Genomic DNA, 56,573 nt, shown 5'->3' on the forward strand with positions numbered 1-56,573 from the left:
GGAGGTCCCGGCGGCCCGCTGTGGAGGCGGGGAGCTACGGACGGCGCCGGCGGGCGGCCTCGTAGAGGGCCACGCTCGCGGCGACACCCGCGTTGAGGGACTCCGCGCCGCCCGGCATCGGGATGCGCACCCGCAGGTCGCAGGTCTCGCCGACCAGGCGGGACAGGCCCTTGCCCTCGCTGCCGACCACGATCACCAGCGGACCGTCCAGGGCGGCCACGTCCTGGAGTTCGACCTCGCCGTCGGCCGCCAGGCCGACCACGAACAGCCCCTCCTTCTGGTACGCCTCCAGCGTGCGGGTGAGGTTGGTCGCCCGCGCGACCGGGGTGCGGGCGGCGGTGCCCGCCGACGTCTTCCAGGCGCCCGCGGTCATGCCGGCCGCGCGGCGCTCGGGGACGACCACGCCGTGGCCGCCGAAGGCGGCGACCGAGCGGACCACCGCGCCCAGGTTGCGCGGGTCGGTGACGCCGTCGAGCGCGACGATCAGCGGGTCCTCGCCCTCGTCGTAGGCGGCGGCGGACAGGTCCTCGGGGTGCGCGTACTCGTAGGGCGGGATCTGGAGGACCAGGCCCTGGTGGTTGAGCCCGTTCGTCATCCGGTCCAACTCGGGGCGCGGGGCCTCCATCAGGTGGATGCCGCCGCGGTCGGCGGCGAGTCGGAGGGCCTCGCGGACGCGCTCGTCGTTGTCGATGAACTGCTGGACGTACAGCGTGTTCGCCGGTACGCCCTCGCGCAGCGCCTCGACCACCGGGTTGCGGCCGACGACCAGTTCCGCGCTGCTCTTCCCGCCGCCGCGCCGGGCGGCGGGGCGGCGGGCGGCCTGCCGGGCCTTGGCGTTGGCCAGGCGGTTCTTCACGTGGCCCTTGCGCATCTCGGCGGGCGGCGTCGGGCCCTTGCCCTCCAGGCCGCGGCGCCGCTTGCCGCCACTGCCGACCTGCGCGCCCTTCTTGCTGGACGTGCGGCGGTTACGGCGCTGGCTGTTCCCGGCCATCGGGATCACTCATCTCTTCTTGCTGCTCGGTGGGGTGGACGTGTGGGGGTTCGGGGAGGGCTCAGCGGGCGTCCCGCGAGCCCAGCTCCCAGCGGGGCCCGGCGGGGGTGTCCTCGATGACCAGGCCCGCCCGCTGGAGTCGGTCTCGGATGGCGTCGGCGGTGGCGTAGTCCTTGCGGGCCCGCGCCGCCTGGCGCTGCTCCAGCACCAGGCCGACCAGGGCGTCCACGACGTCGTTCAGCTCCTCGCCGCGCCCGTTGCCGCCGCCGTCCGTCCAGTGTGCGTCGAGGGGGTCGAGACCGAGCACGCCCAGCATCGCCCGTACGTCGGCCAGCGCGGCGGCCACCGCGTCCTTGTCGCCCTCGGCCAGCGCGGCGTTGCCCTGCCGGACGGTGGTGTGGACGACGGCGAGCGCCTGCGGGACGCCGAAGTCGTCGTCCATCGCCGTCGCGAACTCCTCCGGCACCTCGGCCGCCGGCTCCACCGACCCGGCCCGCTCCACGGCGCGCTGGACGAAGCCCTCGATCCGGCCGAAGGCGGCCTCGGCCTCGCGCAGGGCCTCCTCGCTGTACTCGATCATCGACCGGTAGTGCGGGGTGCCCAGGTAGTAGCGCAGCACGATGGGCCGCCAGTGCTTGACCATCTCGGAGACGAGCACCGAGTTGCCCAGCGACTTGGACATCTTCTCGCCGCTCATCGTCACCCAGGCGTTGTGCACCCAGTAGCGGGCGAACTCGTCGCCGTACGCCTTGGACTGCGCGATCTCGTTCTCGTGGTGCGGGAAGACCAGGTCGATGCCGCCGCCGTGGATGTCGAACGCCGCGCCCAGGTACTTGTGGGCCATCGCCGAGCACTCCAGGTGCCAGCCGGGACGGCCGCGGCCCCAGGGCGTCTCCCAGCTCGGCTCGCCGGGCTTGGCGGCCTTCCACAGCGCGAAGTCGCGGGGGTCGCGCTTGCCGGTCTCGCCCTCGCCGGAGGGCTGGCGCAGGTCGTCCAGGTCCTGGTTGGACAGCTGGAGGTAGCCGGGGAAGGAGCGCACGTCGAAGTAGACGTTGCCGTCGGCGGCGTAGGCGTGGCCCCGGTCGATGAGCGCGCGCATCATCTCGACCATCTCGGGGACGTGGCCGGTGGCGCGCGGTTCGTAGGTGGGCGGCAGGCAGCCGAGCGCGGTGTAGGCGTCGCCGAAGGCGCGCTCGTTGGCGTAGCCGATCGCCCACCAGGGTCGGTCCTGTTCGGCCGACTTGGCGATGATCTTGTCGTCGATGTCCGTGACGTTGCGGACGAACGTCACGTCGTAGCCGCGGTACGCGAACCAGCGGCGCATGATGTCGAAGTTCAGCCCCGACCGGATGTGGCCGATGTGCGGGGGCGCCTGCACGGTGGCACCGCACAGGTAGATCGAGACACAGCCCGGTGTCAGCGGGGTGAAGTCACGGATCTGCCGGGCGCTGGTGTCGTACAGGCGAAGAGTCACGGGCCCAAGGGTAGTCGGAAACGCGACCGGCCCCGTGCCGATCGGGCGACACGGGGCGTGGTGGTGTGGCGGGCCGCCGGTCAGGAGCCGAGCGTGCCGACGACCCGCTCGGGGGTGACGCGGACGACGACGCGCTGGGCGTCCTGCGCCGACGCGGGGTTGAACTGCGCGTAGGTCCTGCCGCTGTACTTCACCGACAGCTCGTCGATCAGTTCCGGGCCGCCCTCGGTCGTCATGGTGGCGGTGCCGCGGATCTCGGCGTAGGAGTACGGCTCGTCGGGGTCGACGACGACGACCGAGACGCGCGGGTCGCGTTCGAGGTTCTTCGCCTTGCGCCGGTCCACGGTGGTGGAGATCAGCACGTCGTCGCCGTCGCGCTTGACCCACACCGGCGAGGCCTGCGGGCGGCCGTCGGGCTGGACGGTGACCACGGTGACGAAGACGGGGCGGTCGAGGAGTCGCTTGAGCTTGTCCGACAGGGTCGCTGCCACGGGGTTTCCCTCCTCCGGGCTGCTCCCGGGGTTCCTCCGGGAGGGTCGACGGTCGTGCGCGGGCGCCTTCCGCACCGTAACCGACCTCTCGCCCTCCGCGTCCGAAGCGGACACCCGGCGGGTCGCGGGCGCGACCCGCTCAGTCCCGGCGGAAGACCAGCGCCGTCGCCACCGCGGCCAGGCCCTCGGCCCGGCCGGTCAGGCCCAGCCCGTCGGTGGTGGTGCCGGAGACGGAGACGGGTGCGCCGACCGCGGCCGAGAGCGCCTTCCGCGCCTCCTCGCGCCGCTTGCCGATCTTGGGCCGTACGCCGATGACCTGGATCGCCACGTTGCCGATCTCGAACCCCTCCGCCCGGACGATCCGGGCGGCCTCGGCGAGGAGGGTGACGCCCGAGGCGCCGGCCCACTCGGGGCGGTCGGTGCCGAAGTGGGCGCCGAGGTCGCCCAGGCCGGCCGCGGAGAACAGGGCGTCGCAGGCGGCGTGCGCGGCGACGTCGCCGTCGGAGTGCCCGGCCAGGCCGTGGGTCTCGCCCTCCCAGAGCAGGCCGGCGCACCACAGCTCGCGCCCCTCCTCGAAGGCGTGCACGTCCGTGCCGATCCCGACCAGCGGCATCGGGGGCGTCCGCGGCGCGGCGGGCGCGGGCTGTTCGGGCTGCACGGGCTGTTCGGGCCGTGCGGACGGGTCAGAAGCCATCGGTGGCCCTCCGGCGGGCGAGCACGGCCTCGGCGAGCACGAGGTCCAGCGGGCGGGTGACCTTGAACGCCTCCTCGTGGCCGGGCACCAGCACCACGGGGACGCCCATGCGCTCGACCAGTCCGGCGTCGTCGGTGGCGTCCGAGCCGTCGCCCGCCGCGCGCTCGTGCGCCGCGACGAGCGTGGCCCGGTCGAAGCCCTGGGGGGTCTGCACGGCGCGGAGCAGGGACCGCTCGGGCGTGGCCACCACCGGTTCGGGCTCCCCGGCGGGCACGTCGGGGGCGATGCGCTTGACCGTGTCGGCGACGGGCAGCGCGGGGACGACGGCGGGGGCGCCGTCCCGCACGGCGGCGGCGACCGCCTCCACCGTCTCCACGGGGACCAGCGGGCGGGCGGCGTCGTGGACGAGGACCACGTCGATGTCGTCGGTCAGCGCGGCCAGGCCCCGGGCCACCGACTCCTGCCGGGTCTCGCCGCCGGGGACGACGACCACCTCGGTGGCGCCGGCGGAGTCGGGCAGGGGGTGCTCGTCGAGGAGGGTGCGGACGGCCGCGGCGCCGTCCGGCGGGGCCACGACAACCACGAGGGAGACCGTCCGGGCGCGGGCCACCGCGCGTACGGCGTGGACGAGCATGGGGGTGCCGCCCAGGGGGCGCAGCGCCTTGGGGGCGCCGCGGCCGAGCCGTACGCCGCGACCGGCGGCGGGGATGACGACGGCGGTACGGCCGCCGGGCACGGGCGGGGACGCCGCGTCCGCCGTTTCGGCGGACATCGATTCATCTGGCATTGACTGCACGTTCAGGTTTGTGTTCTCGGCAGAGGTGGGTATGGCACACAGCGTGCCGGGTGCGACGCGCCGACCGACCCCTTCCGTGACGGCCGGTCGAGCAGCCACCCGGGCCCGGCACCCGAGTACCGAGGGAGCGGTGGCCGGCGGTTCGCCGAGCGGGTCGAACGATCCGACCACCCGTACCGTCCCACCCGGAGGCGGCCCGGATACGCCGCAGCGCCCGGCGACGGACTCGCGTCCTCACTCGGGCACCGCGGCACCGTTCACGTGCACCGTTCACGTGCACCGTTCACGTGCGCTCCACGGTCGCCGGCCGTGTTCCGTCGGCCCTCCGGCGACGTCTCCGTCGCCGTGGAGCGTGCTCACCGTGTGGTTCTCACCGGTCGGGCATGTGCGTCGTGTCGTGCGTCGTCGCGCTCGTTCCGACTGTTCACCGAAGCGGTCGTGTTCACCGGGCGGTTGCGCCGACGAGTGGCGAGGGGCGTCGGACGCCCACCGTCACAGGGCCGGTGCGGACGGCCCGTGCGTCGGTTCGGACGCCGTCGTTCAGGACGCCAGGACCTCGTCGAGCAGCGCCTCCGCCTTGTCCTCGTTGGTGTTCTCCGCGAGGGCGAGTTCGCTCACCAGGATCTGGCGGGCCTTGGCCAGCATCCGCTTCTCGCCCGCGGAGAGTCCGCGCTCGCGCTCCCGGCGCCACAGGTCGCGCACGACCTCGGCCACCTTGATCACGTCACCGGAAGCGAGCTTCTCCAGGTTCGCCTTGTACCGGCGGGACCAGTTGGTCGGCTCCTCGGCGTAAGGCGCGCGGAGCACCTCGAAGACCCGGTCGAGGCCGTCCTGGCCGACCACGTCGCGCACGCCGACGAGCTCCGCGTTTTCCGCCGGTACGCGCACCTCCAGGTCGCCCTGCGCGACCTTCAGAACCAAGTAGGTCTTGTCCACGCCTTTGATCTGGCGAGTTTCGATGGCCTCGATCAGCGCGGCCCCGTGATGGGGATAGACCACGGTGTCGCCAACCTTGAACGTCATGTGACAGGTACCCCTTCCGTGGCTATCCAGGGTAACACGGGAACGCTCTCTTCTGAATGGCGTTTTCGCAGGTCAGGGCATATCTCGGGGCTTGACAACAGCGCCCGGATCGTGCTGAGGGGGGGTAGCGGAAGCGGGAATTCGCAGGTGAGAGGGGTTATGCACGGGGCGCGAATCGCGCGCGTCACCACCCCCGAAGAGGGTGTCCGAAACACCCGTACGTCCGTTTTGCCGGAATCCCCGATCCGGGCGAACGGTCCGGAACGATATTGATCGGCGGCCCGGCGAACGGCCCCTCCGTCGATTTCCGGTGAACCTTCCCGCCTCCTTCCGCGGCGCCTTCCGAGGAATGCGCGTAATCGTTCGTACGGACGTGCAGTTGATATTCCGCCGGTGCCTCCCCAGCCCGCCGTGCCCGCCGTGCCGGCCGCACCGGCGCCCCGCGCCCCGGCGGACCCCGGGACACCGGGCGCCGGCCACCGGCCCCGGGCACCGGTTCGGCCCATGCCGCCGGAGCGCTTGGGGGCGGGTCGGGTGAGGATGCCGTAAAGGGGGTCGGTACGCTGAGCCTCGCCGACAGACCACCCATCCGCTAGGAGTTGCCGCCGCCGTGAGCAGCAGCCTTCGACGCGGCGCCCTCGCCGCCTCCACCCTTGCGCTCTCGATCGCAGCCCTGACCGCCTGCGGTGCCGGGCCCGACGCGCAGAGCCTGAACATCCAGTCCGACAACGCCTCGACCGCCGTTGGCGACATCGAGATCCAGAACGTCAACATCATCACCGCCGAGGACGAGCCCGGCCCCGCGTCCATCTCCGCCCGCATCTTCAACAACGGGACCAAGGACGAGAAGCTGGAGTCCATCACGATCGCCGGCTCCGGCGAGACCGTGGAGCTCAGCCCGGCCGAGGGCCAGGACCTGACCATCCCGGCGGGCGACTCCCTGGCGCTCGGCGGCGAGGGCAACGCCTCCGCGCTGATCCCCGACACCGAGCGGGCGGGCATCTCGGACGGCAACGCCCAGCCGATCGTCTTCGAGCTCAGCTCGACCGGCCGGGTGGAGATGCGCGTGACCGTGGTCCCGGAGACCCACGCCTGGGAGGGCTACGGCCCCAGCGGCACCCCGACGCAGGAGGCCCGGAACCCGGAGGCGGACGCCTCCGAGTCCGCCTCGCCCGACGCGAGCGCCTCCGCCACGGAGAACGCCGAGCCCGACGCGACCGTCTCGCCCGACGCGACCGAGGCGCCCGAGGGCGGCACGGAGACCACCGCGCCCGCGACCGAGGACCACTGACCTCCGCCGCACCGGCACCGCACGGACACCACGAGTGGGGCCGCCCCCGACGGGGCGGCCCCACTCGTGTCACTCCCCTGCCGCCGCGCGCGTCCCGAAGGCACCGGGGGTGCCCGGGGCGCCGGACGCGGCGGGCTCCGTCACGGCTCGAACTTGTAGCCCAGGCCCCGCACCGTCACCAGATAGCGCGGCGCGCTCGGGTCCGGCTCGATCTTGGCGCGCAATCTCTTGACGTGCACGTCCAGCGTCTTGGTGTCGCCGACGTAGTCCGCGCCCCAGACGCGGTCTATCAGCTGCATGCGGGTCAGCACCCGGCCGGCGTTGCGCAGCAACATCTCCAGCAGGTCGAACTCCTTCAGCGGCAGGTCGACCTTGTTGCCCCCGACCGTCACCACGTGCCGGTCCACGTCCATCCGCACCGGTCCGGCCTCCAGCGCCGCCGGGGCGGTCTCCTCGGGCTCGCCGCGCCGGCGCAGCACGGCCCGGATGCGGGCCACCAGCTCGCGGGAGGAGAACGGCTTGGTCACGTAGTCGTCGGCCCCTATCTCCAGGCCGACCACCTTGTCGATCTCGCTGTCCTTCGCGGTCACCATGATGACCGGGACGTTGGAGCGTCCGCGGAGCTGACGGCACACCTCCGTGCCGGGCAGCCCCGGCAGCATCAGGTCGAGCAGCACCAGATCGGCGCCGTTGCGCTCGAACTCCTCCAGGCCGTCCGGGCCCGTGGAGGCGACGGCCACCTCGAAACCTTCCTTGCGCAGCATGTACGACAGTGCGTCGCTGAACGATTCCTCGTCCTCGACGACGAGCACTCGGGTCACGGGAGGACCTCCGGGGCTGGAGCTGAATGGTGATCGTTGGAGTCGTGGGGGGTTGTGGGGGCTCGTGGGGCGGTCCCGTACGGGTGTGCGGCACCGCGGTCCGTGCCGTGCGTACGGTCCCCGTCGTCCGCGTCGCGGTCCGTGGCGTCCGGGTGGACGGCGTCCGGGTGGTGGGCGTCGGCGCGCTCGGCACCGTCTCCGTCGTCAGTGTCGCCGAAGTCCGCCGGTTCGCGCAGCGCGCCGGCGGTCCGCTGCCGCTCGCGGCGCCGGGCCTCCTCGCGCTCCCGCGCGCTGCCGGCCTCCGGCAGGCGCAGGGTGAACGTGGAGCCCTGGCCCTCCGCGCTCCACACGGTGACCTCCCCGCCGTGCGAGGCCGCCACGTGCTTGACGATGGACAGGCCCAGGCCGGTGCCGCCGGTGGCCCGGGAGCGGGCCGGGTCGACGCGGTAGAAGCGTTCGAAGATCCGTTCCTTGTCCTTGTCGGAGATCCCGATGCCCTGGTCGGTCACCGCGATCTCGATCATGTCCCCGCCCGGGGCCGCCACCCGGCGTCCCGAGATGCCCACCCGGGTGCGGGACGGGGAGTAGTTCACGGCGTTCTCGACGAGGTTGCCCAGTGCCGCCGCGAGCTGGCCGCGGTTGCCCCACACGTGCAGACCGGCGGTGCCGCCCGTGGCGATGGTGATCTGCTTGGCGCTCGCCTGCTGGCGGCAGCGGTCGATGGCCTCGGCCACCAGCTCGTCCACCCGGACGGGCTCGGAGTCCTCCAGCGGGTTGTCGTTCTGCACCCGCGAGAGGTCGATCAGCTCCTGGACGAGGTTGGTCAGCCGCGTCGCCTCCTTCTGCATCCGGCCGGCGAAGCGCTGCACCGCCTCCGGGTCGTCGGCGGCGTCCAGCACCGCCTCCGACAGCAGCGAGAGCGCGCCGACCGGGGTCTTCAGCTCGTGGCTGACGTTCGCCACGAAGTCGCGACGCACCGCCTCGATGCGCCGCGCCTCGGTCATGTCCTCCACCAGCAGCAGGACCAGCCGGGAGCCCAGGGGCGCCACCCGCGCGGAGACGGCGAGGACGTCCCCGCGGCCGGTGCCGCGCCGCGGGAGCTCCAGGTCGGCCTGGCGGATCTCGCCGTCGCGGCGGGTGTCGCGGGCCATCTGGAGCATCGGCTCCACGGCGAGCTTCCCGCCGCGCACCAGCCCAAGGGCGTACGCGGCCGAGCTGGCCTTGACCACGGCGTCGGACTCGTCCAGCACGACGGCGGACGACCGGAGCACGGACAGCACGGTGTCCACGCCGGGCGGGAGCACGGCCTCGGTGTGGAGGGAGCTGCGCGTGGGACGGGCCTGCTCGCGCTCGCTCCAGCGGAACGCGAGCATCGCGATCACTCCGGTGCACACCCCGGCGATCGCTGCCGCTGCGGCGACCGCCGCGTTCACGTCCATGCGTCCAGGTTAAGCAGGCTCCGGAAGCCGGCCGTAGCTGTTCGGGGAGCTACTCGAACACTCGTCTCCGAGAGTTCACGTCGGTGTCGGCACCGGTTCACTTGGGCGGGCGGAACCGGACGCGTTTCGGCCGGAACGTGGGAGCGTAGGGGAAGGACGGGGACCCTTGGGCACTCATCGGGTCCTCGGAAACCCCACGGGGCCGAGCCCCGACGATCACGTCATGCGAGGGAAGGACAGTCATGCGGGACGCGTACCACGAGGAGCTGGACTCGATCGGCGACGGCCTGGTCGAGATGGCCCGGCTCGTCGGCTCCGCGATCGGCCGCGCCACGACGGCGATGCTGGACGCGGACCTCAATCTCGCCGAGAGCGTGATCGCCGCGGACGAGAAGGTGGACGACCTCCAGCGGAACCTGGAGACCAAGGCCATAACCCTGCTGGCCCGCCAGCAGCCGGTCGCCACCGACCTGCGGATCGTCGTCACCTCCCTGCGGATGAGCGCCGACCTCGAACGCTCCGGCGACCTGGCGCAGCACGTCGCCAAGGTGGCCCGGCTGCGCTACCCCGAGTCGGCGGTGCCGCGGGACCTCCAGGCCACCATCCTGGAGATGGGGCAGCTCGCGCAGCGCCTGATGGCCAAGGCGCGCGAGGTCATCATCACCAAGGACGTCGACCTGGCGCTCCAGTTGGAGCAGGACGACGACGCGATGGACCTCCTCCACCGCACCCTCTTCCAGCACCTGATGGACGACCGCTGGAAGCACGGCATCGAGACGGCCGTGGACGTCACCCTGCTGGGCCGCTACTACGAGCGCTTCGCCGACCACGCGGTCTCGGTCGCCCGCCGCGTCGTCTACCTGGTCACCGGCGACTACGCGGACGAGGTGGACCCGGCGGCCGGCGTGGCCGCCGCGGAGGGCGCCCGGGCCGAGAACGCCTGACGCCCCGGCTCCGGTGGACGCGCCCCCGCGAGGTCGGGGGCGCGGGCCGTGCCTCCGCGCGCCGTTGACGCGCTCGGTCGGAGAGACCGTCAATGGGTTGCGGAGGAGCACCGGCGACAACCGGTGGAACCGGCTGAGGAGGTACTCATGACGGACTTCCCGACCTCGCCCACGACGGCCGAGCGGGCGGACGAACGGCCCTCGCTGCCCATACTCGGGGCCTGCGGCTGCGGCTCGGGGTGCTCGTGCGGCTGCCAGTCCGGCAGCGGCTGCCAGTGCGGCGGCAACTGCGGCTGACCCGCCGGCACGGAGGCAAGGCGCTCGACGGGGCCCGACCGGGTGGTACCGGTCGGGCCCCGTCCGCCGCGCGGTGTCACTCCTCCCGCGCGGCCTCTTCCTCCTCCGCCGCGCGCTGGAGCGTGCCGAGCACACCGGCGGGATCGCCGTCGGCCAGTACCGCCTGGCCGATGTGCTCGCCGATCTCCCGGCGGACCGTCACCCAGGAGGCCTTGTGCGCCGGCTGGAACACGGCGGCCCCCAGCCGGTCCAGGAAGGGCCACATCCGCTCGTGCCGCTTGTCGGTGCGCATCCGGTCGGTGCCGGAGAGCGTGACCGGCAGCATGTGGTAGCGGTCGGCGAACGCGTAGTGGCTCTTCACCGCGTAGACGTAACCGAGGAACGCCTTGATCGCCTCCTGGTTGCCCTCCCTGCGGAACGCCACCATCCAGTGGGTGGCCCCCGCGGTGGTCTCGGCGAGCCCGCCGTTGCCGGGCAGCGGCGCCATCCCGTAGTCGAGCTTCTTCCGCTCGGCCTGCCGCATCAGCGACAGGCCGCCGTTGAGCATGCCCACCTGCCCCCGCGTGAACAGGTCGAAGAGCGCCTGCCGCTCGGTGGTGGCCGGGTTGGCCGTGGTGAGGCCGCGGCCGACGAGCTCCTTCCGGAGCCACTCCATGGTCTCGATGTTCTCCGGTGAGTCGAGGGCGTAGAGCCCCTCGTCCCCGGTGTAGCGACCGCCGTTGGCGACCAGCCACGTCATGGCCTCGACGTGGGCCTCCTCGGGGCCGAGCGGCAGCCCGCAGGGGATGTTGACCCCGGCGCCCTTGAGCGCGAGCGCGGCCCGCTTCAGCTCCTCCCACGTCCGCGGCGGCTTGTCCGGGTCCAGGCCGGCGGCGGCGAAGAGGTCGCGGTTGTAGTAGAGGAGTTGGAGGTCGGCGGCGAACGGCAGCGCGTACTGCACGCGGCGCACCTCGCCGGCCGCGGCGAGTTCGGGGACGAAGTCGGCCTGCACGGGGATGGAGAGCAGCTCGTCGGCCCGGTAGAGCAGGTCGGGCGCGTGGTGCGCGCGGTCGGAGAGCTGCGCCAGGTCGGGGGGCGTGCCCTTGGCGACCAGGTCGGCCACCTTCTCCTCGGCCTTCCCCGGGGCGTGGACGGAGACCTTCACCTTGACGCCCGGATTCCCCTGCTCGAAGCCGGCCACCAGATCGTCCCAGTACGTCTGCGTGAGGTCGTTCCCTTCGAGGTCGCCGTAGTCGGTGGCGACCACCGTCAGGGTGACGTTCCCGGTCCCGGCCGTCTCGCCCTTGCCGCACCCGGTCACCGTCCATGCGAGAGAACCGGCCACCCCCGAAGCCAGACCGAGGAACCTTCTTCGTCGCATCGCGCCACTCCTGTCGATCAACCGGTACTGCCCCCGCGTGGGCGTTCGCGGAGCGCCCGCCGGGAACGGACCGGAGACCAGGGCGTGACGTTCCGGAGAGAGGCCACCACAGGGTGGCTGAAACGTAACGTTGCGTCGACGCCCCGACTCCCCTCGTGCGCCGACCGATACGCAACCGAGTCCGATGTCCGGATACCGGGCGGACCGGGCTCCCCGGGCCGATCCACCCCGGCCGGCTGCCGCGCGGGCGGAACCGACCGGGCCGCGCGCCGTGCCGTGGGCGCGCGAGGTGCCGAGCACGGAACCCGGCGGGGCGGGACTCCCCCGCCGCCCTGGAGACCCGCCTCGCGACGGAACGGGATCACGGAAGAACGGACGAAAATATTGGCTTGGGGGCTTTCATCCCTGTATCAGAGTGTTAATCTGAAATTGGGCCTACGGGACGAGCGAGGGAGTTCGACCGGAGTAGCCGACTCGGGCGGAAAGCTTCGGCTTCCGCTGGGGCCGACGTCGACGGTCGGGCTGAGAGGCTCGAAGGTCGAAGGACCGGAGAGCGACCCCCATAACCTGATCCGGACAATGCCGGCGCAGGGAGCCCGTCTCGTAGGTCATTCACGTGCCGCGGTCACGTGTGGGCCGCGGCGTCGCGCGTCACAGGGCGCGAGGGGTTCGTCCGCTCCCGGACTCGGCTCCGCTTCCGGGGCCCGACCGGCCCCCGCCCCCCCCACGGCGCCGCCCGTCCCGCCGGAAGCGCCGGAGAAGGGTGCGCGGCGCTCGACGCCGTCCTCGGCGGCACGAGCGCGTCGCCTCACGAGGTGGTCTTGGCGATGATGCCTTCGATCTCCTCCCGGTCGAAGGCCCGCAGCGTCGTGCTGCGGACGTTGCCCGCCCCGCCGAGTTGCAGCAGCGCCGCGGTGACGGCTTCGTCGTCGGGCGCCTCGACGACGCACACGATGTCGTACGGACCGACGGTCCAGTGGATGTCCACGAGCTTCGCGCCGAACTTCTGCAACGTCGCGATGAAGGTGTCGGTGCGCTTGGTCGTGTCCCTGTAGGCGCGGATTCCTTGATCCGTCCAGTTCAGCAGCGTGATGTAGGTCGGCACGGTTTCTCACCTCCGAGAGGAGAGGGATCACCGCAAACCATCCTAATTCCGTACACAACTGCCCGCACTCGACGCCGGAATGGGCGGCAGGCGGTACGGCACGGCCACCGGACCGCGCGGGCCGCCTCGACAGCGGTGTGGCGCGACGGCCAGGGGCCGCCGCGCCACGGGTGCGGTGTTCCGGGTGTTCGGGGATCGGCTCGCGCCGCGGGGACCGTCGGCACCGGGTCCGGACGCCGTCGGCCCGGATGCCACACCCGACCGTTGCCGTCGGGGGCGGCGCCCACCGGGCCGCCGGATCAGGCGGCGTCGGCGTTCCGGACCGAGACGGCCCTTCCGGGGAGCGGAACGCTCACCCGCTCACCGTTATGTTGGAGCTCCCGCTGCTCTGGTAGCCCTCCGTCGCCATGATCATGTAGTAGCTGAAGTTGCCCAGGTTCATCCCCACCCGGGCCCATGCGTCGAAGTGGTTGCCGGTGGTGATGGTCCCGCCCGTCTTCTTCGACTGCCGGACGCTCCAGAACTGCGGGAAGGTCTTGGTGCCTTCGACGGAGGGGGCGTTGTACCGCATCGTCTGGTAGATGTCGTACGTGCCGCCGTCGCTGGTGACCGTGCCCTTGTACGTTCCCGTGGGCCGGTAGGTGCCCCAGTTGTCGACGATGTAGTACTCCACGAGCGGGTTCGACGTCCACCCGTAGAGACACAGGTAGCCGTTGCCGGACGGGTTGAAGCTGCCCGAGTACCGCACGGTCCTGCGTCCGCCGTTGCTCCAGCCCTTGCCGCAGACGAAGTTCCCGGTGTTGCGCCATGAGGTGCTGTAGTTGCCGCCGGAACCCATGGTCATGGAGACCGTTCCGGGAGCGTCGGTCCAGAACGAGTAGTAGAAGCCGTTGTGGTTGCCGGTCTGGTTCGAGGTGACCGTCTGGGCGTGAGCGGTGCCGGGCAGCAACAGCCCGGCGGACGCGCCCAGCGCCACGGCGCCGGCACTGCCGACGAAGAGCCGGCGGCTCATCGGGCGGGGGGCGTTGTCCTCGTGCATGCTTCCTCCTCGTGGGGGTTGGCGGGAAGCCGGGCGCGCGACATGACCCGGTGGGCCTGTCGGCGGCCAGGGTGACGCCGACCGTGCGTCGGCGCCGTGCAACGCGGTGGAACTCGGCCGGTCGTCGTCCGGCCGACGACCGAAGGACCAAGCCGCGCGGGTGGCCCGGCGCGCGGTGGTCCGGATCGACAGGAGTGGGGCTGTCGATGGCGACAGGTTGGCCTGACCCCGTCAGGTTGTCAACAGTTTCCGCAAGGGTTGCGGAAGCTTCTCTTTGACCGGGGATTCACCGGCACAGCATCGTTCCTGTTCATTGACCATGGGCCACCGATCCGATTCGGAATTCACCAAGGGAACCCGTGGCCGGAGGATCAAGATCCGGAATTCCCACTCCGAAATTTTCGGAGATGTTCCGGACCGTTCTGCGCGGGGGTGAGGGGGTGAGGGGGTGGAACATGGTCGCGGCCGGCCCGTCGGGGCGGATGCGGTGGCGTCGGACGGGGACGGGAGCGTGGGCCCGACGGCGGCCCGGCGCACCAGTCGGCATCGCGCACTCGGTGCCGGCCGTCCTGCCCGAGCGGGCCGACGACGGAGCCGCACCCGAGCCAGGAACCGCGGCACCGTCGAGCGGACGATCGACGAGCTCAACCGGTTCGAGCCGTCGCCGCCCGGTACGACGAACGCGGATGCGTCCGCACGGGCACCGTCACCGCCGCCGCACTCCTCGTCCGGTTCCGCTCACGATCGGGCGGACGGGGCCGGGAGCGCGGCGAGTTCGCCCAGGACTCGGGCCGCCGGCGCCGGATCGACCAGCCACTTCAGGTGACTGCCCTCCAGGGTGCGGACGTCGTACGGGTTGTCCGGCGTCAGCTCGTTGCCCTCGCGGATCAGCCGGTCCTGCATGGCGAGCGGCATGCTCGCGTCGCCGGCCAGGCGGACGAAGGTCTTCGGGACGCGGCCCCAGGTCGCGGCCTGCGCCCGGTCGGCGGAGGTGCCGACGTCCAGGTTCTCGTCGGGCTGGAAGGTGTTCAGGAAGGTCAGGAACTCCTCGTCGGTGCCGTCGGCGAGGAAGGCCGCCTTGAGCGCCGCGAGGGCGTCCGGATCAGCGGTGCGGAAGTTGACGCGCAGCAGGCCGAGTTCGGCCGGGTTCCCGACCATCGCCGAACCCAGGGAAGCGGCGTCGACCGTGGCCATCTCCGGCTCGGCGTAGTAGTCGTCGACGTCGAGGGCGACCGGGCACCAGGCCGCGACATAGACGATGCGGTCGATCAGGTCCGGCCGCGCGTTGGCCGCGGCCGTGGCCGTGACGCCGCCGCGGCTGTGGGCGACGAGGATCACGGGGCCGTTCCGCTTGGCCCGTTCCAGAATCCCGATCAGGTGCGCGACGTTGTCGGCGAGCGTGACGCCCTTGATCGAGCCGGGTGCGGTGGCGAGCCCTTCGAGATCCTGCGGCGCCTGGTAGGCGCGGGTGTAGGTCGCCCCGAATCCGTGGCCGGGCAGGTCGACGGCGACCGAACGGTGTCCGAGGAGGCCGAGTTCGGCCTGGAGCGGCGCCAAGGAGAAGGAGTTCGCGAAGGCTCCGTGAACCAGTACGAACGTCGGTTGCATCTCTTCACTCACTTTCCGGCCTCCGCGGCGCCGGCGGCACGCGCGGCGCGGTCCGGCGCCGGTCCGGCGCCGCGAGATGGCTCGCGGCCCGGGAACGGGCCGTCGTCCTGCGGCGCACCGTCCCCGCCGCAGGGACGTCTTCGTGCGGGGCAAGCGCCACGCGGTCGAGCACAGAGCCTCGAGGGCACCGTGCGGACAGGTGTTTGGTCCGGCGGCTCACACTACTCAGCGGAAGATCACCCGCACTACCCTCGCGGGCCCTTCCGCTCGCGTACGTCGCCGCCGGCGCGACAGCCGTCCGATGCGCTCGGCCGACTCCGACGGCGACACCGAGCGAAGCAAGTCCCTCCCCGACCGGACGAAGCGGGCGGCCGGCGCCCGGCCGGTCCGGGTGGGGCCGACCCGAACGCCCGGGCGTCGAAGACGTCGCAGCTCCGGCCGCACGTCTTCGCCTCTCGGCTCGCGCCCGCCGGCCCCCTTCCAACCGGCCCACATCCGAACGCGGGTGACACGACACAGAGCCCCCCTGCCGGCGGCAAGGCCGCCGGCAGGGGGCTCGTTCGTGCTTCGGGCTACTTCTTGCCCTGGTTCTTCACGGCCTCGATCGCGGCCTTCGCGGCGTCCGGGTCGAGGTAGGTGCCGCCCGGGTTGATCGGGTGGAAGTCGGCGTCCAGATCGTAGGAGAGCGGGATGCCGGTGGGGATGTTGAGGCCCGAGATCTCCTCGTCGGAGATCTTGTCGAGGTGCTTGACCAGCGCGCGGAGGCTGTTGCCGTGCGCGGCGATCAGGACCGTGCGGCCGGTCAGCAGGTCCGGGACGATGCTGTCGTACCAGTACGGCAGCATGCGGGCGACCACGTCCTTGAGGCACTCGGTGCGCGGGCGCAGCTCGCTGGGGATCATCGCGTAGCGCGGGTCGTCGCTCTGCGACCACTCGGCGCCGTCCTCCAGCTCCGGCGGCGGGACGTCGTAGGAGCGGCGCCACTGCATGAACTGCTCCTCGCCGAACTCCTCGCGGATCTGCGCCTTGTTCTTGCCCTGGAGCGCGCCGTAGTGGCGCTCGTTGAGGCGCCAGGAGCGGCGGACGGGGATCCAGAGGCGGTCGGCGGTCTCCAGCGCGATCTGCGCGGTGCGGATGGCGCGCTTCTGGACGGAGGTGTGGACGACGTCCGGGAGCAGGCCGGCGTCCTTCAGCAGCTCACCGCCGCGGGCCGCCTCCTTCTCCCCCTTCTCGGTCAGGTTGACGTCCACCCAGCCGGTGAACAGGTTCTTCGCGTTCCACTCGCTCTCGCCGTGGCGGAGGAGGATCAGCTTGTACGGTGCGTCGGCCATGGGCCCGAGCCTAATCGAACGGGCGGGGGCCGGTGGGTCCGGCCGGCCGGCGAGACGGTCCGGCGGGCCGCGGGGGGCGACGTGGTCGATTGACGGTGGGCGTCAATTCGGTGGCGGAGCCGGGAAGGTGCTATGTAATGTGCGGAGTGCGGTTGCGCCACTTACATATGGAGGTGTGCCGCTCTCCGTGAAGCACCACCTCAGCTACGTACCGCCGGGAGGCGCGCCGTGTCCGACACCGGGTCCATCGCAGGGTCCGTCGCCCGATCCGTCAGGGGGGTGAGACGGGCGGCGGTCGAGAGCGTCTCGGGACTGCCCCGGACGTTCTGGTGGCTGTGGACGAGCACCCTGGTCAACCGGCTGGGCTCCTTCGTCGCCACCTTCCTGGCGATGTACCTGACCGTGGAGCGCGGCTACTCGGCGACGTACGCCGGACTCGTCGCCGCGCTGCACGGGCTGGGCGGGGTGGTCTCCTCCGTCGGCGCGGGGGTGCTGACCGACCGGCTCGGCCGCCGCCCCACGCTGATGCTGGCGCAGGTCGGCACCGCGGCCTCCGTCGCCCTGCTGGGCTTCGTGGAGCATCCGGTGGCCATCGCGGCGGTCGCCTTCGCCGTCGGCATGACGAGCAACGGCTCCCGTCCGGCGGTGCAGGCGATGATCGCGGACATCGTGCGGCCCGAGGACCGCGTGCGGGCCTACTCGCTCAACTACTGGGCCATCAACCTGGGCTTCGCCGTCTCGGCCTCCGCGGCCGGGCTCATCGCCGAGCACGGCTATCTGCTGCTCTTCCTGGGCGAGGCGGCGATGACGCTGGTGTGCGCGGTGCTGGTCTTCGTCCGGCTGCCGGAGTCGCGGCCGGAGCGGACCGAGGAGTCCGCGGCGGAGGACGAGGAGCGGGTCTCGATGGGGACCGTGCTGCGGGACGGGCCCTTCATGGCCATGGTCGCCCTGAGCTTCCTGATCTCCACCGTCTTCATGCAGGCGTACGTCGCCCTGCCCGTGGACATGGCCGGCAAGGGCCTGAGCAGCTCCGACTACGGGCTGGCCATCGCGGTGAACGGCGTGCTGATCGTCGCCCTCCAGATCCCGGTCACCCGCTTCATCGAGCACCGCGACCCGGGCCGGCTGCTGGTGGTCTCCTCGCTGCTGGCGGGGGGCGGGTTCGGGCTGACGGCCTTCGCCGGGTCGGTGGGGGCGTACGCGCTGACCATCTGCGTCTGGACGCTGGGCGAGATGGTCAACGCCCCGACCCAGACGGGGCTGGTGGCACGGCTGGCCCCGGCCCACGGGCGCGGGCGGTACCAGGGGATGTACACGCTGTCCTGGTCGGTGGCGGCGCTGGTGGCGCCGCTGGCGGGCGGCGCGGTGCTCGACCACTGGGGCTCGGGCACGCTGTGGGGGCTCACGGCGGCGGTCGGCGCGGTGACGGCGGCGGGCTACGCGCTGCTGCTGCGGACCGCGGCGCGGAAGGACGCCGGCGGGAACGCGGGCGACGGGGACACCGGCGGCGGGGAGGCGGCGGTGGGACCGGAGAGCGTGAAGTCCCCCGCGCCGGTGGAGGGTTGACCGCTCCACCGGCGCGGGGCGCCGGGTGCGGGCCCTACGGCGTCACGTCGCGCAGGGCCGCGCGGATCGCCGCGGTGGCCTCCGGGGCGAGGAGGATCGTGTAGTGGTTGACGCCGGGCACCCGCCGGACCGTCACCCCCGTGCCGCCCAGGTCGGCGGCGGCGAGACGGTCCTCGTCGTACAGGCCCCGCGGCTCGTCGAGCATGCCCCGCTCGGCCCACAGCAGCGCCATGGGCACCTTGGCGGAGGCGGTCCGCACGGCGGCGAGGGTCTCGGGGTCGGCCAGGACGTCCGCGCCGTCGGCCCGTACCGCGTCCAGGACGCAACTGCTGCGCAGCGCCGGCTCCTCCCCCACCAGATCGCGGTCGACCTGTGCCCGGACGGCGTCGCACCAGTGGGCGGCCAGGGCCGGGTGCTCGCGGAAGAACGTCCGGTAGGCGTCCCGGTCGGGGAAGGTCATCGACAGCCGCCGCATCGCCGGGCCGATCACGGCCTCCAGCAGCTCGTCGATGTCCGTACCCGCGGGGGCGGGGAAGCCCACGCCGCCGTCGACCAGCACCGCCCCGGCGATCCGGTCGGGGTGGCGGGCCGCCGTCAGCGCGGCGACGAAGGCGCCCATGGAGTGGCCGACCAGCACCGCCCGCTCCAGCCCCCGGTGGTCCAGCAGGGCGATGACGTCCTCGACGTGGGCGCCGAGCCCGTACGGCCCCGGGAGCCCGGCGCTGCCCGCCCGGCCCCGCAGGTCCGGGGCGAGCAGCGGGACGTCCTCGCCCAGCGCGTCGGCGAGGGCGCCGAAGATCCGGCCGTTGGCGGTGATCCCGTGCAGGGCGATCACCGGGTCCCCGGCGCCGGACCACGCGGAGACCGCCAGGTCTCCCCCGCGCACCGGGACCCTCGACTCGTTCACCTCGCGCACCGTCACCTCTCCGCTCCCTTCGTCCCCGTCCGCCCGGACGGGCTCCACGACAGCGACCGCCTGATCGACGCGATGCCGCCCGGCGCCACGTACACCGCGACCACGAACAGGGCGCCGAGGATCACCATCGGCTCCGACAGCGGGGTACGCAGGAACTCGGGCAGCCCGTCCACCAGTTCCGAGCTTGCCAGCACCGCCAGCCGCTGGTCGAGGAAGGTGAACAGCACACCGCCGATCACCGGGCCCCAGCGGGTGCCGCTGCCGCCGAGGACGACCATCACCAGCAGCGTCAGCGTGAACTGCGCGGTGCTGGAGTGCGGGGTCACGCCCGCCGTGACCAGCAGGTGCATCGCACCGCCCAGCACGCCCAGCGTGGACGCGAGCACGAACACCCCCAGCTTGTGGCGGAAGGGGTCGTGGCCCAGGACGGACACCCGCTGCTCGTTGTCGCGGATGCCCTGCCAGATCCGGCCGACCGGCCGGGAGACGGCCACCCACACCACGGCGGCCACCAACGTCAGGTAGCCCAGGGTCAGCCAGTAGACGTTGGCGGTGTTCTGCACGCCGACGAACGCCTCGGGCACCCCCTCGGTGTGCAGCGGCAGGCCCTCCTCACCGCCCGTCAGACCGCCCGGGTTGCGCTGCACCCACAACGAGCCGGCCTGCGCGAAGGCGAGCGTGACCATGGCGAAGCCGATGCCGCCCAGGGCCAGGCCGCGCAGCGAGACGGCGCCCAGGAGGACCGCGGCGACGGCGCCGCCGACCAGGGCCAGCAGCAGGGCGGGGAAGAAGCCCAGGCCCAGTTCGGTCATGGCCAGTTGGGTGCCGTACGCGCCGCCCGCGACGTAGAGGGCGTGGCCGAAGGAGAGGAGTCCGGTGCGGCCGAACATCAGGTCGTAGCCGAGCGCCAGGCCGGCGAACACCAGGCACAGCGCGAGGAGTTGCAGCGAGCCGGGCGAGTTGACCGGGCCGTCGAGCAGGATCGGTATCTCGACGGCGGAGAACGGCAGGACGGCCAGGACGACCAGGACGGCCGCCGGGACGACCGGTCCGCGCCACCGCCGCCGGGCGGGGGCGGCGGGCCGGGCGGGGGACGCCGGCGGGGTCTCGGCCCGGGCGGCGGGGTGCTCGGTGGTGGTCGGGGTGGGGGTCGGAGAGGCCGTCATGCCGTTGCTCCTGCGAGTCGGGGGGCGGGCCGGGCGAGGACGACCGCGGCGAGCAGCACGACGACGGCGAAGTCGCCGTAGCCGTCGACGTAGTAGTTGGCGTACTGCTGCACCAGGCCGACCGCGAGCGCGGAGAGCGCGACGCCGGGGATGGAGCCCATGCCGCCGATGACCACCACGACGAAGGCGAACACCAGCAGCGAGGTGCCCTGGTGCGGGGAGAGCGAGCCGAAGTAGAGCCCGCCGAGGACGCCCGCGAGTCCGGCGAGCGCGCCGCCGATGGCGAAGACGAGGGTGAAGGCGCGGGTCACGTCGATGCCCAGCGCGGTGACCATCGCCCGGTCCTCCACGCCCGCCCGCACGATCAGGCCGTAGCGGGTGCGGGAGAGGAACAGCGTCACGGCCGCCAGCACCAGGCCCGCCACCACGATGAGCACGAAGCGACTGACGGGCACCTGCGCGCCCAGCACGCCGACGGTGCCGGAGAGCGCCTCGGGCACCGGGAAGGGGCGGGAGTCCGCGCCCCAGACCGCCTGCACCAGCGCGGGGATCGCCAGCGAGAGGCCGACGGTGACCAGGATCTGCTCCCTGGGCCGCCCGTAGAGCCTGCGGATGAGGACGAGTTCGACGACGATCGCCAGCACCGTGCCGGTGACGGTGCCGACCAGTGCGGCGAGCACCAGCCCGCCCGTCCCGGCGAACGTCTCGGCCGTGCGCCAGGCGGCGTACGCCGAGACCGTCAGGAAGGCGCCGTGGGCGAAGTTGAGGACGTCCATCAGGCCGAAGATCAGGGCGAGCCCGGAGGCGATGAGGAAGTACAGGGCGCCCAGGCCGAGTCCGGTGAGGGTGAGCAGGACGAGCGTGCTCATCGGGTGGCCTCCTTGGTGCTCTGCCCGGCGCCCGCGGCTTCCCGCTTCTCGTGGCGGCCGACGCCGAGCAGGCTCGTGGTGCGTTCGCGGTCGGCGAGGAGTTCGCGCGCGTCGCCGGTGTGGACGGTGCGGCCCGCGTCCAGCACCACCGCGTCGCGCGCCAGGCGGCGTACGACGGCCAGGTTCTGCTCGACGAGCAGCAGCGGGACGCGTTCGGCGGCGCGCTCCAGCACCCCGGCGACCTCGGTGACGACGCGGGGCGCCAGGCCCTTGGTCGGTTCGTCGACGATGACCAGGCGGTTGTCGTTGAGCAGGGCGCGGGCGAGGGCGACCATCTGCTGCTGGCCGCCGGAGAGGGTGCCGGCGCGCTGCTTCCGCCGGGCCTTCAGCTCGGGGAAGAGGTCGTGCACCAGGTCGTAGTGGTGCGGACCGCTGCCGCGCTCGGCGAGGGCGAGGTTCTCGGCGACGGTGAGTCCGGCGAACACGCCGCGGTCCTCGGGCACGTAGCCGATGCCGCGCCGCACCACCGTGTGGGTGCGGTGGCCGGTGACGTCGGTGCCGTCGAAGAGGACGGTGCCGCCGGTGACCTCGCCGTCCTCGGGCAGCAGGCCCAGGACGGAGCGGACGGTGGTGGTCTTGCCGACGCCGTTGCGGCCCAGCAGGGCGGTGACGCCGGTGGGGGCGACGTCGAAGCCGACGCCCTGGAGGATGCGCGACTCGCCGATGCGCACCCGCAGGTCGCGCACCGACAGGACGGGGGTCGGGCCGGGGTTCGCGCTCACAGTTCCTCCCCCACGTACGCCTCCTGGACGGTCGGGTCGGCCATCACCGCGTCGGGGGTGCCGACGGCCAGCAGCGTGCCGTGGTGCATCACGGCCACCCGGTCGGCGAGGCCGAGGAGGATGTCCATGTGGTGCTCGACCATCAGCACGGTGCGGCCCTCGGTGCGGTGGAGGGTGCGGATGACGTCGGTCAGCTCGTCGACCTCCTCGGCCGCGACGCCCGCCATGGGCTCGTCGAGGAGCATCAGGCGGGGCCCGCCCCCACCCTGGTCGAGGGTGGGGGCGAGCAGCATGGCGAGTTCGAGCTTGCGCTTGTCGCCGTGGGACAGGCCCGCGGCGAGGTCGTCGCCGCGGTGCCCGAGTCGTACGCGCTCCAGCACGGACCGCACGCCCTCCCCGTCGTCCGCGACCTTCTTCACGCCCGCCGCCCGCGCGGCCAGGGCCACGTGCTGGGAGACGGTCATGGTCGGGAAGACGGACGAGGACTGGAAGGTGCGCCCCATCCCGCGCCGGGCCCGGCGGTGCGGCGGCAGACCGGTGATGTCGGCGCCGTCCAGCCGGATGGTGCCGCCGGTGGGTCGGGTGACGCCGGAGAGGAGGTTGAACAGGGAGGTCTTGCCGGCGCCGTTGGGGCCGATGACGGCGACGAACTCGCCCTCGTCGACGGCGAGGTCCACCTTCTCGACGATGGTCACCGCACCGACGGACCAGCTCAGCCCGCTCAGTTCGAGAACGGTCACCGCGATCAGCCGATCCTCTTCTCGACGGGGGCGACGCCCTGGGCGTCCAGGGTGGACGCGACGCTGGGCGTGTCGCTCGTGAACTCCGCCTGGAACATGGGCTGGATCAGGGCGTGGTCGGACGCCCGGACGGTGTTCTCGCCCTTGACGCCGGAGAAGGTGAAGCCCTCCAGGGCCTCGACCATGGCGTCGGTGTCGCCGTCCGCGCCGGCCTCGCGCACGGCCTGGACCACCATCTGGGCGGCGTTGAAGCCGTCGGGCGTGAACAGGTCGGTCTTCCAGCCCTTCTTCGCGAAGTACTTCTCGACCGCCCGGGCCTCCGGGGTGTCGGTGGCGCCCGGCACGTAGTGGGCGAGGAGGGTGATCTTGTCGCGGGCCTTGCCGAAGACGGGGTAGCCGGCGCGGATGTCGAGGCCGGTGACGACGGTGGAGGCGTCCAGCACGCCCTGCTGGTCGAGGGTGGTCCACATCGACTGGGCGGTGTCGCCGGCCCAGGCGACGAACACCATGTCGGGCTCGGCGGCCTTGACCTTGGTGGCGGTGGGGGTGAGGTCGGTGGCGCTGGGCGGGGCCAGGACGGAGGTCACGGTGGTGCCGTCCTCGCCCAGGACGCTCTCGACGGCGGCGACGTTGGCCTGCCCGAAGGCGTTGTCCTGCGCCAGGACGACGACCTTCTTGTCCTTGACGTCCCCGCCCTCGGCCTTCTTCAGGATCTGCTGGGCGGTGGCCACGTCCTGGAAGGTCTGGCGTCCGGAGCGGAAGGTGTACTTGTTCGCGGCGGTGAGGGCGTCGGTCGCGGCGGGGCCGGAGATGTAGAGGACCTTGTTCTGGGCGGCGACCGGGGCGATCTGGGTGGCGACGCCGGAGGCGGCCGTGCCGGCGATGATCCGCACGCCCTGGCCGGCGCTCTTCTTGGCCAGGGAGACGCCCTTGGCGGGGTCGCCGGCGTCGTCGTACTTCCGCACCTTGATCGTGACGCCGTCGACCTCGCCGGTGCCGTCGGTGGCGTGGTCGAGGCCCGCCTCGAAGCCCTGGAGGTACTGCTCGCCGTACGAGGCCAGCGGACCGCTGGTGGAGGTGATCAGGGCGACCTCGACCTCCTTGTCGCCGTCGCCGCCGGAGGCGCCGGTGCCGGGGCTGGAGCAGGAGGTGGCGAGTGCGGCGGCCACGGCTGCCGCGGCGAGGGAGGTGAAGGCGGGTCTGCGCATGGCGGGTCGGCTCCTCGGCGGATCGTGCACGGGCCACCGACGGTGGCCGGCTCGTTGTGGTGACGCCTGGCAGCGTCCGCCTCACGGTGACGGACCGGCAATGTCCGTGCCGCCTATACGAAGACCCCGGCGCATGGGCTTCCGCCACATGGTCCGGGGCCGCGTCCGCGCCGTTCGCGGAGGAGTTCCGCGGAGGACGTCCGCGGGAGGTCCTCGGGGACGCGTCGGGAGAGGAGGGCTCGCTCGTCGCGGCTCACTCGTCGCGCAGCAGGTGTGCGAACGCCTCCAGGTTGCGGGTGGACTCGCCGCGGGAGGTCCGCCAGGCGTGCTCCTTGCGGATCGCCGTGGCGAAGCCCATCTCCAGCAGCGTGTTGAACGCCCCGTCGGCGTTCTCCAGGACCACCCCGAGCAGCCGGTCCACCTCCTCGGGGGTGACGGCGGCCAGCGGCAGCCTCCCCACCAGGTAGACGTCGCCGAGCCGGTCGACGGCGTAGGCGACCCCGTACAGCCGGGTGTTGCGCTCCAGCAGCCAGCGGTGGACCTCGGCGTGGTTCTCGTCGGGGCGGCGGACGACGAAGGCGTTGACGGACAGGGAGTGCCTGCCGACGATCAGCGAGCAGGTCGTGGAGAGCTTGCGGGTGCCCGGCAGCGTGACGACGTAGCGGCCGTCGGCGGGACTCTCCCAGGTCAACTCGGCGTCGCGCAGCGCCTGTTCGATCGCGGCCCCGGCCCTGGCGGAGGGGTCGGCGGGCGGGTCCGCGGAAGAGGCGGTGTCATCCATGGGCATGGATCGATCGTAGGTGACGGCGGTGTTCGGCCGTCGCCTCGGCGTACACCTCGGCCGTGGCGGCGGCGGCCGTGTCCCAGCCGAAGCCGCCGGCGTGCCGGGCGGCGGCCTCGCCCATCCGGGCGGACAGCGCGTCGTCGTCGATCAGGCGGCGCAGTGCCCGCGCGTAGTCGGCCGGGTCGTGCCCGTCCACCAGGAAGCCGCTGACGCCGTCCCGCACGGCCACCGGCAGTCCGCCGACGGCCGCCGCGACGACGGGGGTGCCGCACGCCTGGGCCTCGATGGCCACCAGCCCGAAGGACTCGCTGTGGGACGGCATCACCAGCACGCTCGCCGCGCGGTACCAGTCGGCGAGGACGTCCTGCCCGACCGGCGGCCGGAAGTGGACGACGTCCGCTATGCCGAGGCGGGCGGCGAGCTTCTGGAGCCGCTCGGGCTTGGCCAGGCCGCTGCCGCTGGGTCCGCCGACGACGGGCACCACGATGCGTTCGCGCAGCCCGGGGTCGGCGTCGAGCAGCACGCGCACGGCACGCAGCAGGACGTCGGGAGCCTTCAACGGCTGTATCCGCCCGGCGAACAGCGGGACGAAGGCGTCCGCGGGCAGTCCGAGCCGGGCCCGCGCGGCGGCGCGGCCGTCGGCGGGGCGGAAGCGGTCGAGGTTGACGCCGGGGTGGACGACGGCCGTGCGGGCGGGGTCGGCGTCGTAGTGGTGGACGAGCTGGCCCGCCTCCTCGGCGGTGTTGGCGATGAGCCGGTCGGCGGCGCGGACGACCTGCGTCTCGCCGATCACGCGGGCGGCGGGTTCGGGGGTGTCGCCCTCGGCGAGCGCGGCGTTCTTGACCTTGGCCATGGTGTGCATGGCGTGCACCAGGGGGACGCCCCAGCGCTCGGCGGCGAGCCAGCCGACGTGGCCGGAGAGCCAGTAGTGGGAGTGGACCAGGTCGTAGTGTCCGGGGCGGTGCCCGGCCCACGCCTGCATCACGCCGTGGGTGAAGGCGCACAGCTGCGCGGGCAGGTCCTCCTTGGCGAGCCCCTCGTAGGGGCCGGCGTCCACGTGCCGCACCAGCACGCCGGGCGCCAGCTCGACGATGGGCGGGAGCATGGGGGCGGTGGCCCGGGTGAACACCTCGACCTCGATGCCGAGGGCGGCGAGCTGCCGGGCCAACTCGACGATGTAGACGTTCATGCCGCCGGCGTCGCCGGTGCCGGGCTGGTGCAGCGGCGAGGTGTGCACGCTGAGCATGGCCACGCGTCGCGGCCGTCGCGTGAAGCGGTGCCGCCGCCGACTGAGCCTGGTGGGATACGGGCTCACCTGCGGATGCCTCCTCCGGAGTGGCTGGCCGAGCGACGGTCCGCTCCTTGAGCGGCTACAACCACCGGCGGGCCCGGTTCCATTTCCGCTCCGGTCCCTTTTTTGCCAAACCGTGACGCTGGAAGCATCCTTCCGGTCACATTCCCTCACGCCTGGTCGCGTCCGAGCACGGCGGAGGGCCCGCGTAGGGTGGCCGCCATGGGCAGGCGTGCGGTCGAGCGGCCCGTGGGGGCCGTCACGCGGGGAACGACGAATCCGAACCGTCTGCGACGGATGGACCGCTGGATCGCCGCCGCGCACGGTGTCGCGCTGTGCCGCTCCGCCGACCCGGGCGGTCCGATCGCCGTGGACCTGGGGTACGGGGCCGCGCCGTGGACGGCGGTCGAGTTGCTGGAGCGGCTGCGGACGGTCTGTCCGGACGTGCGCGTGGTCGGGATCGAGATCGATCCGGCGCGGGTCGAGGCCGCGCTGCCGTACGCGCGCGAGGGGCTGACCTTCGCGCACGGCGGCTTCGAGGTGCCGCTGCCCGGCGGGCGGCGGCCCATGCTCATCCGGGCCGCCAACGTCCTGCGGCAGTACGACGAGCACCAGGTGGCCCCCGTCTGGGACCGGCTGCGCGCCCGCCTGGCGCCCGGCGGGCTGCTGGTCGAGGGGACCTGCGACGAGATCGGGCGGCGCCACGTGTGGGTGGCGATCGGCCCGGAGGGGCCGCGGACGGTGACCTTCGCGACCCGTCTCGGCTCCCTGGGCATCCCGTCCGACCTGGCCGAACGGCTGCCCAAGGCGCTCATCCACCGCAACGTCCCCGGCGAGCCGGTGCACGCCTTCCTGCGGGACATGGACCGGGCCTGGGCAGCGGCCTCCCCCTACGCCGCGCTGGGCGCCCGGCAGCGGTGGATGCGGACGGTGCAGGAGGTCCGCGCCGACTGGCCGGTCGTGGACGGGCCGCGGCGCTGGCGCCAGGGCGAGGTCACCGTCCGGTGGGACGCCCTGGCGCCGCGTGGGGGAGAGCCGGGCGTGTGAGGGCGCGGGCCCTCGGCCTCAGCTGGTCAGTTCCTTCCTGGTCGAGCCGCCGGTGATCTGGATCTTGCGCGGCTTGGCCTGCTCGGCCACCGGGATGCGCAGCGTCAGGACGCCGGCGTCGTACGTGGCCTCGATCCGGTCGGTGTCCAGCGTGTCGCCGAGGAAGAGCTGCCGGCTGAACCGTCCGGTCGGCCGCTCGGCGGCGATCCGCTCGGCGTCCTCCGGGCCGGGCCAGGCGCGCTCGGCGCTGACGGTCAGGACGTTCCGCTCGACGTCGAGGTCGACGCTCTCCGGGTCGATGCCCGGCAGGTCGAAGTGGACCACGACCTGGTCGTCGGTGCGGTAGGCGTCCATCGGCATCCCGACGGGACGGGCGACGGTGCCGAGCAGCTGCTCGGTGAGGCGGTCGAGCTCACGGAACGGATCGGTACGCATCAGCATCACGGACCATCTCCCTCCTTGAGTCACCATCCCGTGATGTCCTCTGTTTCCTATATAACTCCGCGGAGGAAACTTGACAAGTAGAAGCTCAACTTAGTTGAGAGAGCACCCCAAAGAGGCAGGTCGGAGCAGGTGGAAGGGGGATGATCAAAGACGCGGAAACGCGGGGGAGAACCCGGTCGCGGGGCCGTCAGACCAGTTCGGGAGGGAGCGTCGTCAGCAGCGCGTCGACCAGTTCCCGGTCCTCTTCCCGGGTGAGCCGCTCCCTGGCCTCCTCCGGGGGCAGCCACACCAGCCGGTCGACCTCGTCGGTGGGCCGGAAGGCCCCGCCGGTCGCCTCGGCCTCCCAGTAGCGGACCTCCTTGGGCACGCCCCCCACCGCGTACCGCACGGTGGGCAGCATCGCGCCCGGCCGGCAGTCCATGCCGGTCTCCTCGCGGACCTCGCGCACCGCCGCGCCCAGGGCCCCCTCGCCCTTCTCGCGCTTCCCCTTCGGATGGGACCAGTCGTCCCACTTGGGGCGGTGGACGAGGGCGATCTCGACGCCCTCGCCGGAGCCCGAGCGGCGCCACAGCACACAGCCCGCCGCGCGGATCACCCGCGGACCCGCCATCAGCGGCTCCCCTCGACCCCGAACGCCACCGCCGCCGGCGCGTCCGGCGACGCCACCGCCGCCGGGCGCCACAGCCGTCCGAAGCTGAACCGCGCGGCCTCGACCTCGTGCCGCTGGTCGGCGTGGAGCACCCCCAGCGCGTAGGCGGTGGCGGGCGCGATGCGGGGAGTGCGGGCGGCGGCGGCCGCGGCGGCCGCCGCCTCGGCCGCGTCCCGGTGCCGGTCGAGCGCCCGGCCGGCGGCGGCCAGCGCGGGGTCGTCGTGCCCGACCACCTCGTGGGCGTACCGGCGCAGCCGCACCAGCAGCCGCACCCGGTTCCAGGCGGCGTCGTGCTCCCCGTCGACGGCGAGGGTGTGGGCCAGCGCCTCGCCGTTGTACGACTGGCGGGCCCGGGTCAGCGGCAGGGCCTCCACGGCCTCCACCGCGCGCCGGTGGGCCAGTTCGGCCAGCGGCAGCAGGGCGCCCGCGGCGGGACGGGAGGCGGCCTCGGCGGTCAGCGGCGCCTCGGAGGCCAGGACGGCGACCGCGTCGGCGACGGCGTGGAAGCGCGAGGAGCCGAGCGCCTGGAGCGCGGCGGAGTGGGCGCGGGTGCGGGCGAGGGTCAGTTGCCGCTCCAGCAGCGCCCCGGCACGGGCCACGCCCGCGCCCAGACCGCTCCCGGCGGACGCCGGCCCGCGCCGCCCGGACGGCGGGGGAGGGACGAGGGGCGCCTCGGCGACGGACGGCACGGGGTCGGCGGGCGCGGAGGACAGCCGGTGCAGCGCCGCCAGCAGCCGGTGCAGCCGCGCCTCGTAGGCGCGCTCCCGGCCCAGCACCCCCGACAGCCACGCCAGCTCGCCGGAGAGCTGGTCGGCCCGGGCCCCGTCGATCAGCGGCCGGTAGACCTGGAGGGCGGCGCCGATCCGGCGGGCGGAGCGGCGCAGCATCCGTACGGCCTCGGCGGCGACGGCCGCGGACTCCGCGCTGCCCGTGCTCTCCTCGTGCAACCGCAGGCTGCGCAGGAACTCCGTCGCCTGCCGGTGGAGGTACTCCGCCAGCACCTCGCCCGCCGTGACGTCCCCCGGGTGTGGCCGGAGGACCGGGCGCGGCTCGGGCCGGGTCGCGGGGTCCCCTCCTCCACCGGTCGTCCCGACGGACAGGTCATGTCGCTGGACCACGTCGGCGCCTCCGGGCGTCGATGAGCATTTCCTGGATGTGTTGCAGGGGCCGGCCCTCGGCGTCGACGGCGTGGCGCGTCCACTCGCCGTCCGGGCCCAGGTGCCACGAGGCGGTGGTGTCCGCCGTACCGGTCTCCAGCAGGTGGTCGAGGGCGGCGCGGTGGCCGGGGTCGGTGACCCGCACCAGCGCCTCTATCCGCCGGTCGAGGTTGCGGTGCATCATGTCGGCGCTGCCGATCCACACCTCGGGGTCGCCTCCGTTGCCGAAGACGAAGACCCGCGAGTGCTCCAGGAAGCGCCCCAGCACGCTGCGCACCCGGATGTTCTCCGACAGCCCCGGCACCCCCGGCCGCAGCGCGCAGATGCCGCGCACCCACACGTCGACCGGGACGCCCGCGCGGGACGCGCGGTAGAGGGCGTCGATGATCGTCTCGTCGACGATGGAGTTGACCTTGACGCGGATGGAGGCGGGCTGCCCGGCCCGGTGGTGGGCGATCTCCCGGTTGATCCGCTGCACCAGTCCCTTGCGCAGCGAGCTGGGCGCGACCAGCAGCCGGCGGTAGGTGGTGCGCCGCGAGTAACCCGACAACCGGTTGAACAGGTCGGACAGGTCCGCGCCGACCTGCGGGTCGGCGGTGAGCAGGCCCAGGTCCTCGTAGAGACGGGCGGTCTTGGGGTGGTAGTTGCCGGTGCCGACGTGGCTGTACCGCCGGAGCGTGTCGCCCTCCTGCCGCACCACCAGCGACAGCTTGCAGTGCGTCTTGAGGCCGACCAGCCCGTAGACGACGTGGCAGCCGGCCTCCTCCAGCTTCCGCGCCCACTTGATGTTGGCCTGCTCGTCGAAGCGCGCCTTGATCTCGACCAGCACCAGCACCTGCTTGCCGGACTCGGCCGCGTCTATCAGCGCGTCCACGATCGGGGAGTCGCCGGAGGTCCGGTAGAGCGTCTGCTTGATCGCCAGCACGTCCGGGTCGGCGGCGGCCTGCTCCAGGAACGCCTGCACGGAGGTGGAGAAGGAGTCGTACGGGTGGTGGAGCAGCACGTCGCGCCGGCGCAGCGCCGCGAAGACGTCGGGCGGGGAGGCCGACTCGACCTCGGCGAGGTCGCGGTGGGTCCCGGCGACGAACTTGGGGTACTTCAGCTCCGGCCGGTCCAGCGCGGCGATGCCGAACAGGCCGGTGAGGTCCAGCGGTCCGGGCAGCGGGTAGACCTCGGCCTCGGAGACCTTCAGCTCCCGCACCAGCAGGTCCAGCACGTACGGGTCGATGCTCTCCTCGACCTCCAGGCGCACCGGCGGCCCGAAGCGGCGCCGCATCAGCTCCTTCTCCAGGGCCTGGAGCAGGTTCTCCGCGTCGTCCTCCTCCACCTCCAGGTCCTCGTTGCGGGTGACCCGGAACATGTGGTGGGCGAGGACCTCCATCCCGGGGAACAGCTCCTCCAGGTGGGCCGCGATCACGTCCTCGACGGGCACGTACCGCTGCGGGGACGCCTCCAGGAACCGCGACAGCAGCGGCGGCACCTTCACCCGCGCGAAGTGGTTGTGCCCGCTGATCGGGTTGCGCACCACCACCGCGAGGTTCAGCGACAGCCCGGAGATGTAGGGGAACGGGTGCGCCGGGTCGACCGCCAGCGGGGTCAGGACGGGGTAGATCTGCTGCCGGAAGAGGGTGAACAGGCGGGCCTGCTCCTTCTCGGTCAGCTCCGGCCAGCGGATGAGGTGGATGCCCTCGTCGGCCAGCGCCGGGGCGACGTCCTGCTGGAAGCAGGCGGCGTGCCGGGCCATGAGCTCCCGCGAGCGGGTCCAGATCTGCTCCAGCACCTCGCGCGGCTGGAGGCCGGAGGCGGAGCGGGTGGCGACGCCGGTGGCGATGCGCCGCTTGAGGCCGGCGACGCGCACCATGAAGAACTCGTCGAGGTTGTTGGCGAAGATCGCCAGGAAGTTGGCGCGCTCCAGCAGCGGCGTGTTCGGATCCTCGGCCAGCTCCAGCACCCGCTCGTTGAAGGCCAGCCAACTCCGCTCGCGGTCGAGGAAACGTCCCTGCGGAAGCTCCTCGTCCCTCTCCTCGGGCCCCGCCCCCTCCGGGTAGGCGTCCGCGTCGAGGTCGAGGCCCGGCTCCGGGGCGGGCTCGGACGGGGCCGCGACGTGCGAACGCGCGGCGGCTATGGAACCGACGGAAGGCTGGGCGGACTGGCTCATTCTTCCATTCTTCCGCGCCGCGAGGATCACCGGCGCGTCGGGAAACGTCGCCGGTCGTGGCCTGCGGTTCGCACTCGACACGACGGGCTGCATTCCGTGATGTTCGCAAGCGAGTTTGAATCGCCGGTTAAGTCGACATGGCCACCAGGCGAGCCCCGTACTTCGCCTGAGTACGCCCGAGGACGCCTCCGCTCCGCGCCCCGCCTCCGGGTTCGCTCCCGCGACGTTCCCGCGCGGCGGCCCTCCGGACCCTGCGTACCACTGTCGATGTCAGTGGCCGCCCCTACCGTCTGCGCCATGACCACGACAGCGGTGCAGACGTACGTCTACCTCCGCCCCTCGGCCGTGCGGCGCGGTGCGGGTGGATCGGAACTCGCGCTGGAGACCTCGGGCGGGGCGACGCCGTCGGGCGCCGGCGGCCATCCCCGGTTCTTCTCCGGGTTCGTCACCGCGCCCGAGGCCGCCGCCGCGGCGCTGCTGTCCGTCGCCGACGTCGCCTCGACCCGCTACCACCGACGGCTCTCCCCCGCCTCGCTCGACCCGGTGGTGACGGGCAGCGGCGACCGGCTGCGGTTCGAGTCGTTCTCCGGCTGCTGCGGCGTCCACGCCCGCCTCGACGTCCTCGCCGAGGGGCTGGACGGGGACGACATCGGCCGCGGCACCACCAACGTGGACGTCAACGCCCCGCTGCGCGAGGCTCTCGTCCGCGTCGGCCCCGGCGACCCGCTCCACCTGCGGATCGGCCCCGAGGAGCTGGAGGTGACCACCCTCGACGGGCCGGTGGTGGAGAAGAGGGTGCCGCTGCCGGACCGCTGGCTGCGCGGGTTCGCCGAGACCCAGGTGATCGCCTCCGCCTTCGACCTGCGCGCGGAGGTCACCGCCGCCGAGGCGGTCCGCTTCCTGCGCTCCCTGTCGCGCGTCCGCTCCGGCGCGGGCGCGGCCCTCTGGGTCGTCCCCGCGGGCCGCGGCCTGCGGCCGACCGTCCGGCCGGTCCCGGGGGCCGTCTGCCTGCCCGGCCCGGACCGGCTGGCCGCCCTGCTGCGGGTGCTGCGCCACGCCCGGGGGCTGCGGCTGTACGGCCCGCCGGTGACGGCCGCGAGCGCCCCGACCGCCTCCGCCTGGGAGGTGACGCTCCCCGGGATGCGCCTGACGCTCACCCTCTCCCCCGATCCCGCCCGCGGCTTCTCCGGGGAGGGCGCGGTGCTGGACGCCCTGGCCGCCGAGGACGCGGCCGAGGACGCCGAACGGGTCTCCGTCCTGCCGGCCTGGGAGCCGCGCGTGGACGTGGTGGACCTGGCCCGGCGGGCGGGCCTGACGCCCGAGCGGGTGCGCGCCGCCCTGGCCGTCCTGGGCGCCTCCGGCCGGATCGGCTACGACACCGCCGAGGCCGCCCACTTCCACCGCGAGCTGCCCTTCGACGCCGGACGCGCCGAGCGGCACAACCCCCGGCTGCGGGCCGCCCGCGCCCTGGTCGAGGCCGGGGCGGTGCGCGCGGAGGCGGACGGCACCTTCACCGTCGTCTCCGGCGGCGAAGGCGCCGTCCACCGGGTGCGCGTCGGCGACGGCGGGGCGCCGAGCTGCACCTGCCGCTGGTGGGGCCGGTACCGGGGCGACCGCGGCCCGTGCCGCCACGCGCTGGCGGTGCGCATCGTCCGGGGCGCCGCCGCGTCCCCCGCGACGGTCCGGGGAGGCGCCCGGTGATCGGCGCCCTGGCCCGGCTGGTGCTGACGCGGGCGCGGACGGGCCACCTGCCCGCGCGGGAGCGGAAGCTGCTCGAACGCGCCGAGGGGGCTCTCGCCCCCGAGGCGTACGCGGTGCTCCTCGCCGTGTCGGGCGACGACCGGCGGCGGCTGCCCGAGCTGATCGCCGGTCTCTCCGAGGAGCAGCGGCGCTCCTGCGTCCCCCACCTGAAGGCGTGGCGCGCCCTGCTGCGCGAGGCGTGGGGCCGCGACACCCGGCCCCGCAGGCGGGCGCTGCTGGTCGCGGGGGCCGGCTGCCACACGGGCGCCGCCGCTGCCGCGCGGTGGCTCGCCTCCGACGACCTGGGCCTGCTGGAACCGTTCGACGTCCACCTGCTCCTGACCGTCCTCGCCGACCGTCCCGCGCCGTGGCTGGGTGACGTCGCCCACCGCCTCGCCGACCGCGTACGGCCGGACGACGCGGGGAGGAGGTGGGCGCACCACGCCCTGGCCGAGCGGCTGGTCCTCCTCGCCGGATGCCCCGTGCCGACCGGTGACGGTTTCGTCCTGGCCTGGGTGCGGGAGCGGATGTTCCCGGAACGGTCCCTGCTCTGGCCCGGCGTCGCCGGCGGCGCCCCGACACCGCCCCGGCCCTCGGTGGTCGGCGTGCGGATCGGCACGCTCGTGGAGCGGCTGCGCGCCGACCCGTTCCTGGACGCGCTCGTCCCGCGCCTGTTCGAGGTGGACGGCGTCGGCGCCCTGCTGAACGGCCGGGGCACCGCCCCGGGCGCGGACGGGTCGTCCTGGTCGGAGGCCCTGGTGGACCTCGCCGCCGAGGGGCGGCTGGAGCGGGCCGCCCTGATCGACGGCTGTCTGTCGCGGCTGCTGCGCGGCGGACGCCCCGGGGAGCTGCGCGCGTTCCTCGCCCTGCTGACGGCCCTCGACCCCGCCGACGACGAGTGCGCGGCCCGCGCCACGGCCCTGCTGCGGCTGCTGCCCGACGCCCCCTCCACCGTCGCCTCGTTCGCCCAGCAGCGCCTGGCCGCCCTGGACGCCGCCGGACGCCTCGACGCCGGGCACCTGACCGAGGCGTCGCGGGCGGTGCTGTTCCGGCCGGAGAAGAAGCTCGTACGTGCCCAGCTCGCCTGGCTGGACGCCGTCGCCCGCCGCGACCGGGACCGCGCCGGGGCCGTCGTCCTGGCCGCCGCCGACGCCCTCGGCCACGAGGACACCGCCCTCCAGGAGCGCGCCCTGAACCTGATCGGCCGCCACCTGCGGCACGCCGGGGAGGCCGTGCGCGGGGAGCCGGCCGCCGCCGCGGCGGCCCTCGACCCCTCGCTGCGGCCCCGCGCCGCCGAACTGCCGGGGCCGGCGGTGTCCGGCGGTGAGTCCACCGCGCCGGCGGAGGACGTCCTCCCGCCCGTCTCCGAGCCGGCTCCGATGCCGCCGCCGCCCGCCTCGGCCGCCGAGGCGGCCGAGGAGGTGAACGCCGTCCTCACCGCCGCCGAGGCGGCCGAGCACAGCGCCGCCGCCGTTCCCCGCGGCCCCGACCCGTGGGCCTTCGAGCGGGCCCTGGACGGCCTGGTCCGCCACGCCCACCGGGACCGGCGGGGCCTGGTGCGGGCGCTGCGGCCGATCGTCCGCGCCCACCCCTGGCACGACCACCACGACGAGTGGTGGGGCGACGCGGGGGCGGGCGAGCTCCGCTTCGTGGTGGCGGTGCTGTGCGGCGAGGCCCCCGGCGACGACCCCGCGGCGCCGGGCTCCGAGGCCGTGGCGCACCTGCGCCTCCAGGATCTCACCCCCTTCGGCCGGGTCCTCGCGGCGCGGCTGCTGGAGGCCGCCTGGCGGGTGGTGGACGACCCGCCGCCGTTCCTGCTGGCCACCCCCACCACCGTCGACGGGCGGATCGACCCGGCCGAACTGGTCGCCCGGCTCGCCGAGTACGAGCGGACGGGCGCCCGTCCCGGCCCCTGCGACCTGGACCAGGCGCTGCTGCGTCTGGACCCCGCGGCCGTCACCCCGGAGGTCCTGGCCGCGGCCGGACGGCTGGACACCCCGGCCGGGCGCCGGCTGTGCACCTGGCTGGCGGCCGGGGGCCCGTCCCCGGCCGAGCCCGTGCGCGAGGTGCGGACGGTGCGCTCCGTCGGCCACGGCACCGCCGTGCCGCGGGTGGTGCTCTCCGCCCCCGCGCCGACCGTCCCGTGCGAACCCGCCCCCGGATTCCGGCGGCTGCTGGGCGCGTACGACGCCCCGGACCGGCGGAACACCTCCGCCTGGTACTCCGGGGTCCGCCTGTGGCCGTCCGTGCTGCCCGTCCACCGCGAACTGCTCGCCCTCCACCTCCAGCCCACCCTCGCCGCCGCGGCCGACGACGGCCTGCGCGGCGGCGCGGCGCTGCTGCCCGTGCTGGCCGAGGCCGGAGGGGCGGCGGGTCGGGCCGTGCACCTGGGCCTGGCCCACGCGTTGGGCGCGCGGCACCCCGAGGACCGGATCGCGGCCGTGGACGCGCTGTTGGCCCTCGCCGCGCGCGGCGACCTGGACGCCGCCCGGCTGGGGCGGGACGTGGCCGAGACGGTGTCGGTCGGCACGGTGAAGCCGAACCGGCTGCTGGAGTCCCTGCGGCAGGCGGCCGGGGCCGGGGCCCCGGGCACGGTGTGGTCGGTGCTGGCCGCCGCGCTGCCCGGGCTGCTGACGGCGGAGAAGCCGCCCCGGGGGCTGCCGGACCTGCTGGCGCTGGGCGTGGAGTGCGCCCGGGGCTCGGGGGCACGGGGGGCGGTCGCCGAGGTGACGGCCGTCGCCGCCCGGAGCGACGGCGGCCGTCTGGTCCGGCAGGCCCGCCTGCTGCGGGACGTGCTGGAGCCGCCGGCGGCCTGAGGCCGCCCCCGCCGTACGGGGGCGGCCTCACGAGGCGGCGGTCAGGTCTCCGTGCGGTACATCAGGTCCACCTCGTGGATCCGGAAGCCCAGCCGGTCGTAGAGCGCCACGGCCGCCTTGTTGTCGGCGTCCACGTAGAGCATCCCGGTCGGCAGGCCGCGGTCGCGGGCGAGGTAGCGCAGGCCCACCACCGTCAGCGCCCTGCCCAGGCCGCTGCCCTGGGCCTTTGGGGTGACGCCGACGACGTAGACCTCGCCGAGCTGGTCGGCGCTGTGCACCTTGGTCCAGTGGAAGCCGACGATCTCCTCGTTCCCCTCCCCGTCGTCGCGCACGGCGAGGAAGAAGCCCTTGGGGTCGAACCACGGCTCGGCCTTGCGGTCGTCGAGGTCGCGCTGGGTCATCCCGCCCTGTTCGGGGTGGTGGGCGAAGGCGGCGGCGTTGGCGGCCAGCCAGGCGGCGTCGTCCTGCCCGGGGACGAAGCTCCGCAGCCGCACCCCGGGCGGCAGCGCCGGCTCGGGCAGGTCCAGGTCGGTCAGCGGACGCCGCATCTGCCGCAGTTCGCGGAAGAGCGTGAGGCCCAGCAGCCGTGCCAGGTGCCGCGCGGCGGGGTGTCCGCCGTGCGCCCACACCCGCAGCCGCCTGTCCGAGGCGTCCAGCAGGGCCCGGCCGAGCGCGCGGCCGTGGCCCTGGCGCCGGTGGGCGGGATGGACGACGAACTCCCCCGCGGGCGCCTCGATGGGGTCGGTGTCCTCCAGTTGGCCGTATCCGACCAGCTCGCCCCGGTCCCACACCAGGAAGTGGCGCACGCCCTCCCGGCGCCCGCCACGCAGTTGGAGGCGCCCCTGTTCGGACACGGCCGGCTGGCCGTCCACCCGGGCCGCCTCGTCGATCAGCTCCTGAGCGCGCCGGACGACCTCGGCCGACACCTCGTCCACAACCACCACGTCGCTCATGGGGAAAGCCTACGCAGCATCGAAACGTGTCGGTTACCTCCGGAACCATGACACGCTACGCGCGTTGACCTAGGCTGCCCCTCGCCCACATGGGCCCACGCGGTCCAATCCACGGCCCTGACAAGGGAACAGAAGGGGACAGATGGTGTCCACTCCACCCGGGCGGCCTGCCCTCTCCCGCAGACTCACCGCCGCCGCGGCCGGTCTGGTGACGGTCGGCGCGCTCGCCGTCGCCATGCCCGCCGCGCAGGCCACGCCGGACGCGGCGTCCGGCGGCCACGGCAAGCACCACGGCCGCACCGTCGACCTCCAGGTGCTCGCCATCAACGACTTCCACGGCAACCTGGAACCCCCCACCGGCTCCTCCGGCCGTGTCACCCACCAGCACCCGGACGGCACCACCGAGCAGATCGACGCGGGCGGCGTCGAGTACCTGGCCACCGCCCTGCGCGAGGCCCGGAAGGGTCACTCCCACTCGATGACCGTCGCGCCCGGCGACATCGTCGGCGCCAGCCCGCTGCTGTCGGGCCTCTTCCACGACGAGCCCACCATCGAGGCGATGAACGCCCTGGACATGGACGTCGTGGGCGTCGGCAACCACGAGTTCGACGAGGGCGCGGCCGAGCTGAAGCGCCTCCAGAAGGGCGGCTGCCACCCCGAGGACGGCTGCTACGCCGAGGGCCGCGTCTTCGAGGGCGCCGACTTCCCGATCCTCGCCGCCAACGTCGTGGACGAGAAGACCGGCAAGCCGCTGATGGCCCCCTACACGATCAAGAAGACGAAGGGCGTCGCGGTCGGCTTCATCGGCGTCACCCTGGAGGGCACGCCGGACATCGTCTCGGCCGAGGGCGTCAAGGGCCTGAAGTTCCTCGACGAGGCCGAGACCATCGACAAGTACACCAAGGAACTCAGGCGCAAGGGCGTCAACGCCGTCATCGCGCTGGTCCACGAGGGCGGCACCCCGGCCTCCACCGCCTACAACGCCGACTGCGGCACGGACGGCGCCCGCCTCTCCGGCCCGATCGTCGACATCGCCAAGCGGACGAACGCCGGGGTGGACGCGCTGATCACCGGCCACACCCACCAGCCGTACGTCTGCTCCCTCCCGGACCCGAGGGGCGACGACCGCCTGGTCACCTCCGCCGCCTCCTTCGGCCGGCTGTTCACCGAGCTGAACATGGAGTACGACCGCCGCACCCGGGACATCGTGCGGGCCTCCGTCGAGGGCACCAACCACGTCGTCCACCGCAACCGGGCGAAGGCCGCCGACCTCACCGGCCTGGTCGACTACTGGAAGGCGCTGGCCGAGCCCGTCGCCAACCGGCCCATCGGCTGGATCTCCGAGGACATCCCCGCCGACCGGACCGCCGTCGAGTCCCCGCTGGGCGACCTGATCGCCGACGCGCAGCTCGCCCACGCCAAGAAGCTGGACCCGGAGACGGACCTGGCGCTGATGAACCCCGGCGGCATCCGCGCCGACCTGGTGTACGCGGCCTCCGGCGGCGAGGGCGACGGCGTGGTGACGTACGCCGAGGGCTTCACCGTCCAGCCGTTCTCCAACACCGTCAACCTCGTCACCCTCACCGGCGAGCAGCTCCTGTCGGTGCTGCGCGAGCAGGTCGGCGGCGCCAACGCGGCGTCCCCGAAGTTCCTCCAGGTCTCCTCCGGCCTCACCTACACGCTGGACCTCACCAAGTCCGGCGCGGACCGGGTCGTCGCCGACTCGGTGCGGCTGAACGGCGAGCCGATCGACCCGTCGGCCTCCTACCGCGTCGCGGCGAACTCCTTCCTGGCGGGCGGCGGCGACGGCTTCGGCACCCTGGCGAAGGGCACCGACCCGCTGGTGGGCGGCGACGACCTGGCGGCCCTCCAGGACTACCTGACCGCCAACTCCTCCGCCGCCGACCCGCTCGACGCCCCGGCGGCGGACCGGATCACGGTCGTCCGGTGACCCCCACCGCCGGATGCCCCTCCCCCGCGGGCCGCCTCCGGGCGGCCCGCGGAACTCCCCCCACAGCGCCGCCGACCGGCCCCCACCCGGTCGGCGGCGCGTTCTCGTCGGCGTCCCGCCCCGCCGCGCGGCGGGGGTTCGGTCAGGCCGTGTACGGGCGCTGCCGGCGTCCCTCGCGCAGCACGGTGCCCCACCAGTCCATCTGGGAGAGCATGTCCTTGGCCGCCGAAGCGGCGGCCTCCTCGTCCCGCGGCTGTCCGTCCGGGCCGAAGACGTCCCAGGCGTTGTGGAAGCTCAGGGAGTTGCGGACGGTCATCGCGTGCACCTCGGCGAACACCTGGCGCAGGTGCTCCGCCGCCCGCAGACCGCCGCCCTGGCCCCCGTAGGAGATCAGACCGACCGGCTTGGCGAACCACTCCTCGCGGAACCAGTCGATCGTGTTCTTCAGCGACGCGGGGAAGCTGTGGTTGTACTCGGGCGTCACCACGGCGTAGGCGTCCGCCCGGGCCACCCGGCGCGACAGCTCCTCCCGGATCCGGGCCGTCTCCGCGTCCGGCTCGGTGTCCCAGCCCGGCATCACCACGGGCAGCGGCCAGTCCGCCAGGTCGATCACGTCCACGTCGAACCGGCCGAACTTCTCGGCCTGGGTCACGAACCAATTGGCCACGGTCGGTCCGAAGCGCCCTTCGCGGACGCTTCCGATGATCACGGCGAGGCGCAGGGGGGTGTCGGTCACGGCATTCTCCTGGGTCTTCTCCGGCGATTTCCCGCTGACGCCTCAAGCTTGCAAGTTGAACAAAGGTTCAAGTCCAGTACTCTGAGCGACATGTCGTCGGTCTCTTGGTTGTCCCGGGAACTCACGATCGGCCAAGTGGCCGAACGCAGTGGCATCAGCACCTCGGCACTCCGCTTCTACGAGCGCAACGGACTCATCCACAGCAGGCGGACCAGCGGGAACCAGCGGCGCTACCCCCGCGACACCCTCCGCCGGATCGCGTTCATCCGGGCGTCGCAGCGGGTGGGGATCTCCTTGGAGAGGATTCGTGCCGTCATGAGTCTGCTCCCGGACAACCGCACCCCCACCCGGGAGGACTGGGCGCGCGTCTCCGACTGCTGGCGCGAGGACCTCGACACGCGCATCAGGCAGCTCGAGGAGCTCCGCGACGACCTCACCGAATGCATCGGCTGCGGCTGTCTCTCCCTGGAGCGTTGCGTTCTGGCCAATCCCAACGACGTGTACGGCGAGTCCCACAGCGGCAGCCGCCTCACCGGGGGATGACGGGCGGGCCGGCGGGGTGAGGCGCGGACGCCCCGGGGGAGACGACGGGGCGCCCGCGCGGTCGGTGGGCGGTCGGCCCGCGGAGCGGCCGTGGGCGGCCCCGCGGTGCCCGCGTCACACGCCGCCGGTCCGGGGACCGGACCCGGCGGCGTCACGCTCACGGGCCTCCGTCACGCCGCGTCGGTCCGGCGTCGGCTCGGCCTCGGCTCCTCCCCAGGATCTCCTCCAGCAGGTCGGCCTGCCGCAGACAGGCGTGCCCGTCGGGGACCGTCCCGGCCCGCACCGCCCCGGCGAAGGCCTCGACCGTGCCCGCGACCTGGTCGTACGGGTCCAGGCACAGCTCCTCGCTCCCCGTCCCGCACTCGATCCGAAGGCGCGGGACGTGGTCGGCGGCCGGGGTGAAGGCCCGGTCCAGGACGATGCGTCCGCGGGACCCCACCAGCTCGCACACCGACCGGTAGCCGTGGTCGAGCCCGAAGGCGAGCTGGGCGGTGACCCCGTCGGGCGTGCTCAGCAGCGCGGCGCCGGAGACGTCCACCCCGTGCCGGGGGTCGTCGGTGAGCACCGCGCCGGCGACGGCGAGTTCGGACCCCAGGTAGTGCAGTGCGGCCCGGACCGGGTAGACGCCGGTGTCCCACAGGGCACCGCCGCCCAGCTCGGGGCGGTACCTGATGTCGTCCTCGGGACGCCGGGGAACGGTGAACTCGGCCCGCAGGGAGCGCAGTTCGCCGATGGTCCCGTCGGCCAGCAGCTTGCGGACCACCGCGTGCTGCGGGTGGTGGACGAACATGACGTTCTCCATCAGCGCCAGCCCGCGCTCCCGGGCCAGCTCCAGCAGCCGCCCGGTACGGTGCCGGTCGGTGGTCAGCGGCTTCTCGGCCAGGACGTGCTTGCCCGCCCGCAGCGCGGCCTCGGTCCACTCGGCGTGCAGCGCCGCGGGCAGCGGGACGTACACCGCCTCGACCGACTCGTCCTCCAGGACGGCCGTGTAGCCCTCGACCGCGCGGCAGCCGTAGGGCCGCGCGGTCTCCTCGGCCCGCCGCCGGTCCCGGGCGGCCACCGCGACCAGTTCGGTCCGCTCCCCCGCGGCGAAGGCGGGGAGCATCCGGCGGCGGGCGATGTCCGCGCAGCCCAGCACCGCGATCCGCACCGGGGCCGTCACAGCTCCACCGCCCCGGTGTTCAGGGCGGCCAGCAGGGTGCGGGCCTGCACGTTCACGTAGTGCCCGTGCCGTACCAGGGAGGTGAGCTGGCCGGGGGTGACCCAGCGGTAGCCGGGCGGCGGGTCCGCGGGCACCTGCGACTCGTCGACCTCCACGAACAGGTAGCGGGACTCGGCGTTGAGGAAGCGACCGCCCTCCTCGGAGTGGACCGCCTCGTAGCGGACGCGCTCCGGCGGCGCGGCCAGGACCAGGTCCAGGAAGGGCGGGCGGTCCGCACGGGGCAGGTGGGCGTAGTTGCCGGGGGTGTACTGGACGGTGGGCCCCAGCTCGACCGTGTCCAGGAAGCCGCCCTCGACCCGGGCGTGGGCCAGCAGGTGCGGCACGCCGTCGAACCGCCGGGTCAGGAAGGCGGTGACGCCGAGCCCGACCGGTTCGAACAGCGGCTGGGTCCAGCCCTTCACCTCCCGGTTGCCCGCCTCCACGGAGACGGCCACCACCCGGAAGTACCGGCCGTCCGCGTGGTGGATGGACGACTCGTCCCTCACCCAGCCCGCCACCCGGCTCAGGGGGACGCGCTCGGTGCGCACCTCGTGGCGCGAGCGCTCCCCGGTGAACCAGGACAGCAGGTCGGTGTCGGGGTGGAGGGCGCGGCTCTCGACGTCCGCCACCGGGGCGCAGGCCAGCACGGTGCGGGCGTCCATGTTGACCACGTTGTCCGCCCGCAGCAGCTCGCCGATCTGCCCCAGGGTCAGCCAGCAGAAGTCGTCGTGCGCGGGCACGTCCCCGACCGCCTCGACGAGCATGTTGCGGTTGCTCTTGCGCAGGAACCAGGAGCCGTGCTCCGACTGGAGCACGTCCGCCAGCACCCGGCCCTCGCCGGGGCGGGTGAAGTGCTCGACGTACCGCACGTTCGCGCCCCGGTGGACGCGGGTGTAGTTGGACCGGGTGGCCTGCACCGTCGGGGAGAGCTGGAGGAGGTTCCGGTTGCCCGGCTCCATCTTGGCCTGCATCAGGAAGTGCAGCACCCCGTCGAACTCCTTGGCCAGGATGCCCAGGATGCCCACCTCGGGCTGCCGGATGATCGGCTGCTCCCAGCGGCGGAACGGCCCCTCGTCCACCTCGACGCGCAGTCCCTCGACGGTGAAGAACCGGCCGCTGCGGTGCACCAGGTCCCCGGAGTCCGGGGCGAAGGACCACCCGTCCAGCTCGGCGAACGGTATCCGCTCCACCGCGAAGCGGTGGGCGCGCCGACGCTCCGCCAGCCAGTCGGCGAAGTCCTCGGTGCGCAACTGCGCGCCTTCCGCCCGCTCGGCGGCGGAACGGGCCAGCCGCTCCGGCAGCCGGTCGTCCCGCCGGGGGCGCACCGCGCCGGCCGCCCCGGCCGCGCCCGCCGAGGAGGCGGGCGCGGCGGTGGAAGTGGTCGTGACGGTCATCCGTTCCTCCGGACGAACTCCTTCACCGAGGCGGCGACGTAGTCGATCATCTCGTCGGTCAGCCCCGGGTAGACGCCGACCCAGAAGGTCTGCTCGGTGACGATGTCGCTGTTGGTCAGCTCCCCGACCACCCGGTGCGGCCGGTCGACGTAGGCCGGCTGCCGGGTGAGGTTGCCCGCGAACAGCCGCCGGGTGCCGATCTTCCGCCCCTCCAGGAAGTCCACCAGCGCCGCCCGGCTGAACGGCGCCCCGGGATCGACGGTGATGACGAACCCGAACCAGCTCGGGTCGCTGCGCGGCGTGGCCTCGGGCAGCAGCAGGTGCGGCACGCCGTCCAGCGCCTCCCGCAGCCGGCGCCAGTTCCGCCGCCGGGCGGCGCAGAAGTCGTCGAGCTTGTCGAGCTGGGTCAGGCCCAGGGCGGCCTGCAGGTCGGTCGCCTTCAGGTTGTAACCGACGTGGGAGAAGATGTACTTGTGGTCGTAGCCGTGGGGCAGTTTCCCCATCTGGTAGTCGAACCGCTTGAAGCAGGTGTTGTTCTTCCCCGGCTCGCACCAGCAGTCCCGGCCCCAGTCGCGCAGCGACTCCACGACCCGCGCCAGCTTCAGGTCCGAGGTCAGGACGCAGCCGCCCTCGCCCATCGTCAGATGGTGCGCCGGGTAGAAGCTGACCGTGGTCAGGTCGCCGAAGGTTCCGGTGAGCCGCCCGTCGTAGGTGGAACCCACCGCGTCGCAGTTGTCCTCCACCAGGAACAGGTCGTGCTCCCGGGCGAGCTGCGCGACCTCCGCCACCTCGAACGGGTTGCCCAGCGCGTGGGCGATCATGATGGCGCGGGTGCGCGGGCCGATGGCGGCGGCCACCCGGTCGGCGGTGGTGTTGTACGTCCCCAGTTCCACGTCGACGAAGACCGGCACCAGGCCGTTCTGCACGATCGGGTTGACCGTGGTGGGGAAGCCCGCCGCCACGGTGATCACCTCGTCGCCCGGCTTCAGCCGCCGGTCGCCCAGGACGTGGGAGGTCAGCGAGGTCAGGGCCAGCAGGTTGGCCGAGGAGCCGGAGTTGGTCAGGTGCGCCTTGCGCCGCTTCAGCAACCGGGCGAAGCGCGCCTCGAACCTCCGGGACCGGTCCCCGGCGGCGATCCGCAGGTCGAGCGCCGCCTCCACCAGCGCCACCCGGTCCTCGGCGTCCAGGACCGCGCCCGAGGGCCAGATCTCGGTGACCCCGGGGACGAAGCCGCCGTCGTTCTGGACCTCCAGGTGGTACTTGCGGGTCTCGTCCAGGACCAGCGCCCTGTGGTCACTCGTCCTGTGGTCACTCATCTCCGCTTCCCTTCGTGTCGTCGGCGCTGTGGGCGGCACCGTCCTCGGCCCCGCGGTCGGCGCGGCCGTGCTTGAGGGGTTTCCACCAGGCGGGGTTGTCGCGGTACCAGGCGACGGTGTCGGCCAGGCCCCGTTCGAACGGGACCCGGGGGGCGTAGCCGAGCTCCTCGCGGATCTTGCCGTCGTCCAGCGAGTACCGCAGGTCGTGGCCCTTGCGGTCGGGGACGTGGCGGACCATCGACCAGTCCGCGTCGCACAGCTCCAGCAGCAGCTCGGTGATCTCGCGGTTGGTCCGCTCGTCGCCCCCGCCCACGTTGTAGACCTCGCCCGCCTGGCCCCGGGTCAGCACCAGGTGGACGGCCCGGCAGTGGTCGTCGACGTGCAGCCACTCCCGGACGTTGCGCCCGTCCCCGTACAGCGGGACCGGCTCGCCCTCCAACAGGTTGGTCACGAACCGCGGGATCAGCTTCTCCGGGTGCTGACGGGGCCCGTAGTTGTTGGAGCAGCGGGTGATCGACACGTCCAGGCCGTGGGTGCGCCAGTAGGACCGGACCACCAGGTCCGAGCCCGCCTTGGACGCCGCGTACGGGGAGTTGGGCGCCAACGGCCACTCCTCGGTCCACGAGCCCTGCTCGATCGATCCGTACACCTCGTCGGTGGACACGTGCACCACCCGCTCCACGCCCGTGCGCAGACAGGCGTCCAGCAGCGTCTGGGTGCCGAGCACGTTGGTGCGGACGAACTCCGCGGCGGACTCCAGCGACCGGTCCACGTGCGACTCGGCGGCGAAGTGCACCACCGCGTCGTGGCCGGGCAGCACCTCCAGCAGCAGCGGCAGGTCGCAGACGTCGCCCCGGACGAACTCCAGCCGCGGGTGGGAGGCCGGCAGGTTCTCGCGGTTGCCGGCGTAACCGAGCTTGTCCAGCACGGTCACCCGGGTCCGCTCGTAGCCGCGGTAGCCGCCCTCCAGCAGGGTGCGCACGTAGTGCGAGCCGATGAAACCGGCGCCGCCGGTGACCAGGAACCTCATGCCGCCACCTCGATCCGGGTGTGGTCGCCGACCACCAGCCGGTGCCGGGCGGAGGCCCCCACGACGGCGTTGCGGCCGATCAGCGAACCGTACAGGTCGGGCACGCTCGTGATCGACGCGCCGTCCAGCACGATGGACTCGGCGATCCGGGTGTCCCGCAGGACGCAGCCGCGTCCGACGGAGGTGCCGGGGCCGACGTGGCTGTCCTCGACGACCGAGCCGGCGCCGATGATCGTCGGCCCCTCGATCCGGGAGCGCACCACGCGGGCGCCCTCCTCCACGACGACCCGGCCGTCGATCTCGGTGCGCCGGTCGACCTCGCCGACGAGACCGGGACGGAGCTGCTCCAGCAACCGGCGGTTGCACTCCAGCACGTCCTCGGCCCGGCCGGTGTCCTTCCAGTAGCCGTCGTACTCGCTGGCGCGGATGGCCCCGCCGTGGGTGAGCATCCACTGCAGCGCGTCGGTGATCTCCAACTCGCCCCGCGCGCTGGGACGGATGGCACGGACCGCCCGGTGGACGGCGGCGGTGAAGAAGTACACGCCGATCAGGGCCAGATCGCTACGCGGCTCCCGCGGCTTCTCCACCAGGCGCGTCACCCGGCCCTCGGAGTCCAGTTCCACGACCCCGAAGGCGCGCGGGTCGGGCACCTTGTGCACCACCACGTGGGCGTCCGGGCGGTGCGTGGCGAACTCCTCGGCGATTCCGGCGACCCCGTCCGGCAGCATGTTGTCGCCGAGGTACATCACGAAGTCGTCGTCGCCGAGGAACGGCCGGGCCAGTTGCACGCAGTGCGCCAGCCCCAGCGGCTGTTCCTGCGGGATGTAGGTGACGCGCACCCCCAGTCGGGAGCCGTCGCCGATCACCGCCTCGATCTGCTGGGCCCAGCCGCCGACGATCATGCCGACCTCGGTGACGCCCAGGTCCCGGACGTTCTCCAGCACGTGCTCCAGAACCGGCTTGTTCGCGATGGGGATGAGCTGTTTGGGCATGGAGTAGCTGAACGGGCGCAGGCGGGTGCCCGACCCGCCCGACAGCACCAGGGCCTTCATAACGGTTCTCTCCTCACAACAGCGGTACGGAGGGGGCGGCCGGAACAGACGAGGTCGGACACGGCCGCGGCGGTCAGGCCGCCGGCGCCGCGGCGAGCCGGTGTGCCTGGAGGGATTCCTCCCAGGTGGCGAGCAGTCCCGCACCCATCGCCTCGGCCACCGTGGGGGCCCTGGCGTCCTTCTCGGACATCAGCGGACGCTCCGTGAACCCCCAGGGGAGAGCCAGATCGGGGTCGAGCGGATCGATGTCGATCTGGGTGCCCGGCACGTGCTCGGTCGAGAGCACGTAGCAGATGCACGTGTCGTCGGTCAGGGCCAGGAAGCCGTGGCCGACGCCCTCCGGTACGTACACCGCGCGGCCCGAGACCGCGTCCAACTCGTTGACCTCGTAGCGGCCGAAGGCCGGCGACCCGACGCGCAGGTCGACGACGATGTCCCGCAGGGCGCCGCGCACGCAGGTGACGTACTTGGCCTGGCCGGGCGGGATCGCCACTCCGTGGATGCCGCGGAGCGTGTTGCGCCGCGACACCGAGTAGTTGATCTGCCGGGGCACGAAGGGGTGCCCCAGCACCTTCTCCAGTTCCCCGGCGCGCATCCCCTCGTGGAAACTGCCGCGCTCGTCGCGGAGCAGGTCGGGGACGAGGGTGTACGCGCCGGGTACGGCCGTCTCGACGATCCGCATCGGTCAGCTCCCGCCGGACGACCGGTTCTCCACCGCCTTGCGCAGTTCGTCGACCACGGTCCGCACCTCCGCGTCGTCCAGCCCCTGGTGCAGCGGCAGCAGCAGGGTGGACTCCGACGCCTCGTCGGTGCCGGGGAGCGCGCCGTGACCGGTCCCGTAGGCGGGGACCTTGTGCAGCGGCGGGTAGCGGAAGGTCGTGTAGATGCCGCGTTCCAGCAGGTCGGCGGCGATCCGGTCGCGGACGGCCGGGTCGAGCTGCACCCAGTAGAAGTAGTACGAGCCGGTGTGGCCGTCCGGGAGCCTCGGCGGCAGCCGTACGCCCTCGACGTCGGCGAGCAGCCGGTCGTAGGTCTCGGCGATCTCGCGCCGCCGGGCCACGAACTCCGGAAGCCGTCGAAGCTGGACGCTGCCGATGGCCGCGGTGACGTCGTTGCCGATGATCCGGCGGCCGAAGTTCCGCACGTCCAGCTCCCACCAGCGGTGGGAGACGCGGGCGGCGGAGAAGCCGCTGGCCTGCTCCAGGCCGTGGTAGGCCAACCGGCGGGCCTTGCGGGCGAGTTCCGGGTCGCGGGCCCAGAAGGCCCCGCCGTCCCCGGTGACCAGCACCTTCATGGAGTCGAAGCTCCACACGCCCAGATCGCCGAAGGTGCCGCAGGCGGTGCCGTCGGCGGTGGAGGCCACGGCGCACGCCGCGTCCTCGATCAGGGTGATGCCGCGGCGGCGGCACAGCTCGGCGATGGCGGCGATGTCACCCGGGTGGCCCCCGTAGTGGAGCACCAGCACCGCCTTGGTCCGGGGGGTCAGCGCGCTCTCGACGTGGGCGGCGGTCGGGTTGAGGGTGCGCGGGTCGACGTCGCAGAACACCGGGCGGGCCCCGGTCGCCGCGACGGCGTTGGCCGCGGCCACGAAGCTCACCGAGGGCAGCACCACGTCGTCGCCCGGACCGAGCTCCAGCAGCTCGGTGGCGAGGAAGAGCCCGGCGGTGCAGGAGTTGATGAACAGGACCTGGTCGGGCCCGGTGCCGAGGTGCTCGGCGAACTCGGCCTCGAACTTCTTGGTCCTCGGCCCGTGGCCCAGCCAGTTGCTCGCGAACACCTCCGCGACGGCCGCGGCCTCCTCGTCGCCCAGACTGGGCTGGAATACGTTGATCATTCTGTGCCCCTCACAGGAATCCCTCCGGGGAAACGCGACCGGGCGGCAGGGGTTCCACCCCTGCCGCCCGGTCTCGATCCGGCGTCAGCGCCGGTACGGAACCTTCTCCCGGGCCTCGCGGAGCGCGCGGGCCCACCACACGAGCTGGTCGAGCAGGACCTTGGCCGCCCCCTCGCTGCCCTCCGGGGCCGTCGTGCCGTCCTCGTCGAAGGCCTCCCAGGCGTTGTGGAAGCTGAGCATCTCCCGGACGGTCATGGCGTGCACCTCGGCGAACACCTGGCGCAGGTGCTCGGCCGCCCGCAGGCCGCCGCCCATGCCCCCGTACGAGACCAGGCCGACCGGCTTGGCCGTCCACTCGTCCATGAACCAGTCGATGGTGTTGGTCAGGGCGGGAGAGGTGGTGTGGTTGTACTCGGGGGTGATCACGACGAAGGCGTCGGCGGCGGCGAGCCTGGCCGACAGCCGGGCCCGCACCTCACGGGTCTCCGGGTCGGGCTCCTCGCCGAAGGGCGGCATGCGCAGGGGCAGGGGGTGGTCGAGCAGGTCGATCAGGTCGACGCTGACCTCCCCGTGCCGCTCCGCCTGGCCGACGAACCAGCGCGCCACCGTGGGGCCGAAACGTCCACCGCGCACGCTGCCGATGATCACGGCGAGCTTGACGGGATTCTCCGGCACGGCTGACTCCTCCTGTGGAATGTGGTGAACGGTGATGTCGGTTCGGTCCCGGCGGTCCCGAGGTCAGCCGCGACCGCGGTGCTCCTCGGTGAGCCTCTCCAGGACCGGGACGAGGCCGTCCGGGCCCGGCGCGGACAGCAGGTCGGCGTACAGGGCCTCGGCGCCCCGGCGGAAGGAGGGCTCCTCGACCAGCCGCATCATCCGCTTCGCCAGCCCGGCGCCGGTCAGCGCCGTGCGCTCGACGGCGAGTCCCGCGCCGAACTCCTCGACGTAGCGGGCGTGGTCCACGAAGTCGCCGCCCTGCTTGGGGACGACGAGCTGCGGAACCCGGTGGGCCGCGGCGGCCACGAAGGTGCCCGCGCCGCCGTGGTGGACGATCGCCGAGCAGGTGGGCAGCACCAGGTTGAGCGGCAGGTAGTCGACGGTGCGCACGTTGGCGGGGACCTCGACCCGGGAGGCGGCGAGCTGGTCCCGGTCCAGGGTCGCCACCAGTTCGACGTCCAGGCCGGCCACCGTCTCCAGCAGCTCGGCCACCGGGACGTCGTCGTCGGCGAAGAACTTCCTGCCGCTCACCCCCAGCGTCAGGCACACCCGGGGTCGCTCCGGCCGCTCGCGCAGCCACTCCGGGACGGCCGCGGCCCCGTTGTAGGGCACCCAGCGCACCGGCACGTAGTTCAGGTCGACCGGCAGCCGCAGACGCTGCGGCGTCGGGTCGACCGTCCACTGGCCGACCAGCAGTTCCTCCGCGAAGTCCTGGCCGAAGCGCTCCAGCAGGGGGCGCATCATGGCGGCCATCAGGTCCTCGTGGGGCTCGGTGTCCGGCAGGGCCAGCCGCTCCCTGAAGCGCGCCCTGGCCCAGCCGAAGTGGTCCAGGCCCCACAGGAGCCGCGCGTGCGCGGCGCCGCACGCGCGGGCGGCGACGGGGGCGGGGAAGAACAGCGGATCCCAGAGCACCAGGTCCGGCCGCCAGGCGCGGGTGAACTCCACCAGGGCGTCCGTCACCGTCGGCCGGTCCCGGTCGGTCCGGTAGTAGGTCGCGAACGGCGCCATCAGGTAGTACCGCAGCGCGGTGCGGAGGTTGTCGTCGTCCGGGTCGAGCGCCAGGGCCTGTGTGATGCGCTCCAGGTCCGGGTTGTCCGCCGCGGCCCGCACCGAGGCCGCCAGGTCCGCCTCCTGACCGAGGGGCACCGCGGTCAGGCCGGTGGCGACGACGGCGTCCGCGATCTCGGGGTGCGAGGCGACGCGCACCTCGTGCCCCGCGCACTGCAGCGCCCAGGCGATCGGCACGATCGGGTACAGGTGCGCCGCGGCCGGCATGATCGTGAACAGCACCTTCATCGGGGCGTCTCCTCCCCGCCGTTCCGACCGGTGAAGAAGCCGAGCAGGACGGGAGGGAAGACGCCCGAGTCGGCGGCCTCGGCGACCAGGCCGTCCGCCAGCTCCGTGAGGCGCTCGGTGGCCTCCGCCCCGAGCCGCTCGTACGGGGCCAGGTCCATCCGGTCCGTGGTCTCCTCCAGGTCCCGGCGCAGTCGGTGCCCCGCGGGGGTGAGCGTGCCCTCGGCGGTCATCAGGCCCCGGGCGCGCAGGCGCTCCTCGGCGGCGGACCAGTCCGCGTCGGTCCAGCCGCGCTTGGCCATCACGATCTCCCGGGGCATGCCCTCCCCGCTCGCGCTGTGGGAGACCAGGGCCTCCAGCCCGTCGAGTCCGGCCTCGCCCAGGGCCGCGATGTGACCGTCGCCGCGGTGCTCCCGCAGCAGGGTCGCGGCGTACCACAGGGCGAGGTGGGGCTCGTCGGGGACGGGCTTGTCCGCGTGGGCGGCGTAGAGGGGGCGCCCGGGCCTGCGGCACCCCTCGGCGGCCCGCAGGGCGAGCCGGGCCGCCTCGGCCACCTCCGGGCCGGCGACGGTCCGGTCGCCGAGGGCCTGGCGCAGCGTGGCGTCGGCGGCACGCAGCCGGGCGGCCCAGACCTCGTCCGGTGACACGTGCTCCCACACCCGCGGCACGTGCCGGGCGACGAGGTCGTGGTGGAAGCTGTAGAACGTCGCGGTGACCGGCCCCGGACCGACCGGTCCCAGGGCCGCGGCCCGGCCGGCCAGGTAGGCGGCCATGGAGTCGTCGATCCCGTACCCGGCGAGTTCCTTGTCCAGGTACGGGGTGAAGTAGACGGTGGAGTGCAGTGCGTTGAGGGCGCCGTGGCAGCGGCGCACTGCGCCCAGAGACGGTGCGGTCATCTGTGCGGTGCCTCCGTCGGTTCGGTTCGTCTCCCGGGTGCGTCCTCAGCGCACCGCCCGGGACGTGGTCGCGGACGCGCTTCAGGGGCGGCTGCCGTGGGCGCTGTCCTTGTTCTCCCGCGGGGTGTCCTCCCGCGGGGTGTTCTCCGGCCGGCCCTCGCCGTCCTCCGGCGGAGCCTCGCCGTGCCCCTGCGCTCCCGCGCCGACCGGGACGCGGCGCAGCGTGGTCATCACCAGCACCACGAGGCCCAGGGTGACGACGCAGCTCAGGAAGGCCGTGGTGTGCAGGGCGCCGGTGAACGCGTCCCGGGTCCCCTCCAGCAGCCGGGCCGCCTGCTCCGCGGGCAGCCTGCCGGCGACGTCGACGGCGCCGCCGAGGGTGTCGCGTGCGGCCTCGGCCGCGTCGGCGGGCAGCCCGTCGGGGACGGCGTCCGCCGCGTCGGCCCGGTACACGGCGGTTCCCACGCTGCCGATGACGGCCAGCCCCATCGCCAGGCCGAACTCGCTGCCGGTCTCGGAGACCGCCGAGGCCGCCCCGGCGCGCTCCGGCGGCGCGGAACCGATGATCATGTCGGTGGTCAGGGTCATCGTCGGACCGAGCCCGAAGGAGCTCACCACGAAGCCGGTCACCAGCACCGCGAGTCCGGCGTCCCCGTCCACCTGGGTCATCGTGGCGAAGCCCAGGGCGGCCAGGACCAGGCCCACGGCCATCGTGTACGCGGGGCGCAGCGTGCGCACGACCACGGGCGCCAGCATCGCGCCGACGATGCCGGAGACGGTGGAGGGCAGGGTCCACAACCCGGCCTCCAGCGGGGAGAGGCCCTCCACGAGCTGGAGGTACTGGTTGATGAAGAACTGGGTCCCCGCCATCGCGAAGACCCCCAGGGTCTGGGTGGACAGGGCGGCCGAGAAGGTCCGCTCGGAGAACAGCCGCAGGTCGATGAGCGGATCGTCGAGCACGCGCTGGCGCCGCAGGAAGAGCGCGCCGACGGCGAGGCCGACGAGGACGGCCACCGCGGCGATCCCGTCCGCGCCGTGCTCGGCCAGCCGCTTGATGCCGTAGACCACCGTCAGCACGGCCACCAGGGAGAGCGGCACGCTGAGCACGTCGATGCGGCCCGCGCCGGGGGCCCGGTACTCGGGCAGCAGCACCGGCCCGAGGACGAGCAGGAGCAGCATGACCGGCACGGCCAGCAGGAACACCGACCCCCACCAGAACCGCTCCAGCAGCGCGCCGCCGACCAGCGGACCGATGGCGCCGCCCACCATGAAGGTGGTCATCCAGGTGCTGATGGCGAAGGTGCGCTGGGCCGGGTCGTGGAACATGTGCCGGATCAGCGAGAGCGTGGAGGGCATGAGCGTCGCGCCCGCCACGCCCAGCAGACCCCGGGTCACGACGAGCACCTCGGCGCTGGTGGACAGGGCCGCCAGGACCGAGGCGACGCCGAAGGCGGCACCACCCGTCAGCAGCAGCCTGCGGCGGCCGATCCGGTCCCCGAGCGCTCCCATCGTGATCAGACATCCGGCGATCAGGAAGCCGTATATGTCGGTGATCCACAGCAGTTGGGTGCCCGTCGGCCGCAGGTCCGCGCTCAGCACGGGCACCGCCAGGTGCAGGACGGTCAGGTCCATCGAGACCAGCAGGGTCGGCAGGACCAGCACCGCGAGCCCGGTCCACTCGCGCCGCCCGGCCCGCTCGGGGGCAGTCGTGTTCATCAGGGTCAACCTCGTCGTGTCGGATGGGCCGTCCGGGCAGCGCCCGTCCGGGATGGGCTCGTCCGGGCGGGCCGGCCGTGAGCTGACGTCCGCCGGGACCGTTACTCCGGCCTGGGGCCGGTGGACCACGCCACGTGGTATCCCCACCGGCGGATGCGCCAGCCCTCGTCCGTCCGCACGGCCTCTCCCTCGTAGTGGCCGCCGACCTCGAACAACGGGCCGTCCCCGGGGTGCACATGGATCGCGATCATCTGGAAGCGGACGTCCGCCCGGTCCCCGTCCAGGTCGATGAGGTAGTTGGACGCGATGTGGTGGGTGCGGTCGAACTTCTGCTTGGCCCGGTAGTGGAACTCCGCCAGGCCGTCCAGCCCCCTGTGCTCACCGACGGGAAACGTCACGTGGACGTCCTCGGTGAAGAGGCGGCGCGGCCATGTGTCGTCGAAGCCGTTCTCGTCCTGGGTGTCCAGGAGAATGACGTAACGGTCGATGAGCGTGGTGATCTCGGAGCGGTCCGTGAGCACACGGACCTGGTCCCGGAGCGCCGTGTCTGCCGCTTCGGTGGCCATGGTGGACGGGGGCACGTCTCCTCCTGTTTCGGCTTGTCGCCTGGTCGACCACGACGCGACCGAATTCCTCCGGCGGTGCCGCGGCCGTGGGGGGGCGGCGGCACGTGGAACCCGCTTCCGAGGAAAATCCTCACCGCGGTCTCCGCGTGCGGCAACAAATTTGACGAAGAGTTGTATGCGAAGGACTTGATTCACCTGGTCGGGGCCCGCCAGGTGCGTGCCCCGCCGAACTTCCTCTCGCGTTCCGGCCGCGACCAGCGGGCCACCGCCCGCCGTTGTCGGGAGAGGTCGTCCGGCTCGGCCCCGACGGCGGCCGTGCGGGAGAGCAGGACCGCGGTGAGGACGGCCAGTTCCTCGGCGCTGGGGTTTCCCCTGGTCACGCGGAGGAGAGCGGTGCGTTCGGCGGTGGTCATGACGGTCTCCCTCTCTGCCGCCACGGTGCCGCCACGGTGCCGTCGCGGTCACCGGGCGGCCGCGGGGGCGGTCACTGGGGCGGGTTGCCGTGCTTGCGGGCGGGCAGGTCCGCGTGCTTGGCGCTCAGCATCGCCAGCGATCGGACGAGGACCGCCCGGGTCTCCCCGGGATCGATGACGTCGTCCACCAGACCGCGCTCGGCCGCGTAGTAGGGGTGCATCAGCTCGGCCTTGTACTCCTTGATGCGCTGTTGCCGCACCGCCTCGGGGTCGTCGGCCGCGGCGATCTCCCGGCGGAAGATGACGTTCGCGGCGCCCTCGGCGCCCATCACCGCGATCTCGTTGGTCGGCCACGCGTAGGTGACGTCCGCGCCGATGGACTGGGAGTCCATCACGATGTACGCCCCGCCGTAGGCCTTCCGCAGCACCACCGACACCCGCGGCACGGTGGCGTTGCAGTACGCGTACAGCAGCTTCGCGCCGTGCCGGATGATCCCGCCGTGCTCCTGGTCCACCCCCGGCAGGAAGCCGGGCACGTCGATCAGGGTGACGATGGGGATGTTGAACGCGTCGCACATCTGCACGAAGCGGGCGGCCTTCTCCGAGGCGTGGATGTCCAGCACCCCGGCCAGCACGTTGGGCTGGTTGGCCACGAGCCCCACCACCTGCCCGTCGATCCGGGCCAGCGCGCACACCACGTTGCGCGCCCACGCCTCGTGGACCTCGAGGAACTCGCCGTCGTCGACGATCTCCTCGATCACCGCGCGGACGTCGTAGGGGCGGTTCCCGTCGACCGGCACCAGGTCCCTCAGGGCGTCGGTGCGCCGGTCGGGCGCGTCCTCGGGCACCACGGCGGGCGGCAGTTCGCGGTTGTTGGACGGCAGCAGGGAGAGGAGGTAGCGCACGTCCTCCAGGCACTCGGCCTCGTCGTCGTAGGCGAAGTGCGCCACGCCGGAGGTGCCGGCGTGCACGTCCGCGCCGCCCAGCCCGTTGTGGGTGATCTCCTCGCCGGTCACCGCCTGGACCACGTCCGGCCCGGTGATGAACATCTGCGAGGTCTCGCGGACCATGAAGACGAAGTCGGTCAGCGCCGGGGAGTAGGCCGCGCCGCCCGCGCACGGGCCCAGCATCACCGAGATCTGCGGGATCACCCCGGAGGCGGCGGTGTTGCGCCGGAAGATCCCGCCGTAGCCGGCGAGCGCGGTCACGCCCTCCTGGATGCGGGCCCCGGCCCCGTCGTTGAGCGAGACCAGCGGCGCGCCCGCTTCGACCGCCATGTCCATGATCTTGTGGATCTTCTGCGCGTGGGCCTCGCCCAGCGCCCCGCCGAAGATCCGGAAGTCGTGGGCGTAGACGAACACCGTCCGGCCCTCGACCGTGCCCCAGCCGGTGATCACCCCGTCGGTGTACGGCCGCTTGGCCTCCAGGCCGAACCCGGTGGCCCGGTGCCGCCGCAACGGCTCCACCTCGTGGAACGAACCCGGATCCAGCAGCAGCTCGATCCGCTCGCGCGCCGTCAGCTTGCCCTTGGCGTGCTGGCGTTCGGTGGCCTTGGGGTCGGGTCCCTGCCGGACCTCCTCCCTGATCGCCTCCAGTTCCCGCAACCGTTCCGACATCATGCCGCACACTCCTCCGTCCGTTTCGCCGTCGCCCCGTCCTCGGACGGGGCGGTGAGGGCCTCGCAGGCGCGGTCCAGCCGAACCGCGTCACCGGTGGTGTGGATCTCCAACTCCGGGGAGATCCGGCGGCACAGCCCGGCCAGCACCTTGCCGGGGCCGACCTCCACGCAGCGGCTCACGCCGTCGCGGACCATCCGCCGCACCGCGCCGGTCCACTCCACCCGGCCGGCGAGTTGGCGGCGCAGGCAGCCGACCGCGTCCCGCGCGTCGCGGATCGGTTCCCCGGTGACGCTGGAGACCACCGGCACCACCGGGTCGCGGAAGTCCACCGCGGCCAGCGCGTCGGCGAAGTCCGCCTCGACCGACCGCATCAGGGCACAGTGGAAGGGCGCGCCGACGCCCAGGGGGACCACCTTGCGGGCCCCGGCCTCGGTGGCGGCGTGCCCCAGACGCGCGACCGCGGCGGCCTCGCCGGAGACGACCGCCTGGGCGGGCTCGTTGTCGTTGGCGACCTCCACCACCTGCCCGGTCTCCTCCGCCACCCGGGCGCACAGTTCCTCGACCACGGCCAGGTCCAGGCCCATGACGGCGAGCATGGCGCCCGGCACCCGCTCGTTGACCGCCGCCATCAACTCGCCGCGGTAGCGCACCAGGCGCAGGGCGTCGGTCCACTCCAGCACCCCCGCGGCGGTGAGCGCCGCGTACTCGCCCAGGCTGTGCCCGGCGACCACGTCCGGCCGCACCCCCCTGCGCCGCAGCACGTCGAGGGCGGCCATGCTGGTCACGAAGATCGCGGGTTGGGTGACGGCGGTCTCGCGCAGCGCCTCCTGCGGGCCGTGCCGGCACAGGTCGGTCAGCGGGATGCCGAGGATCTCGTCCGCGGGCCGGTAGTAGGCGTCGACCAGGTCGGGCCACCGCTCGGCGATGTCGGCTCCCATGCCCACGCGTTGAGACCCCTGTCCGGGGAAGACGAAGGCGGTTCGGTCCACTGCTGGGGCTCCCTTCCCTCGATGAGTCCGGTGGCGTCCTGGACGTACAGGCAGTCGGCGGGCAGCCAGCGGACGTCGGTGAACCGCACCGACGTGCCGCGGACGGCGGCGGCGGCCACGTGGAGGACGTGGCTGGAGCCGCAGGACACGTTGCGCACCGTCCAGCCCTCCGGGCCGGGGGGCGCGTCCGGCCCGCCGTGCTCGCCCAGGTAGTCGGCGGCCAGGTCACGGCCGAGCCCGATGCCGAGGCCCTTGAGGTAGGCCTCCTTGCGGGTCCACAGCCGCCCGAAGGCCGCCGGGCGTTCGTGCGGTTCCAG

General features: G+C 73.3%; 52 protein-coding genes (1 of these 52 running past the window's edge). 9 read left to right on the plus strand and 43 right to left on the minus strand.

The window, feature by feature from the left end:
* Positions 1-34: 34 nt before the first annotated feature.
* The 6 genes from rlmB to ABD335_RS03630 all read right to left on the minus strand — a co-directional run bounded on the left by rlmB (position 35) and on the right by ABD335_RS03630 (position 5,469).
* Positions 35-991, minus strand: coding sequence for a 23S rRNA (guanosine(2251)-2'-O)-methyltransferase RlmB (gene rlmB / locus ABD335_RS03605; protein ID WP_344320559.1), 957 nt, complete (start codon positions 989-991; stop codon positions 35-37).
* Between the two features lie 61 nt (positions 992-1,052).
* The gene (gene cysS, locus ABD335_RS03610; protein WP_344320560.1) at positions 1,053-2,465 is read right to left on the minus strand and encodes a cysteine--tRNA ligase; all 1,413 of its coding nucleotides are present in this window, start codon (positions 2,463-2,465) and stop codon (positions 1,053-1,055) included.
* Positions 2,466-2,545: 80 nt separating this feature from the next.
* Complete coding sequence (locus ABD335_RS03615) at positions 2,546-2,956, minus strand: PPOX class F420-dependent oxidoreductase (protein ID WP_344320561.1); 411 nt, start codon at positions 2,954-2,956, stop codon at positions 2,546-2,548.
* A 139-nt stretch (positions 2,957-3,095) separates the two neighbouring features.
* Positions 3,096-3,569: a 2-C-methyl-D-erythritol 2,4-cyclodiphosphate synthase gene (gene ispF / locus ABD335_RS03620; RefSeq protein ID WP_344320712.1), complete on the minus strand. Its 474-nt coding sequence runs from the start codon at positions 3,567-3,569 to the stop codon at positions 3,096-3,098.
* Between the two features lie 70 nt (positions 3,570-3,639).
* Positions 3,640-4,422, minus strand: coding sequence for a 2-C-methyl-D-erythritol 4-phosphate cytidylyltransferase (gene ispD / locus ABD335_RS03625; protein WP_344320562.1), 783 nt, complete (start codon positions 4,420-4,422; stop codon positions 3,640-3,642).
* Between the two features lie 564 nt (positions 4,423-4,986).
* Entirely contained in the window at positions 4,987-5,469 is a 483-nt protein-coding gene (locus ABD335_RS03630) for a CarD family transcriptional regulator (RefSeq protein ID WP_031508181.1), read from the minus strand.
* A gap of 610 nt (positions 5,470-6,079) precedes the next feature.
* Between ABD335_RS03630 and ABD335_RS03635 the strand changes: the two genes are divergently transcribed.
* Entirely contained in the window at positions 6,080-6,760 is a 681-nt protein-coding gene (locus ABD335_RS03635; RefSeq protein WP_344320563.1) for a DUF461 domain-containing protein, read from the plus strand.
* Between the two features lie 140 nt (positions 6,761-6,900).
* Here the strand turns inward: ABD335_RS03635 and phoP are convergent, their stop codons facing one another.
* Both phoP and ABD335_RS03645 read right to left on the minus strand, forming a co-directional pair.
* Positions 6,901-7,581, minus strand: a complete 681-nt coding sequence (gene phoP, locus ABD335_RS03640) for a two-component system response regulator PhoP (RefSeq protein ID WP_344320564.1) — start codon at positions 7,579-7,581, stop codon at positions 6,901-6,903.
* Positions 7,578-9,020 (minus strand): sensor histidine kinase, encoded by a 1,443-nt coding sequence (locus ABD335_RS03645; RefSeq protein WP_344320565.1) that lies wholly within the window; start codon positions 9,018-9,020, stop codon positions 7,578-7,580. The genes phoP and ABD335_RS03645 overlap by 4 nt, the downstream gene beginning before the upstream one ends.
* A gap of 242 nt (positions 9,021-9,262) precedes the next feature.
* Here ABD335_RS03645 and phoU point away from each other — a divergent pair, with 242 nt between their 5' ends.
* Positions 9,263-9,964 carry a phosphate signaling complex protein PhoU gene (phoU, locus tag ABD335_RS03650; protein ID WP_344320566.1) on the plus strand — a complete coding sequence of 234 codons (702 nt, stop codon included), beginning with the start codon at positions 9,263-9,265 and terminating at the stop codon, positions 9,962-9,964.
* A gap of 147 nt (positions 9,965-10,111) precedes the next feature.
* The gene (locus ABD335_RS03655) at positions 10,112-10,261 is read left to right on the plus strand and encodes a hypothetical protein (protein ID WP_344320567.1); all 150 of its coding nucleotides are present in this window, start codon (positions 10,112-10,114) and stop codon (positions 10,259-10,261) included.
* Positions 10,262-10,337: 76 nt separating this feature from the next.
* On the opposite strand, the gene ABD335_RS03660 is transcribed toward ABD335_RS03655, so the two are convergent.
* The 5 genes from ABD335_RS03660 to ABD335_RS03680 form a co-directional block, all read right to left on the minus strand.
* Positions 10,338-11,621, minus strand: a complete 1,284-nt coding sequence (locus tag ABD335_RS03660; protein ID WP_344320568.1) for an ABC transporter substrate-binding protein — start codon at positions 11,619-11,621, stop codon at positions 10,338-10,340.
* A gap of 808 nt (positions 11,622-12,429) precedes the next feature.
* A complete protein-coding gene (locus tag ABD335_RS03665) occupies positions 12,430-12,726 on the minus strand; it encodes a GYD domain-containing protein (protein ID WP_344320569.1) in 297 nt (98 codons plus the stop codon).
* Positions 12,727-13,078: 352 nt separating this feature from the next.
* Positions 13,079-13,765: a glycoside hydrolase family 11 protein gene (locus tag ABD335_RS03670; RefSeq protein WP_344320570.1), complete on the minus strand. Its 687-nt coding sequence runs from the start codon at positions 13,763-13,765 to the stop codon at positions 13,079-13,081.
* 738 nt (positions 13,766-14,503) lie between these two features.
* Positions 14,504-15,373, minus strand: coding sequence for an alpha/beta hydrolase (locus ABD335_RS03675; RefSeq protein ID WP_344320572.1), 870 nt, complete (start codon positions 15,371-15,373; stop codon positions 14,504-14,506).
* A 572-nt stretch (positions 15,374-15,945) separates the two neighbouring features.
* The gene (locus ABD335_RS03680) at positions 15,946-16,704 is read right to left on the minus strand and encodes a phosphoglyceromutase (protein ID WP_344320573.1); all 759 of its coding nucleotides are present in this window, start codon (positions 16,702-16,704) and stop codon (positions 15,946-15,948) included.
* Between the two features lie 279 nt (positions 16,705-16,983).
* Here ABD335_RS03680 and ABD335_RS03685 point away from each other — a divergent pair, with 279 nt between their 5' ends.
* Complete coding sequence (locus ABD335_RS03685) at positions 16,984-18,270, plus strand: MDR family MFS transporter (protein WP_344320574.1); 1,287 nt, start codon at positions 16,984-16,986, stop codon at positions 18,268-18,270.
* A gap of 34 nt (positions 18,271-18,304) precedes the next feature.
* Here ABD335_RS03685 and ABD335_RS03690 read toward each other — a convergent pair whose 3' ends face one another.
* From ABD335_RS03690 to mshA, 8 genes are all read right to left on the minus strand, one after another.
* Complete coding sequence (locus tag ABD335_RS03690; protein ID WP_344320575.1) at positions 18,305-19,192, minus strand: alpha/beta hydrolase; 888 nt, start codon at positions 19,190-19,192, stop codon at positions 18,305-18,307.
* Positions 19,189-20,352 carry a branched-chain amino acid ABC transporter permease gene (locus ABD335_RS03695; RefSeq protein ID WP_344320576.1) on the minus strand — a complete coding sequence of 388 codons (1,164 nt, stop codon included), beginning with the start codon at positions 20,350-20,352 and terminating at the stop codon, positions 19,189-19,191. Before ABD335_RS03695 ends, ABD335_RS03690 begins: the two co-directional genes overlap by 4 nt.
* The gene (locus ABD335_RS03700; protein WP_344320577.1) at positions 20,349-21,221 is read right to left on the minus strand and encodes a branched-chain amino acid ABC transporter permease; all 873 of its coding nucleotides are present in this window, start codon (positions 21,219-21,221) and stop codon (positions 20,349-20,351) included. The genes ABD335_RS03695 and ABD335_RS03700 overlap by 4 nt, the downstream gene beginning before the upstream one ends.
* A complete protein-coding gene (locus tag ABD335_RS03705) occupies positions 21,218-22,003 on the minus strand; it encodes an ABC transporter ATP-binding protein (protein ID WP_344320578.1) in 786 nt (261 codons plus the stop codon). Before ABD335_RS03705 ends, ABD335_RS03700 begins: the two co-directional genes overlap by 4 nt.
* Positions 22,000-22,743, minus strand: a complete 744-nt coding sequence (locus ABD335_RS03710; RefSeq protein WP_344320579.1) for an ABC transporter ATP-binding protein — start codon at positions 22,741-22,743, stop codon at positions 22,000-22,002. The genes ABD335_RS03705 and ABD335_RS03710 overlap by 4 nt, the downstream gene beginning before the upstream one ends.
* 5 nt (positions 22,744-22,748) lie before the next feature.
* Positions 22,749-23,951, minus strand: a complete 1,203-nt coding sequence (locus ABD335_RS03715) for a substrate-binding domain-containing protein (protein WP_344320580.1) — start codon at positions 23,949-23,951, stop codon at positions 22,749-22,751.
* 253 nt (positions 23,952-24,204) lie between these two features.
* Positions 24,205-24,732 (minus strand): type III secretion system chaperone family protein, encoded by a 528-nt coding sequence (locus tag ABD335_RS03720; RefSeq protein WP_344320713.1) that lies wholly within the window; start codon positions 24,730-24,732, stop codon positions 24,205-24,207.
* Positions 24,725-26,050, minus strand: a complete 1,326-nt coding sequence (gene mshA, locus ABD335_RS03725) for a D-inositol-3-phosphate glycosyltransferase (protein WP_344320581.1) — start codon at positions 26,048-26,050, stop codon at positions 24,725-24,727. The genes ABD335_RS03720 and mshA overlap by 8 nt, the downstream gene beginning before the upstream one ends.
* Before the next feature lie 198 nt (positions 26,051-26,248).
* Here mshA and ABD335_RS03730 point away from each other — a divergent pair, with 198 nt between their 5' ends.
* A complete protein-coding gene (locus tag ABD335_RS03730) occupies positions 26,249-27,073 on the plus strand; it encodes a class I SAM-dependent methyltransferase (protein WP_344320582.1) in 825 nt (274 codons plus the stop codon).
* Positions 27,074-27,091: 18 nt separating this feature from the next.
* Here the strand turns inward: ABD335_RS03730 and ABD335_RS03735 are convergent, their stop codons facing one another.
* The 4 genes from ABD335_RS03735 to ABD335_RS03750 all read right to left on the minus strand — a co-directional run bounded on the left by ABD335_RS03735 (position 27,092) and on the right by ABD335_RS03750 (position 31,481).
* Positions 27,092-27,514, minus strand: a complete 423-nt coding sequence (locus ABD335_RS03735) for an Hsp20/alpha crystallin family protein (RefSeq protein WP_344320714.1) — start codon at positions 27,512-27,514, stop codon at positions 27,092-27,094.
* Between the two features lie 190 nt (positions 27,515-27,704).
* Positions 27,705-28,127, minus strand: coding sequence for an NUDIX hydrolase (locus ABD335_RS03740; protein ID WP_344320583.1), 423 nt, complete (start codon positions 28,125-28,127; stop codon positions 27,705-27,707).
* Positions 28,127-29,284 (minus strand): CHAD domain-containing protein, encoded by a 1,158-nt coding sequence (locus ABD335_RS03745; protein ID WP_425583536.1) that lies wholly within the window; start codon positions 29,282-29,284, stop codon positions 28,127-28,129. Before ABD335_RS03745 ends, ABD335_RS03740 begins: the two co-directional genes overlap by 1 nt.
* Positions 29,268-31,481, minus strand: coding sequence for an RNA degradosome polyphosphate kinase (locus ABD335_RS03750; protein ID WP_344320584.1), 2,214 nt, complete (start codon positions 31,479-31,481; stop codon positions 29,268-29,270). Before ABD335_RS03750 ends, ABD335_RS03745 begins: the two co-directional genes overlap by 17 nt.
* 297 nt (positions 31,482-31,778) lie before the next feature.
* Between ABD335_RS03750 and ABD335_RS03755 the strand changes: the two genes are divergently transcribed.
* Positions 31,779-33,182, plus strand: a complete 1,404-nt coding sequence (locus ABD335_RS03755) for an SWIM zinc finger family protein (protein ID WP_344320585.1) — start codon at positions 31,779-31,781, stop codon at positions 33,180-33,182.
* Complete coding sequence (locus ABD335_RS03760; RefSeq protein WP_344320586.1) at positions 33,179-36,037, plus strand: DUF6493 family protein; 2,859 nt, start codon at positions 33,179-33,181, stop codon at positions 36,035-36,037. Before ABD335_RS03755 ends, ABD335_RS03760 begins: the two co-directional genes overlap by 4 nt.
* Before the next feature lie 41 nt (positions 36,038-36,078).
* On the opposite strand, the gene mshD is transcribed toward ABD335_RS03760, so the two are convergent.
* Complete coding sequence (mshD, locus tag ABD335_RS03765; protein WP_344320587.1) at positions 36,079-36,990, minus strand: mycothiol synthase; 912 nt, start codon at positions 36,988-36,990, stop codon at positions 36,079-36,081.
* Between the two features lie 142 nt (positions 36,991-37,132).
* On the opposite strand from mshD, the gene ABD335_RS03770 reads away from it, so the two are divergent.
* Positions 37,133-38,941 (plus strand): bifunctional metallophosphatase/5'-nucleotidase, encoded by a 1,809-nt coding sequence (locus ABD335_RS03770; RefSeq protein WP_344320588.1) that lies wholly within the window; start codon positions 37,133-37,135, stop codon positions 38,939-38,941.
* A 142-nt stretch (positions 38,942-39,083) separates the two neighbouring features.
* On the opposite strand, the gene ABD335_RS03775 is transcribed toward ABD335_RS03770, so the two are convergent.
* Positions 39,084-39,677, minus strand: coding sequence for an NADPH-dependent FMN reductase (locus ABD335_RS03775; protein ID WP_344320589.1), 594 nt, complete (start codon positions 39,675-39,677; stop codon positions 39,084-39,086).
* A gap of 90 nt (positions 39,678-39,767) precedes the next feature.
* Between ABD335_RS03775 and soxR the strand changes: the two genes are divergently transcribed.
* Complete coding sequence (gene soxR, locus ABD335_RS03780; RefSeq protein WP_344320590.1) at positions 39,768-40,220, plus strand: redox-sensitive transcriptional activator SoxR; 453 nt, start codon at positions 39,768-39,770, stop codon at positions 40,218-40,220.
* Between the two features lie 157 nt (positions 40,221-40,377).
* Here the strand turns inward: soxR and ABD335_RS03785 are convergent, their stop codons facing one another.
* From ABD335_RS03785 to ABD335_RS03860, 16 genes are all read right to left on the minus strand, one after another.
* Positions 40,378-41,382 (minus strand): Gfo/Idh/MocA family protein, encoded by a 1,005-nt coding sequence (locus ABD335_RS03785; RefSeq protein WP_344320591.1) that lies wholly within the window; start codon positions 41,380-41,382, stop codon positions 40,378-40,380.
* Positions 41,379-42,815 carry an NDP-hexose 2,3-dehydratase family protein gene (locus tag ABD335_RS03790; RefSeq protein WP_344320592.1) on the minus strand — a complete coding sequence of 479 codons (1,437 nt, stop codon included), beginning with the start codon at positions 42,813-42,815 and terminating at the stop codon, positions 41,379-41,381. The genes ABD335_RS03785 and ABD335_RS03790 overlap by 4 nt, the downstream gene beginning before the upstream one ends.
* Complete coding sequence (gene rfbH, locus ABD335_RS03795; protein WP_344320593.1) at positions 42,812-44,131, minus strand: lipopolysaccharide biosynthesis protein RfbH; 1,320 nt, start codon at positions 44,129-44,131, stop codon at positions 42,812-42,814. Before rfbH ends, ABD335_RS03790 begins: the two co-directional genes overlap by 4 nt.
* Positions 44,124-45,161 carry a dTDP-glucose 4,6-dehydratase gene (gene rfbB / locus ABD335_RS03800; RefSeq protein WP_344320594.1) on the minus strand — a complete coding sequence of 346 codons (1,038 nt, stop codon included), beginning with the start codon at positions 45,159-45,161 and terminating at the stop codon, positions 44,124-44,126. Before rfbB ends, rfbH begins: the two co-directional genes overlap by 8 nt.
* Positions 45,158-46,213, minus strand: coding sequence for a glucose-1-phosphate thymidylyltransferase (locus ABD335_RS03805; RefSeq protein ID WP_344320595.1), 1,056 nt, complete (start codon positions 46,211-46,213; stop codon positions 45,158-45,160). The genes rfbB and ABD335_RS03805 overlap by 4 nt, the downstream gene beginning before the upstream one ends.
* 73 nt (positions 46,214-46,286) lie before the next feature.
* Complete coding sequence (locus ABD335_RS03810) at positions 46,287-46,895, minus strand: dTDP-4-dehydrorhamnose 3,5-epimerase family protein (RefSeq protein ID WP_344320596.1); 609 nt, start codon at positions 46,893-46,895, stop codon at positions 46,287-46,289.
* A gap of 3 nt (positions 46,896-46,898) precedes the next feature.
* Complete coding sequence (locus tag ABD335_RS03815) at positions 46,899-48,047, minus strand: DegT/DnrJ/EryC1/StrS aminotransferase family protein (protein ID WP_344320597.1); 1,149 nt, start codon at positions 48,045-48,047, stop codon at positions 46,899-46,901.
* Between the two features lie 84 nt (positions 48,048-48,131).
* Positions 48,132-48,722, minus strand: a complete 591-nt coding sequence (locus tag ABD335_RS03820) for an NADPH-dependent FMN reductase (RefSeq protein ID WP_344320598.1) — start codon at positions 48,720-48,722, stop codon at positions 48,132-48,134.
* A gap of 63 nt (positions 48,723-48,785) precedes the next feature.
* Positions 48,786-50,060, minus strand: a complete 1,275-nt coding sequence (locus ABD335_RS03825; protein ID WP_344320599.1) for an activator-dependent family glycosyltransferase — start codon at positions 50,058-50,060, stop codon at positions 48,786-48,788.
* Positions 50,057-50,953 carry an SCO6745 family protein gene (locus ABD335_RS03830; RefSeq protein WP_344320600.1) on the minus strand — a complete coding sequence of 299 codons (897 nt, stop codon included), beginning with the start codon at positions 50,951-50,953 and terminating at the stop codon, positions 50,057-50,059. Before ABD335_RS03830 ends, ABD335_RS03825 begins: the two co-directional genes overlap by 4 nt.
* Before the next feature lie 81 nt (positions 50,954-51,034).
* Positions 51,035-52,669 carry an MFS transporter gene (locus ABD335_RS03835; RefSeq protein WP_344320601.1) on the minus strand — a complete coding sequence of 545 codons (1,635 nt, stop codon included), beginning with the start codon at positions 52,667-52,669 and terminating at the stop codon, positions 51,035-51,037.
* Positions 52,670-52,770: 101 nt separating this feature from the next.
* Positions 52,771-53,250, minus strand: a complete 480-nt coding sequence (locus tag ABD335_RS03840; protein ID WP_344320602.1) for a nuclear transport factor 2 family protein — start codon at positions 53,248-53,250, stop codon at positions 52,771-52,773.
* Positions 53,251-53,426: 176 nt separating this feature from the next.
* A complete protein-coding gene (locus tag ABD335_RS03845; RefSeq protein ID WP_344320603.1) occupies positions 53,427-53,648 on the minus strand; it encodes an acyl-CoA carboxylase subunit epsilon in 222 nt (73 codons plus the stop codon).
* A gap of 71 nt (positions 53,649-53,719) precedes the next feature.
* Complete coding sequence (locus ABD335_RS03850; RefSeq protein WP_344320604.1) at positions 53,720-55,267, minus strand: acyl-CoA carboxylase subunit beta; 1,548 nt, start codon at positions 55,265-55,267, stop codon at positions 53,720-53,722.
* Positions 55,264-56,205 (minus strand): ACP S-malonyltransferase, encoded by a 942-nt coding sequence (gene fabD / locus ABD335_RS03855; protein ID WP_344320605.1) that lies wholly within the window; start codon positions 56,203-56,205, stop codon positions 55,264-55,266. Before fabD ends, ABD335_RS03850 begins: the two co-directional genes overlap by 4 nt.
* Positions 56,121-56,573 carry the final stretch of a 4'-phosphopantetheinyl transferase family protein gene (locus ABD335_RS03860; protein ID WP_344320606.1) on the minus strand. Its footprint extends 456 nt past the window's final position, so 453 of the gene's 909 nt are visible here — the last part of the coding sequence; the start codon falls outside the window, past its right edge — the gene reads right to left on this strand; the stop codon is at positions 56,121-56,123. Before ABD335_RS03860 ends, fabD begins: the two co-directional genes overlap by 85 nt.

This window comes from Streptomyces macrosporus (genome assembly GCF_039533145.1).
GTDB classification, from domain to species: domain Bacteria; phylum Actinomycetota; class Actinomycetes; order Streptomycetales; family Streptomycetaceae; genus Streptomyces; species Streptomyces macrosporus.

Coding starts and splice junctions, on each gene's coding strand:
- ABD335_RS03845 (WP_344320603.1), bottom strand. CDS start 53,648: ATGACCACCGCCGAACGCACCGCTCTCCTCCGCGTGACCAGGGGAAAC.
- ABD335_RS03770 (WP_344320588.1), top strand. CDS start 37,133: ATGGTGTCCACTCCACCCGGGCGGCCTGCCCTCTCCCGCAGACTCACC.
- ABD335_RS03750 (WP_344320584.1), bottom strand. CDS start 31,481: ATGAGCCAGTCCGCCCAGCCTTCCGTCGGTTCCATAGCCGCCGCGCGT.
- ABD335_RS03850 (WP_344320604.1), bottom strand. CDS start 55,267: ATGATGTCGGAACGGTTGCGGGAACTGGAGGCGATCAGGGAGGAGGTC.
- rfbB (WP_344320594.1), bottom strand. CDS start 45,161: ATGAGGTTCCTGGTCACCGGCGGCGCCGGTTTCATCGGCTCGCACTAC.
- ABD335_RS03670 (WP_344320570.1), bottom strand. CDS start 13,765: ATGCACGAGGACAACGCCCCCCGCCCGATGAGCCGCCGGCTCTTCGTC.
- ABD335_RS03730 (WP_344320582.1), top strand. CDS start 26,249: ATGGGCAGGCGTGCGGTCGAGCGGCCCGTGGGGGCCGTCACGCGGGGA.
- ABD335_RS03720 (WP_344320713.1), bottom strand. CDS start 24,732: ATGGATGACACCGCCTCTTCCGCGGACCCGCCCGCCGACCCCTCCGCC.
- ABD335_RS03740 (WP_344320583.1), bottom strand. CDS start 28,127: ATGGCGGGTCCGCGGGTGATCCGCGCGGCGGGCTGTGTGCTGTGGCGC.
- ABD335_RS03810 (WP_344320596.1), bottom strand. CDS start 46,895: ATGCGGATCGTCGAGACGGCCGTACCCGGCGCGTACACCCTCGTCCCC.
- ABD335_RS03815 (WP_344320597.1), bottom strand. CDS start 48,047: ATGATCAACGTATTCCAGCCCAGTCTGGGCGACGAGGAGGCCGCGGCC.
- fabD (WP_344320605.1), bottom strand. CDS start 56,205: ATGGGAGCCGACATCGCCGAGCGGTGGCCCGACCTGGTCGACGCCTAC.
- phoU (WP_344320566.1), top strand. CDS start 9,263: ATGCGGGACGCGTACCACGAGGAGCTGGACTCGATCGGCGACGGCCTG.
- ABD335_RS03755 (WP_344320585.1), top strand. CDS start 31,779: ATGACCACGACAGCGGTGCAGACGTACGTCTACCTCCGCCCCTCGGCC.
- ABD335_RS03835 (WP_344320601.1), bottom strand. CDS start 52,669: ATGAACACGACTGCCCCCGAGCGGGCCGGGCGGCGCGAGTGGACCGGG.
- ispD (WP_344320562.1), bottom strand. CDS start 4,422: ATGTCCGCCGAAACGGCGGACGCGGCGTCCCCGCCCGTGCCCGGCGGC.
- ispF (WP_344320712.1), bottom strand. CDS start 3,569: ATGCCGCTGGTCGGGATCGGCACGGACGTGCACGCCTTCGAGGAGGGG.
- ABD335_RS03830 (WP_344320600.1), bottom strand. CDS start 50,953: ATGACCGCACCGTCTCTGGGCGCAGTGCGCCGCTGCCACGGCGCCCTC.
- ABD335_RS03715 (WP_344320580.1), bottom strand. CDS start 23,951: ATGCGCAGACCCGCCTTCACCTCCCTCGCCGCGGCAGCCGTGGCCGCC.
- rlmB (WP_344320559.1), bottom strand. CDS start 991: ATGGCCGGGAACAGCCAGCGCCGTAACCGCCGCACGTCCAGCAAGAAG.
- ABD335_RS03630 (WP_031508181.1), bottom strand. CDS start 5,469: ATGACGTTCAAGGTTGGCGACACCGTGGTCTATCCCCATCACGGGGCC.
- ABD335_RS03680 (WP_344320573.1), bottom strand. CDS start 16,704: ATGGCCGACGCACCGTACAAGCTGATCCTCCTCCGCCACGGCGAGAGC.
- soxR (WP_344320590.1), top strand. CDS start 39,768: ATGTCGTCGGTCTCTTGGTTGTCCCGGGAACTCACGATCGGCCAAGTG.
- ABD335_RS03655 (WP_344320567.1), top strand. CDS start 10,112: ATGACGGACTTCCCGACCTCGCCCACGACGGCCGAGCGGGCGGACGAA.
- ABD335_RS03675 (WP_344320572.1), bottom strand. CDS start 15,373: ATGCAACCGACGTTCGTACTGGTTCACGGAGCCTTCGCGAACTCCTTC.
- ABD335_RS03735 (WP_344320714.1), bottom strand. CDS start 27,514: ATGCTGATGCGTACCGATCCGTTCCGTGAGCTCGACCGCCTCACCGAG.
- ABD335_RS03790 (WP_344320592.1), bottom strand. CDS start 42,815: ATGACCGTCACGACCACTTCCACCGCCGCGCCCGCCTCCTCGGCGGGC.
- rfbH (WP_344320593.1), bottom strand. CDS start 44,131: ATGAGTGACCACAGGACGAGTGACCACAGGGCGCTGGTCCTGGACGAG.
- ABD335_RS03660 (WP_344320568.1), bottom strand. CDS start 11,621: ATGCGACGAAGAAGGTTCCTCGGTCTGGCTTCGGGGGTGGCCGGTTCT.
- ABD335_RS03700 (WP_344320577.1), bottom strand. CDS start 21,221: ATGAGCACGCTCGTCCTGCTCACCCTCACCGGACTCGGCCTGGGCGCC.
- mshD (WP_344320587.1), bottom strand. CDS start 36,990: ATGAGCGACGTGGTGGTTGTGGACGAGGTGTCGGCCGAGGTCGTCCGG.
- ABD335_RS03825 (WP_344320599.1), bottom strand. CDS start 50,060: ATGAAGGTGCTGTTCACGATCATGCCGGCCGCGGCGCACCTGTACCCG.
- ABD335_RS03805 (WP_344320595.1), bottom strand. CDS start 46,213: ATGAAGGCCCTGGTGCTGTCGGGCGGGTCGGGCACCCGCCTGCGCCCG.
- ABD335_RS03645 (WP_344320565.1), bottom strand. CDS start 9,020: ATGGACGTGAACGCGGCGGTCGCCGCAGCGGCAGCGATCGCCGGGGTG.
- ABD335_RS03695 (WP_344320576.1), bottom strand. CDS start 20,352: ATGACGGCCTCTCCGACCCCCACCCCGACCACCACCGAGCACCCCGCC.